The organism is Gloeomargarita sp., assembly GCF_053491055.1.
The window spans coordinates 1-41,192 of the sequence record NZ_JBRCEP010000019.1; the positions used below are offsets into that span (position 1 = coordinate 1).

Below are 41,192 nucleotides of genomic sequence, written 5' to 3' on the forward strand. Positions count from 1 at the left end.
GTGTTATTTTTGCCAACTTATTCCCCAGACCTCAATGCTATTGAGCATGACTTTAGCGCATTAAAAAGATTGTGGATGTATGCTCCTCCTGGCACCACCATTGATGAAATCATTCGTAATTATTGCACAAGTTAGTGTCGCATTCTAAACCGAAATGACTATAGTTATTATCTGTTATCTGTTACAGAATGTTGGGCCTAGATGGTTGAGTTGTTGATCTGCCGTGATTCTCACCAAGCGTCACAACCCTTCTGTCAGATGGTATCAGGATAAAATGGTCCGCTTTCCTAGCCGGGGGGCCAGGCGGTTGTCCAGGAACTGCCTACAGGGGTTAAACTAGGGATGTTCCCTGTTGAGTAACCGTCATGGTGGCCACCGTTTGGAATACCAGCGAGTCCCAGCGCTTGTTTCAGCAGGCGCAAAACCTGATGCCGGGGGGTGTCAGTTCGCCGGTGCGGGCGTTTAAGGCGGTGGGGGGGCAGCCCATCGTATTTGAACGGGTGCAGGGTGCCTACGCCTGGGATGTGGACGGCAACCGGTATATTGACTACGTGGGTACGTGGGGGCCAGCCATCTGTGGCCATGCCCACCCGGAGGTAATCGAGGCAATTTGTGCGGTGGCGCGCAATGGTACGAGTTTTGGGGCGCCCTGCCGCTGGGAGAATGTGTTGGCGGAAATGGTGATTGCCGCCGTGCCCAGTATTGAAATGGTGCGGTTTGTCAATTCGGGAACGGAAGCCTGCATGGGGGCCTTGCGGTTGGCGCGGGCGTTTACCGGCAGGGAGAAAATCATCAAGTTCGAGGGCTGCTACCACGGCCATGCGGATATGTTTCTGGTCAAGGCCGGCTCGGGGGTGGCCACCTTGGGCTTGCCGGATTCGCCGGGGGTGCCCAAAGCGGTGACGGCGGCGACCTTGACGGCTCCCTACAACGATCTGCAGGCAGTTGCGGACCTGTTTGCCCGGTATCCCGACGACATTGCCGCGGTGGTGCTGGAACCGGTGGTGGGCAATGCCGGGTTTATTCTGCCGGAGCGGGAATTTTTGGTGGGGCTGCGGGAACTCACCCAGCGGTACGGGGCGCTGTTGGTGTTTGATGAGGTGATGACCGGGTTTCGCATCCGCTATGGGGGGGCGCAGGAATACTTTGGCGTTATGCCTGACCTGACGACGCTCGGAAAAATTATTGGCGGTGGGCTGCCGGTGGGCGCCTACGGGGGACGTAAAGACATCATGCTGATGGTGGCGCCTGCAGGCCCCATGTATCAGGCCGGGACACTTTCGGGGAATCCCTTGGCGATGACCGCGGGGATCAAAACCCTGGAATTGCTCCAGCGTCCGGGGGTGTACGAGCATTTGGAACGGGTGACGTCCCGCTTGGTGCAGGGGTTGCAGGCGATTGCGGATGAATTGGGGCATCCTATGTGTACCGGCAGCCTCAGCGGGATGTTTGGCTTTTTCTTTACCCAGGGGCCGGTGAAAAATTACGCCCAGGCCAAGACGGCGGATGTGCAGAAATTCAGCCGTTTTCACCGGGGGATGTTGGAGCGGGGGATTTATCTGGCGCCGTCCCAGTTTGAGGCGGGGTTTACCAGTTTGGCGCATACGGAAGCGGATATTGACCAAACCCTGGCGGCGGCCCGCGAAGTGTTGAGCGCTTTGCCCCGTTGATGCCGGTGATTTTGGGGTTTGACCCCGGTCGGGACAAATGCGGGGTGGTGGTGCGCTCGGCCCAGGGCGAATGGCCGGTGCAACGGGTGGTGCCGGCAGCAGAGGCGCTGGCAGTTCTCCGTACCCTATGCCAACAGTATCAGCCGGAGGTGGTGGTGATGGGGGACCAGACCACCCACCAACAGTGGCGGCAGCGGCTGGCGGCGGCGTTGCCGGGGGTACCGGTGGTGACGGTGGACGAGCGCTACAGCACGCAGGAGGCGCACAAAAAATACTGGGAGCTGTATCCAGCGCGGGGGTGGCGGCGGTTTTTGCCTGCCAGGTTGCGGCCTTTGCCCCGACCGGTGGATGACGTGGCGGCCCGGATTTTGGTGGAACGGTATTGTGCCCAAGCCCGGTGACGGTGGGGCGGCGGTTACTGCTGGGGGCGCCCCCAGGGGAAATTGGGGAGGCGGCGCTGGCGTTGTTGCGGCAGACAGGGGCGATGGGGTTGGTGCTTTTTCGCAGTAATGTGACGCCGCAATTGCGCAAACAACTGACCTGGTTGCGCGAGCGGCTGGGGCGGCCTGTGGTGATGGCCATCGACCATGAAGGGGGGCAAGTCATGCGCCATCTGGCAGGCTGTGCCCCTTGGCCGGGGAATTATGCCCTGGGGCGGGTGGCGCAACGGGACCGGGCGCAGGCGGAACGGTGGGCAGAGGCGGTGGGCTGGGAATTGGGGCAGGAACTGCGCGCCCTGGGAATCGGCTGGAATTTGGCCCCTGTTTTGGATGTGCTGGGCGACCGACCCAATCCGGCGTTGGGGGGGCGGGCGTTTGGAAGTGATCCGGAGGTGGTTACCCGCTTGGGGCTGGCGATGGTGCGGGGCATGCAACAGGCGGGGGTCGTCCCCTGCGGCAAACATTTTCCGGGGTTGGGTTGCGCCCCGGTGGACCCCCATCAGGCACTCCCCCGTTTGGATTTAAGCCCGGCCCAACTGGCAACCCATGCCCAACCCTTTCGGGCGGCGATAGCGGCGGGATTGCCGACGGTGATGACCACCCATGTGCTGGTGCCGGCGTTGGATGGGGAGAATGTCATCACGTTTTCCCGACAGGTCCTCCAAACCTATCTGCGGGATGCGTTGCAGTTTACGGGTCTGTGCGTCAGCGATGACTTGCAGATGGGGGCGGTGGCAGCGGGGGGCACGCTGGCGGAACGCCTTGGCAAAACCCTGCAAGCCGGGCATGATGTGGCGTTGGTGGGGGCCAAAAAGGAGGATTGGCAGGCGGTGCTCAGACACTTAAGCGCGGTGGTCGAGCAGGGAGCGTTACCGGAGTGGGACCTGGCGCTGCACCGGATAGAGCACCTGATGGCCCAGGCGGATGTGGCCCAGGTGTTGCCCCCGACTCAGGATTGGCAACCGGCGATTCTCTTGGCCGAACGGATTGCGCAGGCGGCGGTGCGGGTGGTGCGCGACCCCCAGGGCCGACTGCCGGTGCCAGGGCCGGTGCGGTTGTATCTCCCGGATGTGACGCCCGTGGCCGATTGGGTGCTGTGGGAACCCTGTTGGTTGGACCCGGCCCAGATGGCGGCGTTACTGGGCATCCCAACGGCTGCAGTGGTGATGACCTGCTTGGATGCCAACAGGGCCATGCCAACGGGAGATGGTTGGGCTAACCGTACTTGCACAACCCATGTACTTCTTCTGTACGATGCGCTGCGGTGGCCGGGGCAGCGGCAGGTGTTGGGGGAATTGGCGCAAACGGGGCAACCGTTGGTGGTGGTGGTGGGCCAGCCGGGGGAGGTTGACCTGATACCGGCGGGGGTCACGGTGATCGATGCGGCAGGCTGGCGTTCTCCCCTGCTGCGGCAGGTAGGGCGGCTGTTGCGGGGCGAGGGATGAATCGCTGGCGGCGGCAAGTAGATAGGCTGCTTGCAGGGTGGGTGGGGCTGGCGGTGGCTATCACCATCGGGGTGCTGGGCTGGGTGGTGGGCTATGTAGTTTATCGGGGCGGGAGGCAGTGGCTGCAGCGGGGCTGGGAACTTTTGACCGCGGTGCCGCCTGCGCCCTTGCGTGGGGGGGGAGGCTTGGGGCCGGCGTTGGTAGGCAGTGGTATTCTCATGACGTTGGCCGTGCTGATGGCGTTGCCGGTGTCGGTGTTGGCGGCTTTGTACCTGCAGGAATTTTGCCCCTGGCCGGGCCTGGTGCGGCTAGTGACCCTGGGGTTGGAGGTTTTGGCAGGGATACCTTCTTTGGTGGTGGGGGTGTTTGTGTTTGGGGTGGTGGTGGTGCCAACCCGACGGTTTTCGGCGCTGGCGGGGGCCTTGGCCCTGACGGTCTTGATGCTGCCGATTTTGACCACCACGACGCAGGTGGCCTTGGCTGCCGTGCCGCTGGAGATACGCCAAGGGGCCTGGGCGTTGGGGGCGACCCCTTGGCAGGTGGTCACGGGCGTTTTGTTGCCCCAGGCCTGGCCGGGGATTGTGCGGGGCCTGACCTTGGGGGTGGCGCGGGTGGTCGGGGAAACGGCGCCCTTGCTGTTTACGGCGTTGTTTGCTCAGAATTACCTGCCGCTGGCGGAATTGGGGTGGCGCGCGTTGACCACCCAGCCGGTGGCGTCGTTGCCCGTTTTAATTTACACCTTTGCCCTATCGCCTTTTGCCAACCAGCAGGAGGTGGCTTGGGCGGCGGCGTTTGTGCTCTTGCTGCTGGTGTTAGGGGGCAATTTGTTGGCGCGGGGGTACCAGGCAACCCTAGGGAATGACCAACACGGGGCAGGGGGCTAGGTTGATCACCCGGATGCTGACGCTTTCGGCCATGCCCTCCTCGGTCAAGCCTGTGCCCCGACAGCCCACGATGATCAAATCCATATTCAACTCATCCGCCACATCGCAAATCGTAAAAGCCGGTTGCCCCACCCGCACGAGGGCGGTCACGGGAATCTGGCGGTCGGCCAGGGCGCTTTGCACCGTCCCCAACCAACTTTCCGCCGCAGGCACCTCGGCTTCGGTTGGCACCACCGCCAACAGGGTCAAGCTAGCCTTGCAAAAGTTCACCAGGGAAACTGCGGGTTCCAGGGGTTCTTGCTTGTGGTCGAGCGCCAAAAGAACTTTGTGAAACATAGGGGTTTGCGGAGCCGGTTCGCCGGTACAATGGGATGCCATGAGGCCTACATCCATTATTATTTCAGATTTTTGGGGAGGTACCCTGTGGCAAAAAAAACACTGGCGGCTCTGACAGAGCAGGACCTGGCGGGGAAACGGGTTTTGGTGCGAGTAGATTTTAATGTGCCTTTGGACCAGGATCAGCGCATTACCGACGATACCCGCATTCGGGCGGCGCTGCCCACCATCAACTATCTGCGGGAACGGGGGGCGCGGGTGATTTTGTGCAGCCACTTGGGACGCCCCTTCAAAAAAGATAAGGCCACAGGGGCCGTGCAACTGGTCAAAGAGGGGAATAGTCTGGCGCCTGTGGCCGCACGGTTGGGGGAATTGTTGGGGATGCCGGTTGCGTTTGCCCCGGATTGTATCGGCGAGGCCGCAGCCCAGGTGGTGCAGGGGTTGGCCAACGGGCAGGTGGCCCTGTTGGAAAATGTGCGCTTTCATGCGGAGGAAGAGGCCAACGATCCGGAGTTTGCCCGGCAATTGGCAAGTTTGGCCGATCTGTACGTCAACGATGCCTTTGGCACGGCGCACCGGGCGCACGCCTCGACCGAGGGGGTAACCCGCTATCTCAAACCGGCAGTGGCGGGGTTTTTGATCGAAAAAGAATTGCAATACCTGCAAGGGGCCATTGACAACCCCCGGCGGCCGCTGGTGGCAATCATTGGCGGGTCGAAGGTGTCAAGCAAAATTGGGGTGATCGAGGCGCTGTTGGAGAAGGTGGACAAATTGATTCTGGGCGGGGGGATGATTTTCACCTTTTACCAGGCGCAGGGGCTAGGCGTGGGCAAATCCCTGGTGGAAACGGATAAGTTGGACTTGGCGCAGGCGTTGCTGACCAAAGCCCAGGCGCGGGGGGTGACCTTGCTGTTGCCGACGGATGTGGTGGTGGCCGATAAGTTTGCCCCGGATGCCCAGGCGCAGACGGTGCCGGTGACGGCCATTCCCGCCGACTGGATGGGGTTGGACATTGGACCAGCGTCGGTGGCGCAGATTCAACAGGCGCTCCAGGACTGTCAGACGGTGGTGTGGAACGGGCCGATGGGGGTGTTTGAATTTCCCCGGTTTGCGGTCGGCACGCGGGCGGTGGCCGAAACCTTGGCGCAGTTGACCGACCGGGGCTGTACCACGATTATTGGCGGTGGCGATTCGGTGGCGGCGGTAGAACAGGCGGGGTTGGCTGGCCGGATGAGCCATATTTCCACCGGGGGCGGGGCGAGTTTGGAGTTGCTGGAGGGGAAAATTTTGCCTGGGATTGCGGCGCTGGAGGAGGCATAGGCTAAAATCAAAAGACAAGGCTGGCGAAAACGGATGCCCCAGGGGTGCAACCACAGGCGGGATGGATGGACCGTATCGAATGTTCCAATCCGAATTGTTACAGCCTGAATCCTGAGACCAATCGGTTTTGTCAGGTCTGTGGGTCGCCCCTGCAGACGGTGCTGTTGTGGGTGCCGGGGCCATCGCTGGTGGGGACGGAGTGGGAGCGCGACTACCGGGAACGCTACAGCCTGCGGGGGCCGAATGTCCTGTTGGATTTGCAGCCGGGTCGTCCGCCGTTGAGTTTGGATGTGATTCCCACGGAGGCGCAGCCCTATCTGCGGTTATTCCCCTGGCGGTTGCATTTGCCCCAGATTCACGGGGTGATGCCGGTAGGGGGGCAGCCGCGGTTGGTGTTGAGCCAGGTGCCGTTGTTGCCGGAGGAATGTGGTACCGTAGCGCGGCCTGGGCAACCGGTGCAACTGTTTGGGAAGGCCTGGGAGAAGGCGACGGGGTTTCGCCAGTTGAGTTGGCTGTGGCAAATCGCGCGCCTATGGCCGATGTTGAGTTATCAACAGGTGGCGGGCAGTTTGTTGCATCCTCCGCTTTTGCGGGTGGAAGGGCCGGTGTTTCGGCTGCGGGAATTGGTAGCCGACGGGGGGCAAGCGACGCTGGCGCAGTTGGGGGAGTTGTTATCTCGGCTGGTGCCGCTGACCCAGCCGACGGTGCGGCGCCTGGTGGAGCAATTGTGCGAAGGCATGATCCAAAAACAAATCACCAGTGCGGAGGACCTGCTCCAGCGGTTGGACCAGGGGTTGGCGGGGTTTCGTGAGACGTGGCAGGGCCAGGTGCGTGTGGTGGCCTGGACGGACCCAGGGCCAACCCGTCGCCGCAATGAGGATGCCTGTTATCCTGCGCCCCAGCGCCATCCCCTGTTAACTGGTGCCAATGGGTTGCCCTTTGCAATTGTCTGCGATGGCATCGGTGGCCATGAGGGGGGGGATATGGCGTCCAATTTGGCGATTGAAACCATCAAACAACAGCTCAATCCCCGCGTGTTGGCCAAGGTGGATACCAAGGTGGTGACCCAGGAGTTGGCCACGATTGTGTGCCATGCCAACGACCGCATTAGCCAGGTAAACAATCAGCAGCAGCGGCAGGAACGGCAACGCATGGGCACAACCCTGACCATGACGCTGGTGCGGGATTACGAGGTATTTTTGGCCAATGTGGGGGACAGCCGGATTTACTGGGTGACCCGCTATGGCTGTTACCAAGTCACGACCGATGACGATGTGGCGTCGCGGGAGGTGCGGCTCGGCTATTGCCTTTACTCCCAGGCGTTGCGGCAACCGGCAGCCGGAGCCTTGGTGCAGGCCTTGGGAATCAATGCCTCCAGCTTGCTTCACCCGATGGTGCAGCGGTTTCCCTTGGATGAGGACAGTGTTTTTTTGCTCTGTTCCGATGGGTTGAGCGATAACAATTTGGTGGATCAATACTGGCATGTGGAACTGCTGCCGATTCTCACCGGGGAGGTGGATTTGGTCACGGCCAACCAACGGCTGATTGACCTGGCCAACCAAAAAAATGGCCATGATAACGTCACGGTGGTGTTGGTGCATTACCAGGTGACGCCAGAAAGCACCCATCCTGCCAATGGCCGCCCAGAACACCTGCAGGTTCCCGCCGAACCGGTCACCCAAGGGCGCACATCCCAACCGCCTCCCCCAGAACCGGTCACCCAAGGCCGAACACGCCGGTTGGCGGCAACGGTCACGCAAGGGCAACAGCGTATTCCCGCCCCCGCGCCGGTGACCCAGGGGCGACGGCGGCTTCCCGAACCCCAAGCGCTGCCGGCATTACACCGCCAAGTCTTGCCCTTACCGCTATTGCTCTTGGGTATGGTCGGGCTGGCGACCTTTAGCGCTGGGGGTTGGCTGTGGTGGCAACAGCGCCGGGCGGTGGACAATCCTTTAGCCGGCCCCACCCTGCCCGACCCGGCGCCCCCCGCTTTTGCACCGGCCCAGACCCTCAAGGTGTTCCAGGGCTATGTCAACAGTGTCGCCATCAATCCCCAGGGCAACCAACTGGCGGTCGGGAGTAGCGATGGCAGCATCAGTCTCTGGCAGTTGCCCAGTGGTCAACGGGAGGGGTGGTTACGCCGCAACGGGGTTGCGGTCATGGGCATCACTTTCATGCGCAACGGGCAACAACTGGCCAGCTTTGACCGCAGTCGTTTACAGGTCTGGAGTGTTGCGGATGGGCGGCTGCTCCAGGAATTGGACGAACCCAAGGGGGTGGTCACTGCGATGACCAGCAACGCCAACGGGCGATTCCTGGCCGTCGGGGATGCCAATGGCGAAGTCTATCTTTGGGATGTGCAGCGGGGATTAGGTACGCCCAGGTTTCGCCAGCAGTTTCCCGAACTGGGGAAAATTGACGCCCTGGCCGTCAGTTCCGATGGCACCCTCTTGGCCGTTGCCAGCCAGAGCCAAGATGTGATCGAACTGTGGGATATCCCCAGCCGGAGTCGTAAGTACAGCCTCACCCGTCATGCTTTCCGGCACGGTATCTGGTCGCTGGCCTTTCGTCCCGACGGGCAAGTCCTCGCCTGCGGCGGTGGGGACGGTAACATTTCCCTCTGGAATGTGCGCAACGGGGCCTGGCTGAAAACGCTTAAGGCGCCCGGTATCGTTTACAGTTTGGTTTTTAGCCCCGACAATGCCCTTTTATTTAGCGGCACGGGGACAACCACCCCCGATAGCGCCGTCATTACCGTTTGGCATCCGGCCAAGGGGACATCTTTGGCAGTGCTCGAAGGCCATCAAGAGGTGGTCAAATCCCTTGCCATTGCTCCCAATGGTCGCCTGCTGGTGTCGGGAGGATGGGATAATCAGGCGATTATTTGGCAAACGCCATCCCCATAACCGCCGATTTTGTTTTGAGACGCACTAAGATTACAGCAGTCTTACGTACTTTCACGGCCTATCATTTTGGCACCATGATTGATAAAGTCATTCGTAATTACTGCACAAGTTAGGGTCGCATTCTCAACCGAAATGGCCATACTCTGAAAAAAGACGTGATGGCTTTGCTATTGCAGTGATAAAGTCACTTCACAAGAAAATGCAACACTTTGAGGCACTGGTAATCCCTGTATTCCCTGCTAGGACAGGGTTTGCAGGTAAAGGTGAAAGGTGAATGCCGCAAACTTGTTTGAAATGACTATATATCATGAGGCTGGATGTATATTTTTGCACTATAGCTAAGCATACAAAGGTTGACATGACATAGGTCGCTGGGCGTAGCCCCACATTGGTTTCCCATAGCGAAGCGTGGCGTAGCCATGAATCTTAAGACGACAACCTTAACCTACCTAGCTATAACCCTCAAAATCTCAAGATTCAACACTTCTGAAACAAATTTCAATTGGTCTGTGCAAGATTTGACTAAAGGTCTGCCAGAGAAAACGGCGGTGCTGAGTAATATCAAAATGGGCTTCGGCAAAACGGCGGCTTTTTTGCCCTAGGGTTTGGCGCAATTGGTGATCGTGCAAAAGCAATTTAAGGGTGGTGACTAGATGTTCTGGGTGCGCCGGATTTACAACTAATCCCAAGTCATTTTTTTGCATATATTGAGCGGCAGCCGTTCCGGTTCCAGCCAATAGACATAAAGGCAAACCAACGCTGGCTAATTCTGTAATACGGGAAGGGTTGGAATAGCGGGCGTAAAAGGATTCTGGGGTATCAGCACGGTTGAAAGGAATTAGGGCTAAATCGTAGGTGCTGAGCTTTGTCATCAGTTCGGTAGCGGGAATAAAACCCCGGTATTGAATTGCCGGGGGCAAGGTATAGTGACGTGCCTGTAGGTATTGCCAGGAGTGGGGATGGGCGTACCAATGAATGGGTTGTAAATCGGGAAAGGTTTGGGCGAGTGTGCGCCAGGCTTGCGCTAGGTCATCGAGAATTTCTGGGTAGCCACAATTGCCCAAAATCACAGCCCGAAAATGGGCATCGTAGGGACGGTGTTCCTGTTTATAAACCGCTGGAATATCGCAGTGAAAAACACTCACAACTGGCACGGGACGTTCTAAAATGTGGCTGATGTCGGTTTGGATGGCTTCGGTCAAGGCCCACACTTGGGTTAAATGGGGATTTAAGCGGCGCAAGAGGGGCACCATGTTGGGGTCGTCGGGGTGCCAATCTAGAAAGTGTTGAATGACGGGTAAAGTGTAGTGATATTGGTGTAACAGGGCATGGAGAATTTCTAAGTCATCACGACATAAACAGGTGGCATAAATTAAATCGGGATGCCACTGATGACGGTTGAGGTAGGCCCGAATGTCCCGTATATCTATTGCCCGATTTGGGCTATCTATGCGGAAGAATTGACGCCGCCAGCGCCGCAATTCGGAGCGCCAGGTGCGGTCGTAGCGCCGTACCCAGAGGTGTTGGGGCAACGCAGGTTCTCCCTGGTGGCCGCTAAAGACATTCCAAAGGTGTTGGGGCGGATAGGGGGCAAATTGGTAGAGCAGACGGGCGCCCGTCCCATGTGCCAGCGACAGGCAACCGGTGGTCAAAATCAGGATATTAGGTAGCGACCCCATACCCCCGCCAGATGGCATCGGCTACCTGCACCACTTGCCGGATGGCCGCCACATCATGCACCCGCACAATATCTGCGCCCTGGGCAATGGCTGCACAACAGGCCGCTGCCGTTCCCCACACCCGCTGTTGGGGGTCGGGTTGGTTGAGAATGTGACCGATAAAACTTTTGCGGGAAGGCCCTACCAAAAGCGGGCAATCGAGGTCACGAAATCGCGATAGTTCCCGCAGTAACGTTAAATTCTGGGCGGTATTTTTGGCAAAACCAATCCCAGGGTCGAGAATGATTTCCCGAATCCCCAGGTGCCGGGCCTTGTCCCGTTGTTGGGCAAGAAATTCATGGACTTCGCCGATTAAATCCCTATAGTCCGTCAACGACTGCATGGTCTGGGGATTGCCCCGCCGGTGCATGAGCACTACGGTTGCCCCAGCCCGCGCCGCCACCGGCAACAATTCCGGGTCCTCCGTGCCCCCTGAGACGTCGTTGACCCAGGTCGCTCCGGCAGCAAGAGCTTCGGCAGCCACCACCGACCGGGTCGTGTCAATGGAAATGGGGACATGAACCATAGCCGCTAATGCCTTGACCACCGGCACCACCCGCCGCAATTCCTCATCCAGCGGCACAATCGTGGCACCGGGACGGGTGGATTGACCGCCAATATCCAAAATGTCGGCGCCCTCGGCCACCAGTTTTTTGCCCTGGGCAATCGCTGACTCTAAATCAAAATACTGCCCGCCGTCGCTGAAACTGTCCGGGGTGACATTGAGAATCCCCATCACATAGGTGCGTTGGCCCCAAATCAACACGCCCATCTCTCCTGTGTCGGTTGCACCCGTAAATCCAGGTGAAAGGGTTTGGTCATGACCGCTGCCCCAGTCGCCTATCGGGTTTGCCAGCGGCCAATGCCAGAGGACATCAAGCCGGTCGCTTCAGCGCTTGCACCAATAATTTGGCTAACACCGTCAACTGCGCCGGTTCAAAGTGCGCCACCAGCAACTTGGCTGCTTCTCGCGGCTCGACCGGAATGGTGATCTGTTTGGGGGGAGCCGGTGCTGCCGCTGCGGGCGGCGCTTTAACCGTTGCCGGGTCCACACCGGCTAATTGACACAGCGTGGGACTGGGCGCCACCTCTTGAGCTTTCCCCTGCTGCACCAACTCGCTGGCCTGCTTCAACTCGTTCAACAACAGACCCGCCATTTTGGTTAAAGGCGCGCGGGCGTTGGTCACTGCCTTTTGGGCCGTTTGCGTCAGCGTCTGCCAGGTTGTGACCCCTGGCGCCAAACTGCCTAACCGACCACACAACGCCGCCACCTGCTGGGTGCGTTCCGGCGTCGCCCCCTGTTTGATCAACTCCAACATCTGCCGCAAAATGGCCAGCACCTGCGCCGAAAAGTTAGCGGGTACGGCAGGCTGGCTGGTCGCGGTCACCATTTCGCCCGTCAACCGCTGGTGGAGCAACCCAAAGACCGGCTCGGCCTGTTGAAACAACGTTTGCCCATACTCCTCCGTCAGGTTGCCCTGTTCCAGTTGGTTGATCAACTCCACCAGGGTATCAAACCCCCGCAAAAACAAATCCTCCGCCTCCTGGTCCACCACCGTCCCCGGCTGTTCCTTGACCACCTTCAGGCAATCCTCCAACCGGTGCGCCGTGCGGCGGATGCTATCATACCCCAACATGGCCGCGCCCCCCTTGATCGAGTGGGCAGCCCGGAACATTTCATTGACCAGTTCACTATCCCGGGAGTTGGTCTGCAAATTCATCAAGCCCTGCTCCAGGGTTTGCAGGTGCTCTTTGGCCTCTTCGATAAAATAAACCAAAATTTTTTGCTGTTGTTCCGGCAACATGACCATGCTCCCAGAGAATGACGGGTGGGGAAAGAAACCAGCATCAGGAGTTATGGCATCAGTTTACCTTGATTTTTGGGAAAACGGGTACTGGCGCGCAGGGATGCGCTCAACTTAGGACGCCGATGGCGGTTGGTCGGGAAGGGGGGGCGAAGCGGTACCCTCGCTGGCTTCCGGCTGGAGGTGGCTAAGCAACTGCTGCAAACTGCGGCGGTAAATGTAGGGCCAGCCGCCTTGGGCCTCGATGTCCAGCAGGAAATTGTACAAATCCCGGCGGGTCTGGGGCAACGCGGCGGTAAAAGGGCCGGTTTCAATTTCCCGATGCAACGCTTCTAAAAGCCGCAACAGCGCCAACAGGGCAATGGCATCTCCCTGGCGGGCTGCCGCTGCTTCCCGCACGGCCTTCTCGATCGCCACCAACTGCGGGTCCTTCACGCCCACACCCGCAACACCGTGGGAATGTGGTCCACCGCCGGGAACTGGCGGATTTCTTCCAGCGCCAACCAAAAATTCCCCTCCCGTACCTGGTGGGTCACCACCACAATTTCCGCCAGTTGCTCGTGGGTGCCAATCTGGATGACCGAGGCCAAACTCACCCCATGTTGCCCAAAACAGGTGCCCAATTGGCCGATGACCCCCGGTTGGTCCTGGGTGAGGATGCGGGTGTAAAAACGCGTCTGCACCTCATCCATCGGCAATTGCGGAATGGGGGTTGTCACCTGGGAACCCAACAGGGGATGGTAGCCGGAACCGGCCCGCAGGGTGGCCACCACATTCACCACATCGCCCACCACCGCACTGGCCGTCGGCCCTGCCCCGGCCCCCGGCCCTTGGAACATCACTTCCCCCAAGGGTTCTCCCCCTAAGACAATCGCGTTTTGCACCCCCTGGACGCTGGCTAGGGGATGGTCCTGGCTAATGAGCGTCGGATGCACCCGAATATCCAGAAATTCCCCCTGCCGTTGCGCCAGCGCCAACAATTTCACCTGAAACCCTAGGCGTTCGGCGTAGCGCAAATCCACCGGTTGAATCCCGCCGATCCCTTCCCAGTACACCTGCTCCCGGTTCACCTGCACCCCAAAAGCCAAGGTCGCCAAAATGGTGATTTTGTCGGCGGCATCCTCGCCATCAATGTCCGCCCGCGGGTCTGCTTCCGCATAGCCCAACGCCTGCGCCGTCGCCAAAGCAGTGGCAAAGTCCCCCCGTCCCTGCATCATTTGGGTGAGGATGAAATTGGTCGTGCCGTTGACAATGCCCATCACCCGGGTCAGGCGATTGGCACCCAACGCCTGTTTGAGGGGGTGAATGATGGGAATGCCGCCCCCTACCGCCCCTTCCATCAGCACGTACACCCCTTGCGCTTGCGCCGCCTGGAACAGTTCCGCCCCGTAGCGGGCCATCACTGCCTTGTTGGCCGTGACCACGTGTTTCCCCGCAGCAATCGCCTGCAACATCAAACTGCGGGCGGGTTCCAACCCCCCTAACACCTCCACCACCACGTCAATTTCCGGGTCCTGCACCAGCCCGGTCACATCCGTCGTCAACAGACCCGGCGGCAAATGCAGCGCCCGCGGTTTGTGCAGGGAGCGCACGCCCACCCGGTGCAGATGGACCTCCGCCAGCAGGGGATGCCGTCCCTTGGGGTCCAGAAGAATTTGCGCCACCCCGGCGCCGACGGTTCCCAACCCCAGTAACCCCACCTTAATTGTCCCGGCGTTCGCCATCCCCACCACCTCCCACAGTTTGCTTGATGTCCCTGCTGCTCCCTGCTACCCCTTGGCGTCACCCGTCAGGGCCAGACTTTTGGCCAGCCACGCCACCGCTGCTTCGTACTGGGGGTCGGCCTGGACCCTATCTTTATTATCCCCCGGCGGCGACGCGGGATGGCCAGGCGGTACTGTAATCAAGGGCGCAGCGGCCACCTGCTTATCCGGCACAATGCCCCGCCGGTGAATGTTGTGGTGGGCGGGGGTTTCGTAGCGCGCCACCGATACTGCCAAGCCATCCCCATTGCTCAAGGGAAAAACCGACTGGATCAACCCTTTGCCAAAGGTGGTTTCCCCGACCAGCACCGCCCGGTGATGGTCCTGCAACGCACCGGCGAGAATTTCACTGGCGCTGGCAGTTCCCCGGTTGACCAGCACCACCAGGGGTTTATCCGTCAGCGCTTTGCCCGCGGCGGTAAAGTCTGTGGCCAACCCATCCCGATTCACCGTATAAACCAGCGTCCCCTCGTCGATCCACTCCTGAGCAATTTCCAAACCCGCCTGGAACAGCCCCCCCGGATTGTTGCGCAAATCCAACACGTAGCCCCGTACCCCCTGGGCTTCCAGGCTGCGAATCGCCTGGGCCATCTCTGCGGCGGAGTTGGCGTTAAATTGGCTGAGTTGGATATAACCAATCCCGCCAGGGCGCAATTCCCAGGTCACCGAGGGCAAGCGCACCCGCTGCCGTTCCAGAGTCACCTGCCACTGCCGCCCTTCCCGCTCCAGGGTCAGCACCACAGCAGTTCCCGCCGGCCCCCGCAGCCGGCTGGCTGCCGTATCCATATCCATGCCGACAGTGGACACGCCGTCAATCGCCACAATCCGATCCTGGCTTTGAATCCCCGCCTGGGCCGCCGGAGAACCCTTGATCGGCGCTACCACCATGGGCACCTGGCGCTCCGTGTCCAGGACAATTTGCAACCCCACCCCGCTCAACTCTCCGGCGGTCGTCGTTTGCAGGGTGTGGTACTGGCTGCGGGGCAGGATGCGGGTAAAGGGGTCATCCAACTGGCGGAGCATTTCCTGAATCACCGTCTCTGCCTGTTCCATGGTTTCTAGGGGCGAGGCCAAAGCGGTTTGCCGCACCTGCTGCCAATTGTGACCGTTGAACGTGCGGTCCACGTAGGCGCGGTTCACAATGTGCCACACCTCCACCACCAACCGCTGGGGTTCCGTGAGCGCCCAGGCCGGTTGTGCCCATGCGAGGGTTACCAGCAACACCCCCACCCAACCCAGCCACCGCCATTTCATACCCGGTGACTCCTAAAACGACAGACCCAATTGCACCCCCAGGACCATGTGCACCACCGCCACCGCTAGGGTCGCGCTGCCGACGTAGGCATGCAGGGTACGGGTCACCGCCTGCTGGTGCATCCCCAGGGCCAACAGGGCATTCACCGTCAAGCCCGCCAGAACCAGCGTGCCGGTGACAAAGTGGGGACTCTGCAAAATCGGCTGCTCCTGCATCACCAACGCCAGCAACCCGCCGCTGTAGCCCAAAGCCAAAAAAATGTACAGCCAGGGCACGAGCTTGCGATGCTCGGCCCACGCCTGCTGCGCCACCTGGGGATCACTGGCCAAGCGTCCCCGCCAGCCCGTCAGCGCTGCAAAACTACCCATAAACACCAACACAATACCCATCATCAGCGGATGTCCCCAGTGCACAATCGGCGCCGGGATATGCAAACCCACGAAAAAATCTGCGATGGGTTGAAGCCACGCCGCTACCTGGTCTGCCATGCCTAAACCTCCTTGCTAGCTCTACCATAGCGTAGGCATCTAGGTAGCCGGGAGCGTTGGCTCCCAGGGCACCTGCACCACCACCGCCGTAATGTTGTCCCGCCCGCCCCGCTTGCAGGCCGCATCCACCAAGGTTTGCACCGCCCACTCCGGTGAACGCATCAACCGCAACGTCGCCGCAATCTGCCAATCCATCACCTCTTCAGTCAACCCATCCGTACACAGGAGGTAGCAATCCCCCGGCTCCAGGGTCAAAGATTGCACCGTCACCGGCCGCAGGTCCTCCCGCCCCAAACAGTGGGTGAGCAAATGCCGCCAAGGATGGGAACGGGCTTGCAGGGGCGACAACCCCCCCGCTTCGATTGCCTGCGCCACCCAGGTGTGGTCCTGGGTCAACTGTTCCAAATGATTCGCCCGCAGCCGGTACAACCGGGAATCCCCCACATGGCAAAACCAAGCCTGCCGTCCCTCCCCCCGGCACAACAGCACCACCGTCGTCCCCATGTCCTTAAGCACCGGGTTGTGCGCCTGTTCGGCCAACAGATGCTCATTGGCGCGGCCAATGGCCTGCTGCATCATCTCGGCGGGCGTGTGGTGCTGCTCCCAATAGGTCTCCAGATACAAAGCAATCACCGCCACCGCCAACCGACTGGCGCGCTCCCCCCCCGCATAACCCCCCATCCCATCCGCCACGATAAAAAATCGCCCCTGGGCATCAATATGAAACGCATCCTCATTCTGGGTGCGCACCACACCAGGATGGGAAAGGCCGCTAAATTGCAACTGCATCCGCCCAAGGCCAGGGGTAATGTAGGTCACAAATTGTCCACAAACCTCCCCCAGAGATCATAACCAACTAACATAACCGATCAGCGCCCGGGAATCCATGCCATTCCTCCCGACCGCACCCGCCCCCCTAGGCAGAAGCATCCGCTACATAGGTCCAAACCGTGTAACCGGACGGGTCAGCCACCACCAAACACCCGCGGGTATGGGAATCCAAGTATTTTTGACAGGCCCGGATCGCCTGCTGCCGTTGATGCACCCCAAACGAACACCGCCGCTCAAACACCTGTTGCTGATACTGAATCCGTCCCCCCTCTGGATAGGGCGCCCCCAACAGTTCCACATCGTCAACCGAAAGAATGAGCATACCGTCCCCCCAACACCCCTGGCCGACAATTCTTATTAAATTTAACTTAAACTTTCCCACCGTACCTATCAACCGAGCCGCCTGGGGCATTCCTGGGCCGCCGTTGGCCAGCTATCGCCTTATTCCGGAAACAGTTCCCGCAACACCGGCGGAATCAGCCTGCCCCCTTGCGTATTCACCCCCCGGCCCAAAGGGGTATTGGGTGCCAACGCCGCCGTGCCCTGGGCTGCCAAATCCAACAAATAGGGCAAAACACTCTGGTTCAACGCCTGGGTCGCCGTCCAAGGTACTGCCCCTGGTATATTCGGCACGCCGTAGTGTAAAACGCCATATTTTGTATAAACAGGTTCCGTGTGGGTAGTAGGACGGGATGTGGCGACACAGCCGCCTTGGTCCACGGCAACGTCAATAATGACACTCCCAGGGGCCATTTGTTTAACGAGGGATTCCGGCACCAGCATGGGCGTGCGTCGCCCTGGCACGAGTACCGCCCCGATCAGCAAATCCGCCTGGGGTACCATTTGGGCGATGTGGGTGCTGTTGCTGTGGAGCAACTGGACGCGAAAGCCAAACAAATCCCCCAGGGCATAGAGCCGGTCCAAATTCAGTTCAATAATCGTCACCTGCGCCCCCAGCCCCACCGCCATCCGGGCCGCTTCCGTACCCACGACGCCGCCCCCCAAAATCACCACCTGCGCCGGTTTTACTCCCGGTACACCGCCCAGGAGGACGCCCCTGCCCCCGGATTGGCGTTGCAAAAAGTGGCTACCCAATTGCACCGCCAACCGCCCGGCAATCACACTCATCGGGTGCAACAGGGGCAACCGCCCATCATCCAATTCCACCATTTCGTAGGCAATGGCCGTCGTTTTGGCCCGGAGCAAAGCTTTGACCAAATCCGGCTGGGCCGCCAGATGGAGATAGGTAAAGAGGATTAAATCTTCCCGCAAAAACTGGTATTCGCCAGGCAGCGGTTCTTTAACTTTCACCACCAAATCCTGGGCCCAAGCGGTCGCTGCGTCCCCGGCAATGGTAGCGCCTGCTTGTTCATACAATTCATCCGCAAAACCTGCCCCGGCACCGGCTTGGGTTTCCACCACCACCTGATGCCCCTGCGCCACCAAAGCCGCCACACTGGCCGGACTCAGCCCCACCCGGAACTCCTGATCTTTAATTTCTTTAGGCACGCCAATCCGCATCCCGGCCCCCCTCCCTGGATTTAAGGTATCCCGATGCGTTCGCGATCCGACTGGCCGAGCAACGCCTGTCCCGCCACCGTTCCCAGGGCAATCAGGGTCAACAGGGAAGCCCCGGCAAACGCTGCCACCGTTTGGTACTCCAGGTACATCCGCTCGATGTGCAGGGTGAGGGTATTGGTCTGGCCAATCACCTTCCCGGAGACCACCGCCACCGCCCCAAATTCACCTAGCCCCCGTGCCGTCGTCAAAATCACCCCATACAGCAAGGCCCAGCGAATCTGGGGCAAGGTGATCCGCCAAAAGACCTGCCACCCCCGCGCCCCCAACGTACAGGCGGCCTCTTCCTCCTCCCGCCCGGTCGCTTCCAACACCGGCAGCACCTCCCGCACCACAAAGGGCAGGGTGATAAACAGGGTCGTCAACACCATCCCCGGCGGCGCGAAGATAATCTGCACCCCCAGCCGCGTCACCCAGTCGCGAAACATACCCACCGTCGGGCTGTAGAGCAGGATAAACATCAGCCCCACAATCACCGGCGAAATGGCCAAAGGCGCATCCAGCAACGCCAAAATCAGCCCCCGCCCCGGCAACCGATAGCGCGCCAACACCCAGGCGGTCACCAGCCCGAACACCGTATTCACCGGCACAGTCACCCCCACCACCACCAGGGTCAGCCCCATGGCATGGCGCGCCTCCGGGGTGCTCAGCCCCTGGAGATAGACCCCCCAGCCCTCCCGGAAGGCCTGATAAAACACATTCACCAAAGGCAACAGCACCAACAACAGCAGATAAACTGCCCCCACGCCAATCAACAGCCATGCCCCCCAACTGCGGGGTGTCATTGGGCGCGTCACCGCCATAATCGCACCAACCCCTGCCGCAAGCGTTATCCTATAATACTAACGAACGGGAACCAAACCCATGCGGTTGTTATTGATGACGGGCAAGGGGGGCGTCGGCAAAACCTCCGTTGCCGCAGCTACGGGTCTGCGTTGTGCGGAATTGGGTTACCGTACCCTGGTTCTGAGCACCGACCCAGCCCACTCCCTGGCCGACAGTTTCGACCAACCCCTGGACCACGAACCCCGGCCGGTCCGCCCCAACCTCTGGGGTGCGGAATTGGATGCCCTGCGGGAACTGGAATTGAACTGGGGAGCGGTCAAACGCTACGTCACCGAAGTCCTGCAAGCGCGCGGGTTAGATGGCGTGCAGGCGGAGGAATTGGCCGTGCTGCCGGGGATGGATGAAATTTTTGGCCTGGTGCGGGTCAAACGCCATTACGACGAAGGGCATTACGATGTTTTGATCATTGACTCAGCGCCCACCGGCACCGCCTTGCGCCTCTTGAGCATTCCCGAAGTCGCAGGCTGGTATATGCGCCGTTTTTACAAACCCCTGCAAGGCATGGCGCAGGTGCTCACCCCCGTTTTTGAACCGATTTTCAAGCGGGTGATGGGCTTTTCGCTGCCCGATCGGGAAGTGATGGATGCCCCTTATGAATTCTATGAACAGATTGAACAATTGGAACGGGTTTTGACCGATAACACCCGCACCTCTGTGCGCTTGGTGACCAACCCGGAAAAAATGGTCATCAAAGAATCCCTGCGGGCGCACGCCTATCTGAGTCTATACAACGTGGCCACCGATTTGGTGATTACCAACCGAATTCTACCTGCGGATGTCACCGACCCCTTTTTCCAGAAATGGCAGGCCAGCCAGAACCAATACCGTCAGGAAATTCGCCAGAGTTTTCACCCGCTCCCTGTCAAAGAAGTGCCCTTGTACCCAGAGGAATTGTGCGGTTTAGCTGCTTTAGAACGGTTGAAAAATACCCTGTACCCCGACGAAGACCCCACCCAAATTTATTACCAGGAGCAGACGGTCAAAGTGACGGAAATGCCCCAGGGTTACTGTTTAGAACTTTATTTGCCAGGGGTTCCCAAAGACCAAATCCAACTCACCAAAACCGGCGACGAATTAAACATTCGCATTGGCAACCACCGCCGCAATATGGTTCTCCCCCAAGCCCTAGCCGGTCTGCAACCCCAAAAAGCCAGCCTAGAAAATGATTACCTAAAAATTGAATTTCCGTTGATGGAGTTTGTGACCACCCCATGATACCCCAAATACCCCTTGGTCAAACCGATATTCAAATTACACCACTCATTATTGGCACATGGCAGGCCGGGAAACGGGGCTGGGTAGGGATTGACGACCAAGAGATTATCGCGGCAATTCAAACTGCTTTAGACCACGGTATTACCACCATTGACACAGCAGAAATTTATGGGGATGGGTATAGTGAGGAATTGGTAGGCAAAGCAATTAAAACCTATCGGGGGCAGGCGGTCATTGCCACCAAAGTTTTTGCCAATCATTTGGCCTATGACCAGGTACTTGCCGCCTGTGAACACTCCCTGAAACGGTTGCAAATTGATGTCATTGACCTATATCAAATTCACTGGCCAAGTGGTAGCTGGAACAGTCCCGTTGTCCCCATTGCCGAGACCATGCGTGCCTTGGTCAAACTGCAAGAACAAGGGAAAATTCGGGCGATTGGTGTGTCCAATTTCAGCGTGACGCAATTGCAAGAAGCGCAACAGTACGGGGTAATTAGCAGTATTCAACCCCCTTATTCCCTGTTTTGGCGCGTACCGGAACGGGAGTTAATTCCCTACTGCCGCCAACAGGGAATTTCTGTACTAGCTTATTCCCCCTTGGCCCAAGGATTACTCACAGGTAAATTTCCCCCGGATCATCAATTTCCCCCAGAGGATGTGCGCACCAAAAATATCCTTTTTCAAGGGGAATTATATCGTCAAGCCCAACACGCTCTGGCGCAGATGCGTCCGATTGCGGAGGCATACCAAATTTCCCTGGGCAATTTGGCGTTGGCGTGGCTTTTGCACCAACCGTGCACCCATGCCATTGTGGGGGTACGCAACCGGGAGCAGGTGTTGCGTAATTTACCGGCGCTTGCCGTGCGGCTGAGCGCTGAAACCCTGGCGCAATTGGATGCCCTCAGTCAGCCGGTGAATGCGTTGATTCCTGCTGATGCCGTGATGTGGAAGTTTTAGTTGGGAGTGATTCTGGTGACCCCTATTGCTTTGGCGATCAACGCTACCCGCCGCTTGTGCGTTTCAATCCCCCCAAACAGATAATCTAAAGAAATACCAGTCGCTGCTAAAATCATGGGTTGCGATGGCCCTACCTGATTATCAAAGTCTGATGTTGCCTTTGTTGCAGTATGCCGGGGTTGCTGAGGGTGAAATAACCACAAGCAAGGCGGTTGAATTTTTAGCGCAAGCCTTAAAGCTCACAGAGGCAGACTTAAAAGAAATGCTTCCCAACGGAACCCAATCTACCTTTGTCAACCGAGTTGGTTGGGCAGCAACTTATATGAAAAAAGCCGGGCTACTTGCATCTACCCGCAGAGGATACTATCGCATTACCGAGCGAGGCCGACAGCTTCTGGCAGAACAACCTCAGTTTATCAATAACAAAACGCTGAAGAGATACCCGGAGTTTCGTGAATTTATAAATCAGAAAAGAGCAAGGGCAGACGGTGACAAAACAATCCTGGAAACCGAATTATAGTCATTTCAAACAAGTTTGCGACATGCGCCTTTACCTGAAAACCCTGTCCTGGAAGGGGATACAGTGATGACCAGTGCCTCAAAGTGTTGCATTTTCCTGTGAAACGACTATAACACCTGACCGCCCGGTTCCCACTCCATCTGAGGCTCTAGAAGCAGCCTATAAAAATCTGCGTGATGAACTGGCGGATGAATTGCTTGCCAAAATTAAGGCAACTTCACCGGCATTTTTTGAGCGTATCGTTGTCGAACTCTTGGTGAAAATGGGATACGGTGGTTCCCTGGTTGATGCCGGCAAAGCTATCGGCAGAAGTGGCGATGGGGGAATTGATGGCATTATTAAAGAGGATAAACTTGGTCTGGATGTTATTTACCTTCAGGCTAAACGGTGGGAGCGTACGCCTGTAGGCAGACCAGAAATCATGCAATTTGCCGGGGCACTACAAGCTCAGAAGGCTAATAAGGGGATTTTCATTACCACGTCCCGATTCACGGATGAGGCCAGAAGTTATGTATCTCAAATTGGTAGCAAAATTATCTTGATTGATGGCGAGCAATTAACTAATTTGATGATAGACCATGATGTTGGTGTTTCCACAGTGTCTCTCTATCCGGTCAAAAAGATAGATAATAATTACTTCGATGAAAGTATATAATGTAAAAGACCGGAACTTTGAGATATGAGGCGTACGCATTAGTTTTTCTCGGTTTGGTGCTTGTGGATATTCTATGGCTGGCGTTCCCCCTGGTTCCCGCCGCGACCACGAACTGCACAAACTCCTCCAACGGTTAGGCATCGCGCCTGTCCACATCCATTGGCATCTGCTGGATCAGGCCCTAACCCACAGCAGTTTTGACCCGCAATGCAACTACGAACCGTTGGAGTTTGTCGGGGATGGGGTTTTGCGGTTGTTGGCGGCGGACTATCTTTGGCATCATCACCCGCATTTGTCGGTGGGGGACTATACGGCGCTGCGTTCGGTGTTGGTGAGTAACCGGTTGTTGCGGCAAATCGCCCAGGAGTACGGGTTGGGGGAGTTTGCCCTGGTGGGGAATCGGCTGCCCCCTGCGGGGATGTGGTTGGCAGATATTCTTGAGGCGGTGGTGGGGGCGGTCTATCTAAGTGTGGGCAGTCTTGCGCCCCTGCAGCCCTGTTTCTATCCGCCCTGGCAGCGGGAAGCCCAACAGGTGTTGCAAGACCCCGCGCGGTTGAACTATAAAAATGCCCTGCAAGAATGGACCCAAGAGCATTACAAGATACTGCCTACCTATGAAACCGAGGCCCTGCCGGGGTCGCCGGAGCGGTTTGTGGCTCGGGTGTATGTCCGCAAGCGGTTGCTGGGTGTGGGCCAGGGGACATCGGTGAAGGCAGCCCAACAGGAAGCGGCGCGGCAGGCGTGGGGGGTTTTGGTGGCGCCAGCAGGTCAAGAGGCCCGTTTGGGATTATGCTAAGAAATTGCCCGGTCAACCGTGTAACCCCATGCCCATTACCCGCCTTGGTTCCCGTCAAAGTCAACTGGCACTGGTGCAAACCCGCTGGGTGCAGACCGAATTGCAAAAGCATTACCCGGCTGAGGAATTTCCGATTGTGACCATGACCACCCAGGGGGACAAAATTCTGGATGTGGCGCTGGCCAAAATCGGGGATAAGGGGTTATTTACCAAGGAGTTGGAGCAGGCGTTGTTGCGCCATGAGGTGGATGTGGCGGTGCATTCGCTCAAGGATTTGCCGACCCAAATGCCTGCGGGTTTGGTGCTAGGGGCAATTACCGCCCGGGAGGAACCCCGCGATGCCCTGGTGTTGCACCCCCGTTGGCAGGGGACGCCGCTGGCGGCTTTGCCTGCAGGGACGGTGATCGGTACATCTTCGTTACGACGGCTGGCCCAGTTGCGGCATCGGTTTCCCCATTTGACGTTTAGGGATATTCGGGGGAACCTGAACACCCGTTTGGCCAAGTTGGACCGGGGGGAGTACGATGGGCTGATTTTGGCGGTGGCGGGGTTGCGGCGGCTGGGCTGGGACAACCGGATAAGCGAGGTGCTGGGGCCGGAGGTGTGCCTGTATGCGGTGGGACAGGGGGCGCTGGGGGTGCAGTGCCGGGCAGGAGATGAACGGGTGCTGGGGTTGGTGCAGGGGTTGAACCACCGGGAAACGGCGCTGCGTTGTCAGGCGGAACGGGCGTTTTTGCGGGCGTTGGAGGGGGGGTGTCAGGTGCCGATTGGGGTGCATTCCCAGTTCCAGGGCCAGGAATTGACGCTGACCGGGGCGGTGTTGAGTGTGGATGGGCAACAGCGGGTGGCAGCTACCCGCACGGCAGTGGTCACGGAGACGGCGGCAGCGGTGGCCCTGGGGGAAGCCCTGGCGCAGGAGGTGCGGGCGCAGGGGGCTACGGCAATTTTGCAGGCGATTTTTGCCCAGGTGGGGCGGGGGTGACCCCTTGCGAGGGCGGGAGAAACGGGGTACATTCATCAGGGGGTATGCTCCCAAGGCGGCGAACATGTCTGTCTTTTTTTAGTACATTAGCGGTTCCCTCAGCCGGAAGGGGTGTGGCAATGGTAGCGGTAGCAATTTTGGCGGCGGGGAAAGGGACAAGAATGCGGTCCGATTTGCCCAAGGTGTTGCATCCGGTGGCGGGCAAACCGATGGTGGAGCGGGTCATCCGCAGCGTGCAGGGGTTGCCGGTGGAACGTCTGCTGGTGGTGGTCGGGCATGGGGGGGCGCAGGTGCGGCAGGCGTTGGCACATATCGCGGGGGTGGAATTTGTGGAGCAAGACCCCCTGTTGGGCACCGGGCACGCGGTGCAGCAATTGGTTCCCTATTTGCAGGACTTTACGGGGGATTTGCTGGTGCTCAATGGGGATGCGCCCCTGTTGCGCCCGGAGACCTTGGCCCAGTTGCTGGCAACCCATCAGCAGGGACAGTACGGGGTGACCCTGTTGACGGCGCTGTTGCCCGACCCGACGGGCTATGGGCGGGTGATTTGCGATGGGCAGTTGCAGGTGCGTGCGATTATTGAGGACCGGGATTGCACCCCGGCGCAGCGGCAAAACCAACGGGTGAATGGGGGCGTTTACTGTTTTCGCTGGCCCCGGTTACAGGCGGTTTTACCCCGACTGACCACGGCCAACCAACAGCAGGAGTATTACCTGACGGAGGCCATCCAGTGGCTCCAACCGGCGCAGGCGGTGGATGTGCCGGACGGGACGGAACTGTGGGGGATCAACGACCGCAAACAGTTGGCGCTGGCCACCCAAATTCTCTACAACCGCTGGCGGGACGAATGGATGCGCCGGGGGGTGACCATGATTGACCCGGCCAGCATTACGGTGGACGAGGAGGTGGAACTGGCGGCGGATGTGACCCTGGAACCCGGCACGCACCTGCGGGGGCGCACGGTGGTGGGCAAGGGCTGTCACATTGGGCCGGACTGTTGGCTGGAAAACAGTGTGATCGGCCAAGAGGTCCGCATTCTCTATTCGGTGATTCGCAACAGTACGGTGCAGTCCCATTGCCAGGTGGGGCCGTTTGCCCATATCCGGGAACAGACGGAAGTGGGACCTGACTGTCGGGTGGGCAATTTTGTGGAAATCAAAAAAACCCAGGTGGGGGCGCACAGCCGGGTGGCCCATTTGAGCTATTTGGGAGATGCCCAACTGGGTGCGCAGGTGAATGTGGGGGCCGGCGCCATTACCGCCAATTTCGACGGGCGGGACAAACACCCGACCGTTATCGGCGCAGGGAGCAAGTTGGGGGCCAATAGCGTTTTGGTGGCGCCCGTGACCCTGGGGGCGGGGGTGACGGTGGCCGCTGGTTCGGTGGTCACCGAGGATGTGCCGGAGGATGCCCTGGTAATCGCCCGGGCGCGGCAGGTGGTGAAACCCCACTGGCGGCCCCCCTATTTGCGCCATCAGGACCATGAACCCAGCCGCTAAGGGACGGTTGTACCTGGTCGCCACCCCGATTGGCAACTGGGAGGACATGACCTTCCGGGCGGTGCGCGTGCTGCGGGAGGTGGATGTGATTGCTGCGGAAGACACCCGCCACACCGGGAAATTGCTGCAACACTTTGGCATTACCACGCCGCAGATCAGCTACCACCAGCACAACCAACGCCAACGCCAGGGGGAATTGCTGGCGCGGTTACAGCGGGGGGAACAGGTGGCGCTGGTGAGCGATGCGGGCATGCCTGGGATCAGCGACCCCGGTACGGCTTTGGTACAGGCCTGCATTGCCCAGGAAATTCCCGTGACGCCGATTCCAGGGGCGAATGCGGCCTTGACCGCGCTGTGTGCGGCGGGGTTGCCGACCGAGCGGTTTCTCTTCCTGGGCTTTTTGCCCCCCAAACCGGCGGCGCGCCAACAGGTCCTCCAGGGGGTGAAGGCCATCCCCGCCACCCTCATTTTTTACGAAGCGCCCCATCGCCTGGTCGCCAGTTTGATGGACATGGGGACGGTGTTGGGAGCGGAACGCCCCTGCGTGGTGGCCAGGGAATTGACCAAGCGCTACGAGGAATTTTGGCGGGGGACGCTGGCGCAGGCCCAGGCCCATTTCCAGGCGCATCCCCCCAAGGGAGAACTGACGGTGTTGGTGGCGGGGAACCCCGACCTCCTGGCGCTAAGCGAGGCCCAGGTGCTGCCGGAAATTCACCGCCTGGTGGCGACGGGGTTAAGCTGCCGCGAGATTGCCCAGCAATTGGCGGAGGTTACCGGTTTACCGCGCCGTACATTGTACCAATTGGCCTTGGCCGCCCAACCCCAGGGGAGTTGACGCTGGCTGTGGTTCCTGTTATGTATGGGACACCGCCCCGGCATGGCCCCCTATGCTGATTGTCAAAGCCTGGCACCTGGACCGCCCTTTGCTGCCTGAGGACGTGGAGACGCTGCCGCCCACCCTGCGGCTGAGCAAAAAAAGTTTGCTCAAGACGGCGTTTCGGGGTTTTTTTGTGGACGATGCGGCGGCGGTGCAACAGGCGGCCTGGTTTCACAGTTTCTTGGCCGGGGAAAAAGTGGAGTTTTATGTGGAGGGGAGCGGCACCTACGAGTTGGCCAATATGGATTTGGTGAGCCGGGAGGTGTATCTGGTGCGCACAAGCCTGCCACCGGCCTTGCCACCTTTGATTTTCTTTTGCGACCAGACGGACTATCCGGAGGCCAGCACCCGGATCGGCGCGGTGTTGACCCAGACCCTCGCCCGCTTGCAGGAGACCCACACCCTGGGGCATAAGCTCCGGCTGGTGCGTCCCCAACGCCTGCCCGATGGCACCACCCGCCTGGATACCCATGTGCGGCGGCTGATTCGCCAAGCCCTCCTGGTGGTCGCCGATACCACCTTGCTGACCAGCGTGCAGGGCAAAGGCTATCCCAGCCCCAACGTGTGTCTGGAGGTGGGTTATGCGCTGGTGGCCAAAAAACCCTACCAGATCAAATTGGTGTCCTGGCCGCCGCCGGACCCGCAACTGGCCAAGGCCATTTTTCCCTTTAGCATCAGCGACGAACTGCGGTTGCTGCCCCAGGATGAGGCGGATTTGACCCAGCAGCTCACCGCAGCCTTGACCGATGTCCTGAAACGATTTCGCCTCATGTGAAACCAAAAGGAGGGCAAGGGCAATGGCAACGTTGATCCCCGTGATTTTAGCAGGGGGCAAGGGAGAACGGTTCTGGCCGCTGAGCCGGTTGGCCAAACCCAAACAGTTTTGGTGTCTCGATGGCAGCGGTCGCAGTTTATTGCACAACACCGTCGCCCGGTTGCCCGCTTGGGCCGGTGACCCGTGGGTGGTGACCCGCGCCGATTTAGTCCCCCTGGTACAGGCGGATGTCCCCCACCTGCCCCCGGAGCGCATCCTGGCCGAACCGCAACCCCGCGATACCGCCCCTGCCGTCGCCTGGGTGACCCAACACCTACAACAGCAGTACGGGGATGGGGTCATCATCGGCGTTTTTCCCGCCGACCACTGGATTCCCGATACAGCGCAATTCCAAGCCACCCTAGCCCAGGCGGTGGCCGTGGCAGCCGAGACCCAAGGCATTGTCACCCTGGGCATTACCCCGACCCATCCGGCCACCGGCTATGGCTATATCCAACGGGGCGAAGCAGCCGGCGGCGGCGCCTACCGGGTGGTGCGGTTTACGGAAAAACCGGACTACGCCCAGGCCGTGCAACTGGTTGCCAGCGGCGAATACCTCTGGAATAGCGGCATATTTCTCTTTCCGGCGGGGGTCATGTGGCAGGAATTGGTCCAGTATGCTCCGGCCATCACCACCCCTCTAACACAAATGGGCGTAGCCGCCTATCCACACCTGCCGAAAATCAGCCTGGACTACGCCGTGATGGAGCACACCCAGCGCGCCTGGGTTCTGCCTGTGACCTTTGCCTGGGATGATTTGGGAGATTGGCGGAGTTTGGCCCGGCTGCCCCACCCTCCTTTACCCGCCCAGACGGTGACGTGGCAGAGCGCGGACGTGCACATCTACAGCACCGACCCCCAGGAATTGGTGGTGACCCTGGGCGTAGAACACCTGATTGTTATCCGCAATGGCCCTGTTACCTTGGTCGTGGCTGCCGAACGCACCCAAGAGATCAAAAAACTATTGGCGCACCTCCAGGAGCAGGGGTACGGCGATTACCTCTAAAGCTGCCCTGGTGATGGGAGGCGCCCTTACTTAGCGCTTACGTTGAATGCGAGGCGGTTCCCGGAAAAAGATGGCGAAAAAAATCACGCCCAACGCCCCGACCAACAACACCGTATAGGTAAGTGCTTCCATAGCCACCCTCGCTCCAGATTGGGTCTGCCTCTATTGTACGCCGGGGATGGTTCACCGCGCGCCGGGTTCAGTTGCCCCAAATCCCGCCAAACGACCATAGCGAACCACCGGCTCCAGGGCCTGGAGAATGTGGGCCCCGTAACTGCGATGGCACACCCGGCTATCGAGGAGGGCGACCCGTCCCCCCCGCATGGGTGCCACGGCCCGTTGCAACTGCGCCAGGGTCTGGGGCAACAGGTATTCCCGAAACCAATCCCGCCCCTGTCGCCGCAGGTCATCAATCCGCGCCGCCACCAGGGGTTGCTCTCGCGAGGGAATCGGCAACAGGGGAATCACCAGCAGGCTGGGCGTGGGCAACCGCTCCTGATGGGTCTGCCAGAACCGCCAACCGCTGACCAAAATGCCGTTTTCCTCCAAAGCCGTGCGCTCCCGTTGCACCCGAGAACCCCATTCTGCCGCCAAAGCCACGGTGAGTTGCGTTTGCAGGGGTTGTTCCTCGACCAAGATCACCACCAACCCCGTCGCCAAGGGCAAGAGCCGCTGGAGTTCGCGGATCAGGGCCTGGTAGAACTGCGGGTGATTCGGCGGGGGCAGATGGGCCGGGGCGTACAAGTGGAGAACTTCATCGCGGGGATGGGGGCCAAAGCGAAAGCGGGTGAACCCTGGCAACGAGAGATGTCCCAAAGCCATGCCCAGACCCACCCAGGGCCGTTGCGGCCAATGGGCTTGCATTTCCGCCAAAGCCCACAGGGGAGAACAGTGTAGGGTAAATCGGGCAAGCTGCCGTTCCAGGGTTGCCCAACGCACGCGCTGGGGGTGCGACACCGGCCATACCGCCTGCAGCCAATGCTGTTCCGTTTCGCTGAGCAACCACTGTTCGTAGGGGTTAGGGGGATGGCGCAGCAGCGAGTGGGTCAAGGCCAGTTGGGTTTCTCGGATCAATTCTGCCCGATGGGGGTGCGCCCACACCCATTCATCCCAATCCTGGGGCGTGCAGCTTTGGGTCAACGCCGTTTCCACCCACTGTTCCAGGTCATCCAAACCATCTACGACCGTCGGCAAAGCCGCCACCTGGGCATTGGGGGTTAACAATTCCTGCAACCATCGCTGGGGGGTCAGCAACAGCAGGCCATGCGCCAATTCCGGCGGCCCTTGTTCCCGGTAAAGGGGTTTTTCCGTCTGCAACCACTCCCGCAGGCGGGGCAATTCCACCTGCAACCACCGGCGCTGAATCTCCGGGGGTGCCACCAGCACCACCACCCCCGGCCAGAGCAACGCTGCCGCCAAATACCCCAGCCGGTAATGCCCCTGCACCCCGGCCAAGCCCCCCACCTCCATCAGCGCACTTGGCCCCAACCGCAAGGCCCGCGTCACCAACCGCGCCAAGGTCAAATGGTGCGGCCAAGGGGGAATGGCCTCGGTTTGCAACAGCGAGCGCAACCGTTGATGGACCTCAACTTCCAACATGGACATCCTAGGAACTCAGGTTTATGCTACTGCCCCCCGGCAACATCCCTGACAAGGTTGAGCAGGTTGTTGAGCAGGTTGGGGTCGCCTAGGCGGTTATGCCCGAACCAAAGACATCGGTTGGGACACCCTGGCCAGGTAGTTCTGCAGTTAACTTATGGTAAAGCTCCATCATAGTCCGAAGCGAATTGCCAACGTCAACCTTAGAGAACCCTTAAATATCTCTTCGGTTCACCCCTAGGTTGGAATCGTTATAAAATAAAAGACTCATAAAAAAACAAACTGAGGTGATGAACCATGTCCCATATTTATCTAGCGGCCCCCCTATTTACGCTGGCGGAACGCCATTTTAACGAGGCCCTAGCGGCTGATTTAACCAGGCGGGGATTGGCAGTTTTTTGTCCGCAAAAAGAATGTGATGGGCTAACAGGGCGAGACATTTATGAAACCTGTTTGAGGGGAGTTGCCACCGCGCGCATTGTCGTCGCCATTTTAGACGGAGCCGATGCCGACAGCGGCACCTGTTGGGAATGTGGTTATGCCACTGCCAAAGGCATTCCCATTGTGGCCGTGCGTACCGATTTTCGGGGCACTGGCGATACGCGCGGGTTCAATGCCATGCTTTTTTACAGTGCGAGCGCGATAATAGAGGGTACGGATGACCTATTTGCGCGCATCTACCAAGCTGTCCGGCGTCTTTATGGTTAGAACAGCATCGGTCCCATGTGAAGCAAGGTAAATTTGTGCGGCTCTCTTAGGTTTAGGGTGTCAGGTGTGTAAAGAACACTTCAACAAAATCCCTCAACATGAGTTTTGAATTGGATGCTCTTCTGAATTGGATTACAGTTAAAATGTGTTCTCACCAAGCCGAGGAAGCTTAGGGTACATCTGTTAATTGATATTAAGATGAGCAAGAGCGACGGCAAAAGTTAAATTAGGAAAAGCGCATGTTAAAGTGGCTCAATGAAAATATTAACTATTAAGATTTTCGGCCCCTATTAGAAACGATTCTACAACACATGTGTGGCATGAGTAGCGGTGAATTTAAATTTCAAGTGAATGACCATACCGTATTTAGGAAATTTCCAGGATTGGGCATCAAAAATCTAATTCCTAAAGCTAAAACTCCAGTAATCTGAAATTATGGCCATTTCGCAAGAAAATGCCACACTTTGAGGCACTGGTAATCACTATATCCCCTTCTATAGCTAAGCATACAAAGATTGACATGCTATGGGTCGCTGGGCGTAGCCCCACATTGGTTTCCCATAGCGAAGCGTAGCGTCGCCATGAATCTTCAGGCGACAACCTTAATCTACCTAGCTATAGGACAGGGTTTGCAGGTAAAGGCAAATGTCACCAACTTGTTGGGAATGACTATATGCCCACTGTCCGGTTCTCCAGGGTATTGATTTACCCATTTGACCCAGAAAAGTCTATGGTTTGGTCGGCCCCAATGACCCTGGTAAAACTACTCTGGGTGCCGCAAACTCTGGAATTGGATTATTCCTCTGTTTGTGGGTATTTCCCTCACGGCAATTGCACGGCAACTGGTGCATCTAGAACATCTAGAAAAAAATCCCCCAGCCGTGGCCAGGGGATGGGACACGAGCATCGAGAGAGCGCCTTTAGCTGCTCGCTTCGGTCAAGGTCGGTTTGAACACTTGGGTTTTCACTTCCTCCGCTTTGGGGAGGGTCAGGGTGAGGATGCCATTGCGGTATTCGGCTTTGGTTTGGTCGTGGGCCACCGGCACGGGCAAGGGGATCACCCGTTGGAAACGACCATAGCGCAATTCGGTACGCACGGTGCCTTTGTTTTCTTCCCGTTTTTCAAAGCGATGTTCCCCGGAAATTTGCACCGCTTCCCGGGTCACACTCACGTCCAGGTTCTCTTTTTCCACACCAGGAATTTCGGCTTTGAGAATCAAGGCATCGGGCGTATCTTGCAGTTCCACCGCCGGAATCCAGTCGACACCCCGGCTGGCGCGGGTATCGTCAACTTGTTGAATCATTTCGTCGAACAGGCGGTTCATCTGGCGTTGCATAATTTCTAATTCCCGGAAGGGGTCCCAGCGTACCAACGGCATAATCATTACCTCCTTTGACGTTTCTTTAGGGGTTGAACTGGCAGGTTAGATTTTTTTCTAACCTGCTAGTTTTATTATGGAGCAGGCAAGCTTTGGACACAGCGTTGGAAACCGTAATGGGAACGGGGAATAACCGAAATTCCTGCCGGTAGCTGGCTATGGACGCTTTGGTACATGTGTACACCCCGTTGCTCCTGTGGACCGGGCTGGGGCTGCTGACCCAACGTTGGTTACCGGAGCTGTTCCCGCGGTTGTTGGGCCGGGCCTTGTACTGGGTGGGGGTGCCGGTGCAGATTTTCGCCCTGGTGCGGCATACGGATTTTCAGGGCTTGGTGGGGGTGGTGCCGCTGTTGACCCTGGCGGTGCTGGGGATCAATCTGGGGGTGACCTGGGGGAGTTTGCGCTGGTGGCCTCAACCCTTGACGGCGGCGCAACGGGGCAGTATCGTGCTGGCGGCCTCGCTGGTCAATACGGGATTTATCGGTTTGGGGGTGGTGCCGGGGCTGGTGGACCCGCAGGCGTGGAGTTGGGTGGTCAGCTACAGTTTGACCAATAATGTCCTGGGCACCTACGGAATCGGGGTGCTGGTGGCAAGTTATTTCGGCTCGCAACAAACAGCGGGGGGCTATCCCTGGAAAAAGGTGGTGCTGATGCCGAGCCTGTGGTCGTTTGCCCTGAGTTACCTGTGCCGTTCGGTCCCGTTTCCCGCCTGGTTGGAATGGGGTTTAGACCAGTCCGTGCCGGTGGTGATTGGGGCGGCATTCGTCCTGACAGGCTGGCGGTTGTATCAACTGGGGTGGAACCAGGGCTGGCATTTGGCGGGACTGCCGACGCTGATGCGGATTGTGGTCATGCCCCTGCTGGTGGGTTTGGGGTTAACCCTATTGGGTTTGCAGGGGGAGCAACGGCTGGCGCTGGTGTTGATGGCGGGGATGCCGACGGCGATGGCGACCCTGATTTTGGCCGAGGAATATCAATTAAATCGGGACATTATGGCCGCCACGATTGCCCTTTCGACCCTGGGGGTTTTGCTCGTGATTCCCCTGTGGCTGTGGTGTTTTGCCTGAGGGATGGTGTCCCTGGGTCATCTTGCTGAGGCCATGTATGGTTTTTTCCCAATAAAAGGGCTTGGTAAACAGTTGCCAGAGCGCCATGTAGGCGGCTGCCGAATGGAGTAACCAATAGATGGGATTTAAGAGGGCATACAGGGTGAGATTGTAGTATTTGCGGCGAAATACAGCGATCATATTCAGGTAAATGCCAATGCTGTTGCCCAGGATCAAATTAAACAAAGAAATATACAGCATCCAGCCGGGAAAAAGTTGTTCCAACCAAGCCGCTCGCGAAATGGCCGCATAGATAAAAAATGACCACAAAATAGGATTGCTCAAAAAACAGACAATGGTGCCGCCGATAAAAAATTGATAGGCCAACCAGTTACCCAAACCCAAGGTTTTCAGGGATTTCCAGGGGTCGCGGTTATGCACCAGCCAGGTTTGCATATAGCCTTTGATCCAACGGGAACGCTGGCGAATCCAATTTTTTAACCGACAATTGGCCTCTTCATAGGTCGTGGAATCAATCACCCCCACCCGATAACCATGCTGGCTGGCGCGGATGCCCAAATCCGCATCTTCGGTCACATTAAATGGGTCCCAGCCCCCCAATTCCAGCAGCCGGTCGGTGCGGAAATGATTGCTGGTTCCCCCCAAGGGAATAGGCAGCCGCAAACGGTCTAACCCAGGTAACAAATAATCAAACCAGTAGGAGTATTCCAGGGTAAACATTCGGGTTAAGAAATTCTCATCCCGGTTGAAATAATTGAGGGCGGCCTGCACACAAACCAAATCAGGGGGGCCATGCCGAAAGGCCAAAATCGCTTTTTTCAATTGGTCGGGGTCGGGAATGTCCTCCGCATCGTAAATGGTGAGATATTCGCCTTGGGCAAATGCCAAACCGTAATTACAGGCTTTGGGTTTGGTCTTGGGTTGGCTATCGGGAATGTAAATAAAGCGAATGTATCGGGGAGGATGGGCGGCTTTAGCGGCTTCGATGGTCACCCGGTCATTTTCTTCTAAAAGTAACAAGACATCTAACTTTTCGTGGGGATAGTCCAACTGCCCCAAACCCTTAATCAACATTGAGACAATTTCCGGCTCATTATACACAGGCACCAGGATGGTATAAACCGGCAATTCTTCATCCTTTAGACGTGCCAGTTCCTCTGGGTTCGCATAATGTTTGCGGTCTACTGCCCCCACCAAACTCAACAGCATTTTGAAGCCAATGGACGTCACATAAAATAAATTCACCAGCGACATCACCAGCGCCAGAGTCAACGTGGTGTGATTCAATAGTCCCCACAGAAACAACACGGTCAAGAAATAGATGACCACAATTTGCGTGGGCGTAAACACCTGGGCTGCCGACTCGCGGGGGGAACGGGCCGCCAACCGATACACCGCCTGCCAACTCAATAGCTGGCGAAACACCCGATCGACTAGATACGTAATATCACTTTCTGTACCCAAAACTTTGGTGATTTCCACCCCAGGAAACTGTTTATGGATGTGGCTATCTACCCGCATATCTAAGGGGTCTTGCACCATGACCAAAAGCGTATGTTCATCCAAACGCTGCAGGGGAATAAATAACCGCTGCGTCATGAGTTTGGGATGAAATTGATGCACGAGGCTTTCATCCATTGACCAGAGGGGCGTACCAATCAAATTGGAATAGGAAGGGCAGCCGGTTAACTCCGCTAAAACCTGGAGTAATTTTTGGGGTTTGATGTAGTTCAAATGGGTGAGGATTTGGCCGATTGGCGAACCGGTTCGGCGGTAAATTTCCAAAATTTCTTGCCATTGGGTGTGGGTAATGGCTCCCGACTGAATTAACTTTTTGCCCAGGTTTAACTGCACAATCAACCAGGTAATTTCGGCGCTGGTAGCCAACAGGGGAAGCCAGTCAATCCGCGACCAGATTTGTTGCACGATGGCCTGGGCGTGGGGATAACTGCGTTCTGTGACTGCCAATACCAGGGTATGGGCATCCTGCCAAGCACAGGGGAACACTTCGGCCTGACTCCAGTAGGCGGGGGGACGAATCTGGGCAATTCCCAAATCCAGCCGGTGTTCTCGTCGCGCCAACCAATGTTTCAGGAGTTCCACCTGCAGAACCTGGGACAGTACGGTAACATACTGATTTTCGGGCATGATGCCTAATTCTTTGAGAGCCACCCCCAAACTGCACCCCTTTTGCTGTGGGTAGGAACGGACTTGCGCCAGTTGGTCAGGGGTGAGATAACCCTTTTGCACCAGCAAATTTGGGTCGAGGGAAAACACGATGTTAGCGAGCAGGAGGAGTAGGGGGTTGCGCTGGACGCCCTAGCCGACGGTACAGTCGCCAGGCAATGATACCGCCAAGGACGATCAAGAATCCCAAGACCACCCAGCGATAGCGGCGCAGCAGTAACCACCAATTTAGCTCATCGGGATAGCGCACCTGCAAGGTTTGGCCGCTTAGGTCCCACACCTCAAAACTGCCTTGGGGTGTGACGGTCGCCACATTCCCCTGCAGTTGATTCACCAAACCCGCCACCGGGTCGGCCAAAATTGCCCCTGTTTGGTCAACCACCTGGGGTTGATCCCCCCACCAGGACAGCCAGAGGGTGGGAACGCCCTGATGGAAAAACGCCTGCAACACCCCAATACTAGCGTTGGGTTGGGCTTGGAGCAACACGTTTTGGTTGATGGGGTTGAGAATTACAAACGCCTGCCCCAACCGAATCGGGCTATTGAGGCGGACCGCCGGGCTGGTCGCCAACAACCGCCACTGGGGACGCCGGGGCAAATTTCCCCAATTGTTCACTTCGCGAGCCGGTAGGAGTTCTGGCAATAAAGGTCGCCTGCCACTGCGGCTGAGCATCCCCAACACCTGCGCCGTTCCCGCCACCAACGCCGGATTTTCTACATCCACCACCACCTGCCCCGGTCCCAAAAAATTCTGAGGTACATCGTTGAAATTGCCCTGGGGCGGTTGGTACCCGTTCCAATCCAGGTAGGAACTGCCCAACACCTGCACGGTCACTGGCCGCGGAAAACGGCAATACCCTTGTTCGGCCACCGTAAACACCACATCCAGGTTATTGACGCGCTGGAGACGGGCAGCGGGCAAAACCAGCGTGGTATCAAGTTGCGTTTGCGTGCCCACGTTGAAACTGTTGATAAAGGTGCCATTAAAAAAAACCTGCATACTCATCGCCCCCTTATCGTTGCTGCTCATTTGGGTAAAGCGAGCCTTCAGGGATACTGACAAATCCTGGGGACGGCCACCCAATTGCGCCAAATCGAACGTCAGCCGGAAACTCTGGCTACCCAAACCCGTTTTTGCCGTCTCATTCCAGCCCAATTCGCTAAATAACCGCCGATTGCGCAGGCGCTGGGGTTCTACCGGGTCAGCGCTAAGAATTTCCAGCCCCGGAGCCATAAACGCCGGTTCTGCCTGGGCCAACGCCTGTACCACCTGAGGTTGCGCTCGCACCCGCAGGATGTGCCCCTGCCGCTGGATATGGGGCGCTTGTTCCTGCTGATGTAACACCACCACCCCTTCCGTGCTGGGGTCCAACTTGAGGGCTGCCACGTTGCCCCGATACCAAACAATCGGCACCCGCGAGTCCCGAAACCAGTAGCTCAACACACTAAACAGCCACAATGCCGCTTGCGTGGCAACGGCATCCATCTGTTCCGGCACAGCCAGCACCACCCGCTCATACGTCGGGCGAAACCAATAATGGACCAGCGTATCCGTCTCCGTTTGCACCAGCCGGAAAAAACTATTTTCCCCCACCGTCACAAACAAATTTCCCGAAGCCACATCCTCACAAAAATCCTCAGAGATGCGCAAAAAACTCTCCAATCCTACAAAGATAAACCGCTCTCCCGGCGGCGGCAATTGCAGCGGAATTCTCACACTTTTTTGCGGCAATAAATCTCTTACTTGCAGCACCCGCACCGGACGACCATTCAAGGAAATCCGCACCGTGGAGTTGGGTTTCAACGCTGGTGAGGGAGCCAGTTCCAACTGCACAAAACTCTGCCTGGTATCCAAATTCCTACTGACGATAAATAGCGGTAGGCTCACCCCAAATTCGGGATTGGTACCCCGCAGAATCACCGGGCGGGTATAGCCCAGACGGCGCAAGGAAATGGTTTGCACGGTGCGCTTGGGTTGGCTCCACCCCGGCAGGATTCCCAGCACGAGCCACCCGCACCCAATTCCGAGGCCCCAGTACCAACGCATGCTCACCCCCACTCCTCCCACAGAAACGCTACCTTGTTTTATCAGATTGTGCGCAACAACAAGGCAAGTTCTGGGCGAAAGTGGGCCTAACCGCGGGAACCGGTAGCGCATTCCTGATCCGCCTCTTTGACCGCCTTGAGCAACCACCCCGGCGGTCCCCATTCCGCCTTCTGCATCAAACGATTAAATTCCCGGTCAAAATGTGCTGCCACCGTAGCATTTTTAATCACCAATAACGTCTCATCGTTGTTGTGATTTCCTGCCGGTGTCCAGTTGTGAGAACCCACAATCACCACGTAGTTATCAATCAGGCCAAATTTATGGTGCAACCGGTCCCCTTTGGGTAATTTAGGCACGCCCACCTCCCGCACCGGATTTGCCCAGGGTGCATTGTCCGGCTCATACTTACACGTCCCTTTGCGGGGTAGAGCAATGCCCCACATATCTAGCGATTCATTGTAGTATTTGAATGCAAAATCGGGTTCAATTAGCGCCCGAATTTTGACCCCCCTATTGTGCAGCGGCTCTAGCGCATCCACCAATTTTTGTTCCGAAAACACAAACAGAGCCAGATCAACTTTACTTTGGGCTTGGCTCAAAGTCTCAGCAATCAGGGCATTGGTGCTTTGGTTCCACTGACGACGGCGGGCCGGAGAAAATTTAACCGTCACCGTGCCCGTCCCCACCGTCACCGTTTGGGGTTCCCGCAGGGGTTTTTGAATGCCGAATTTACTATCGGTAGCGCCCCCTGGCCCATCCCCCCACATGATAGTGAATTCCTCCCCAAAAATGCGAGCCACTTCCGGGCTATCTATCAACAGCAGGGAATTGGGATTGCCGCGACTTTCGGGGGAACCAAAATCCCCGTGCATATCGCTGGTGGTAAAATTTGCTGAAGTGACCAACACCTTGCGGTCATCAAAAATCATAAATTTGTGGTGCATCAAGCCGCTACCTTTGGAGCCATCTGCTGTGTCATCAATCAGGGGCAAATTACCCTTTTGCATGATGATAATGGCATCCCCATTGTTAATTTCATCCTGGCTGAGTTTGCCGTCCCCATTCGTATCAATTAACTTCACCACTTCTTCATAACGACTGCGGCTGTGGGGATTTAATTCGTCCACTTGGGCATCCGTCAGTTGGCTTAAGGCCACGTTGTAACTATTTTCTAAAATGACCCGCACCCGCACGCCGGCCTGATGTTTATCCACTAAAGCTTTGGCTACCAGGGGCAAACGGATTTCCTGCACCGCCACGTCAATCGAGCGGGTGGCCTTGGCAATTTCCTGCAGAATAATGGCCTCGAAATTGTCCCCGTAGCGCGGGCCGATGTTTTTGCGGTAGGGGTCCTGGTAGATGGCGGCCTCCGATTGGTTGAAGTATGCCTGGATGGCGGGGTCCTGGGGCAAAGGAGCCACCTTGGGGCGCAGGCCGCAACCAAAGGGAGCGGCAGTCAGGATTAAGATAGGGAGTAATTGCAGGAACTTGGGCCAAGTCATAGCGTCTCAACGTGCAGCAGTGGAACGATAAGGCTCAACCCATGCATCCAACGTTGTCCGTATCCTGGTCTCCTACCGAGGTGCCGCCCGTGCCCGTGGGCAAACTGTCAACCGAAGAGCTGGTCTGCCGTTGCCAACAGGGGTTTCAGCCCGACCGCGCTGCCTTTACGGAACTGGTACGTCGCCATCAAGCCCATGTGGAGCGGATTTTGTACCATTTGGCGGCGGACTGGAATGACCGGGCCGACCTGGTCCAGGAAGTCTGGGTGCGAGCCTACCGTCATATTAAGCGACTCCAAGACCCCAGTAAGTTTAGGAGTTGGTTAAGCCGAATTGCCACCAACCTGTTTTACGATGAGCTGCGGCGGCGCAAACGCCACCAGCCTGCGGTTTCCCTGGATGCACCCCGGCAGATGGGCCATACGGAAATGGAGTGGGACATCCCCTGCGATGCACCTGGCCCTCATGAGGACCTGGCCACCCAGGAATTTTATGACCGGTTGCAGCGGGCCATTGCCGAGCTGCCGGAGGCGTTTCGCACGACCATCATCCTGCGGGAATTAGAGGGTCTGGCCTACGAGGAAATTGCCGAGATTACAGGGGCCTCTCTGGGAACGGTAAAATCCCGGATTGCCCGCGCCCGCGCCCGCCTCCAGATGGCGCTAAAACCCTACCTGGACCCCTAGTTTTGTGCCATATTAGTAGCGGAACGACCGCTTCCTCCCATGCTGATTACCCGTCGTGAGTCTCCAGACCGCTTTGAATTGCTGAGTGCCTACCTCGACGGCGAGGCCAGCCCTGAAGAACGCGCCTTGGTGGAACACTGGCTGGCAACCGACCCAGAAACCCAGCGGCTTTACCGGCAACTGGTCAACCTGCACGAACTTTGCCAAAGATTGCCTGTTCCCAACACGGGGATGGCGGCAGACCAGGTGGTCAACGGCGTGATTACCAAAATAACCCAACGTGCCCGCAAACGGTTGGTCTGGAGTGGTCTTGTCGTGGCAGCTTCTGCCCTGGTCGGTGGGGTTGTGTCCGGCTGGCTGTGGCGCACCCCAAGCCCCGAATTTGCTCAGCAATCAACGCCAACCCCGACAAGCGCCACCCTGCATGATCCCAGCCGGGTGTTACGCATTACCCTGGAAAAACCGCCGGTGGCGATTCCTGCACAAGTGCGCCGGAAACAGGTACGGGATTTACGGGATTAAGGTTCTCAGTCAGGGTGGGCGTAGTACTCAAATTAAAAATTAATTAAAAATTGAAAAGTCCATCACCAGGGTGGCGGATAGGCCATCCAACTCCCCAATGAGGCGAGAAACATTGGCGGCCACTCTGGAGACGGTGGTTTTGTGGTTGAACAGGAGTGGCCCCCGTCTGGGCAATCTGGAACAGAAGGTGGTTGACATACTCCCTGCCCTTTAGGGCAGGGATTCTTGACGGTTCAGCGACCGATGCCACCGAGTCTTGCAACCCAGAGGTCTTACTCGATCTCCCCGTCCGTTTTAGAGTCGGGCGATGCCCCATCCCGACTTGCTCTATACATTTGGCGGCGTTTTCGTCCCTGCAATGTACTGCACCACAACCATCAGAAACTACCACCCGGGTGGATAGGTCAAGTTTGCCCCAATGCCAACCACACTTAGAGCAGTGCTGGCTTGTGGCTTCCCATCTGTCGAGAATGCGAATTTCCCGCTGGAACTTTTCACCCTTCGCCTCGCACAAAGTACGAAAGGTACGCCATCCGCTCCGAAAGACTTACACAACGCTGAACAAAAGCGGACTTTCGTTCAACTTGTTGCTTCCTTCCTGCTTCAACGATTCATGCCTAGTCGGCGAACCAACCCCGGCAGAGGAATCTCCACAGGCGTGACTTCCCCTGGAGCTCAGGGTAGTTTGATACCACTTCACCAGGTTGAGGGAGGCATTCAAGTCGCGGTCTATCCCTTCTAAACCGCAACTTTGGCAGCGAAACACCCTTTGGTTCAGCGGTATTTTTTGTTGATGACCACAGCAAGAACACAATTGGCTGGACGGATAGAACCTATCCACTACAACCAATTGACAGCTATAGAGCTTGGCTTTGTCCTCTAGCTGT

General features: G+C 57.8%; 39 protein-coding genes and 2 pseudogenes. 21 read left to right on the forward strand and 20 right to left on the reverse strand.

Features of this window, described 5'->3' with window-relative positions; translation table 11 throughout:
• The 5 genes from ACWISF_RS01810 to pstA all read left to right on the forward strand — a co-directional run.
• The coding region (locus ACWISF_RS01810) for a transposase (RefSeq protein ID WP_448379923.1) at positions 1–135 on the forward strand (135 nt) is incomplete at its 5' end.
• Between the two features lie 230 nt (positions 136–365).
• Positions 366–1,670 (forward strand): glutamate-1-semialdehyde 2,1-aminomutase, encoded by a 1,305-nt coding sequence (gene hemL / locus ACWISF_RS01815; protein WP_448379886.1) that lies wholly within the window; start codon positions 366–368, stop codon positions 1,668–1,670.
• Entirely contained in the window at positions 1,670–2,071 is a 402-nt protein-coding gene (locus ACWISF_RS01820; protein ID WP_448379887.1) for a pre-16S rRNA-processing nuclease YqgF, read from the forward strand. The genes hemL and ACWISF_RS01820 overlap by 1 nt, the downstream gene beginning before the upstream one ends.
• The gene (gene nagZ, locus ACWISF_RS01825; protein ID WP_448379888.1) at positions 2,053–3,555 is read left to right on the forward strand and encodes a beta-N-acetylhexosaminidase; all 1,503 of its coding nucleotides are present in this window, start codon (positions 2,053–2,055) and stop codon (positions 3,553–3,555) included. The genes ACWISF_RS01820 and nagZ overlap by 19 nt, the downstream gene beginning before the upstream one ends.
• The gene (pstA, locus tag ACWISF_RS01830; protein ID WP_448379889.1) at positions 3,552–4,439 is read left to right on the forward strand and encodes a phosphate ABC transporter permease PstA; all 888 of its coding nucleotides are present in this window, start codon (positions 3,552–3,554) and stop codon (positions 4,437–4,439) included. Before nagZ ends, pstA begins: the two co-directional genes overlap by 4 nt.
• Here pstA and ACWISF_RS01835 read toward each other — a convergent pair.
• Positions 4,407–4,775, reverse strand: a complete 369-nt coding sequence (locus tag ACWISF_RS01835; protein ID WP_448379890.1) for a universal stress protein — start codon at positions 4,773–4,775, stop codon at positions 4,407–4,409. The two genes, pstA and ACWISF_RS01835, sit on opposite strands and share 33 nt — an antisense overlap.
• Before the next feature lie 87 nt (positions 4,776–4,862).
• Here ACWISF_RS01835 and ACWISF_RS01840 point away from each other — a divergent pair, with 87 nt between their 5' ends.
• Positions 4,863–6,095, forward strand: a complete 1,233-nt coding sequence (locus ACWISF_RS01840) for a phosphoglycerate kinase (RefSeq protein WP_448379891.1) — start codon at positions 4,863–4,865, stop codon at positions 6,093–6,095.
• Positions 6,096–6,160: 65 nt separating this feature from the next.
• A complete protein-coding gene (locus ACWISF_RS01845) occupies positions 6,161–9,001 on the forward strand; it encodes a WD40 domain-containing protein (RefSeq protein WP_448379892.1) in 2,841 nt (946 codons plus the stop codon).
• 470 nt (positions 9,002–9,471) lie between these two features.
• On the opposite strand, the gene ACWISF_RS01850 is transcribed toward ACWISF_RS01845, so the two are convergent.
• The 11 genes from ACWISF_RS01850 to cysW form a co-directional block, all read right to left on the reverse strand.
• Complete coding sequence (locus tag ACWISF_RS01850; RefSeq protein WP_448379893.1) at positions 9,472–10,680, reverse strand: hypothetical protein; 1,209 nt, start codon at positions 10,678–10,680, stop codon at positions 9,472–9,474.
• The gene (gene folP / locus ACWISF_RS01855; RefSeq protein ID WP_448379894.1) at positions 10,664–11,491 is read right to left on the reverse strand and encodes a dihydropteroate synthase; all 828 of its coding nucleotides are present in this window, start codon (positions 11,489–11,491) and stop codon (positions 10,664–10,666) included. Before folP ends, ACWISF_RS01850 begins: the two co-directional genes overlap by 17 nt.
• 103 nt (positions 11,492–11,594) lie before the next feature.
• Positions 11,595–12,524 (reverse strand): Hpt domain-containing protein, encoded by a 930-nt coding sequence (locus ACWISF_RS01860; RefSeq protein ID WP_448379895.1) that lies wholly within the window; start codon positions 12,522–12,524, stop codon positions 11,595–11,597.
• A gap of 114 nt (positions 12,525–12,638) precedes the next feature.
• Positions 12,639–12,959 (reverse strand): hypothetical protein, encoded by a 321-nt coding sequence (locus ACWISF_RS01865; RefSeq protein ID WP_448379896.1) that lies wholly within the window; start codon positions 12,957–12,959, stop codon positions 12,639–12,641.
• Positions 12,956–14,248, reverse strand: a complete 1,293-nt coding sequence (locus ACWISF_RS01870) for a homoserine dehydrogenase (RefSeq protein ID WP_448379897.1) — start codon at positions 14,246–14,248, stop codon at positions 12,956–12,958. Before ACWISF_RS01870 ends, ACWISF_RS01865 begins: the two co-directional genes overlap by 4 nt.
• A gap of 45 nt (positions 14,249–14,293) precedes the next feature.
• On the reverse strand, positions 14,294–15,541 hold the full coding sequence (locus tag ACWISF_RS01875; RefSeq protein ID WP_448379898.1) for a S41 family peptidase: 1,248 nt from the start codon (positions 15,539–15,541) through the stop codon (positions 14,294–14,296).
• Between the two features lie 12 nt (positions 15,542–15,553).
• Positions 15,554–16,030: a DUF4079 domain-containing protein gene (locus ACWISF_RS01880; RefSeq protein WP_448379899.1), complete on the reverse strand. Its 477-nt coding sequence runs from the start codon at positions 16,028–16,030 to the stop codon at positions 15,554–15,556.
• A gap of 39 nt (positions 16,031–16,069) precedes the next feature.
• Positions 16,070–16,849: a PP2C family protein-serine/threonine phosphatase gene (locus ACWISF_RS01885; RefSeq protein ID WP_448379900.1), complete on the reverse strand. Its 780-nt coding sequence runs from the start codon at positions 16,847–16,849 to the stop codon at positions 16,070–16,072.
• 97 nt (positions 16,850–16,946) lie between these two features.
• Positions 16,947–17,183 (reverse strand): hypothetical protein, encoded by a 237-nt coding sequence (locus ACWISF_RS01890; protein ID WP_448379901.1) that lies wholly within the window; start codon positions 17,181–17,183, stop codon positions 16,947–16,949.
• Between the two features lie 119 nt (positions 17,184–17,302).
• Entirely contained in the window at positions 17,303–18,382 is a 1,080-nt protein-coding gene (ald, locus tag ACWISF_RS01895; RefSeq protein WP_448379902.1) for an alanine dehydrogenase, read from the reverse strand.
• 20 nt (positions 18,383–18,402) lie between these two features.
• Entirely contained in the window at positions 18,403–19,242 is an 840-nt protein-coding gene (gene cysW, locus ACWISF_RS01900) for a sulfate ABC transporter permease subunit CysW (protein ID WP_448379903.1), read from the reverse strand.
• Between the two features lie 61 nt (positions 19,243–19,303).
• On the opposite strand from cysW, the gene ACWISF_RS01905 reads away from it, so the two are divergent.
• From ACWISF_RS01905 to ACWISF_RS01950, 10 genes and pseudogenes are all read left to right on the forward strand, one after another.
• Positions 19,304–20,500 carry a TRC40/GET3/ArsA family transport-energizing ATPase gene (locus ACWISF_RS01905; RefSeq protein ID WP_448379904.1) on the forward strand — a complete coding sequence of 399 codons (1,197 nt, stop codon included), beginning with the start codon at positions 19,304–19,306 and terminating at the stop codon, positions 20,498–20,500.
• Positions 20,497–21,459: an aldo/keto reductase gene (locus tag ACWISF_RS01910; protein ID WP_448379905.1), complete on the forward strand. Its 963-nt coding sequence runs from the start codon at positions 20,497–20,499 to the stop codon at positions 21,457–21,459. The genes ACWISF_RS01905 and ACWISF_RS01910 overlap by 4 nt, the downstream gene beginning before the upstream one ends.
• A 124-nt stretch (positions 21,460–21,583) precedes the next feature.
• Positions 21,584–21,979, forward strand: coding sequence for a winged helix-turn-helix domain-containing protein (locus tag ACWISF_RS01915; RefSeq protein WP_448379906.1), 396 nt, complete (start codon positions 21,584–21,586; stop codon positions 21,977–21,979).
• A gap of 100 nt (positions 21,980–22,079) precedes the next feature.
• Positions 22,080–22,634: pseudogene (locus ACWISF_RS01920) on the forward strand (restriction endonuclease); the annotation flags it as partial.
• Positions 22,635–22,707: 73 nt separating this feature from the next.
• Positions 22,708–23,430 (forward strand): ribonuclease III family protein, encoded by a 723-nt coding sequence (locus ACWISF_RS01925; protein ID WP_448379907.1) that lies wholly within the window; start codon positions 22,708–22,710, stop codon positions 23,428–23,430.
• Between the two features lie 28 nt (positions 23,431–23,458).
• A complete protein-coding gene (gene hemC, locus ACWISF_RS01930) occupies positions 23,459–24,412 on the forward strand; it encodes a hydroxymethylbilane synthase (protein WP_448379908.1) in 954 nt (317 codons plus the stop codon).
• Positions 24,413–24,531: 119 nt separating this feature from the next.
• A complete protein-coding gene (gene glmU / locus ACWISF_RS01935) occupies positions 24,532–25,911 on the forward strand; it encodes a bifunctional UDP-N-acetylglucosamine diphosphorylase/glucosamine-1-phosphate N-acetyltransferase GlmU (protein ID WP_448379909.1) in 1,380 nt (459 codons plus the stop codon).
• A complete protein-coding gene (gene rsmI, locus ACWISF_RS01940; RefSeq protein ID WP_448379910.1) occupies positions 25,895–26,746 on the forward strand; it encodes a 16S rRNA (cytidine(1402)-2'-O)-methyltransferase in 852 nt (283 codons plus the stop codon). Before glmU ends, rsmI begins: the two co-directional genes overlap by 17 nt.
• Before the next feature lie 52 nt (positions 26,747–26,798).
• The gene (locus ACWISF_RS01945; protein ID WP_448379911.1) at positions 26,799–27,563 is read left to right on the forward strand and encodes a hypothetical protein; all 765 of its coding nucleotides are present in this window, start codon (positions 26,799–26,801) and stop codon (positions 27,561–27,563) included.
• A 22-nt stretch (positions 27,564–27,585) separates the two neighbouring features.
• Positions 27,586–28,608: a mannose-1-phosphate guanylyltransferase gene (locus ACWISF_RS01950; protein ID WP_448379912.1), complete on the forward strand. Its 1,023-nt coding sequence runs from the start codon at positions 27,586–27,588 to the stop codon at positions 28,606–28,608.
• Between the two features lie 30 nt (positions 28,609–28,638).
• Here ACWISF_RS01950 and ACWISF_RS01955 read toward each other — a convergent pair whose 3' ends face one another.
• Complete coding sequence (locus tag ACWISF_RS01955) at positions 28,639–28,740, reverse strand: photosystem II protein T (RefSeq protein WP_448379913.1); 102 nt, start codon at positions 28,738–28,740, stop codon at positions 28,639–28,641.
• A 51-nt stretch (positions 28,741–28,791) separates the two neighbouring features.
• Positions 28,792–30,207 (reverse strand): ATP-dependent DNA helicase, encoded by a 1,416-nt coding sequence (locus ACWISF_RS01960; protein WP_448379914.1) that lies wholly within the window; start codon positions 30,205–30,207, stop codon positions 28,792–28,794.
• 297 nt (positions 30,208–30,504) lie between these two features.
• Between ACWISF_RS01960 and ACWISF_RS01965 the strand changes: the two genes are divergently transcribed.
• A complete protein-coding gene (locus ACWISF_RS01965; RefSeq protein WP_448379915.1) occupies positions 30,505–30,915 on the forward strand; it encodes a nucleoside 2-deoxyribosyltransferase in 411 nt (136 codons plus the stop codon).
• Positions 30,916–31,835: 920 nt separating this feature from the next.
• On the opposite strand, the gene ACWISF_RS01970 is transcribed toward ACWISF_RS01965, so the two are convergent.
• Complete coding sequence (locus ACWISF_RS01970) at positions 31,836–32,294, reverse strand: Hsp20/alpha crystallin family protein (RefSeq protein WP_448379916.1); 459 nt, start codon at positions 32,292–32,294, stop codon at positions 31,836–31,838.
• A 158-nt stretch (positions 32,295–32,452) separates the two neighbouring features.
• Here ACWISF_RS01970 and ACWISF_RS01975 point away from each other — a divergent pair, with 158 nt between their 5' ends.
• A complete protein-coding gene (locus ACWISF_RS01975; protein ID WP_448379917.1) occupies positions 32,453–33,361 on the forward strand; it encodes an AEC family transporter in 909 nt (302 codons plus the stop codon).
• On the opposite strand, the gene ACWISF_RS01980 is transcribed toward ACWISF_RS01975, so the two are convergent.
• From ACWISF_RS01980 to ACWISF_RS01990, 3 genes are all read right to left on the reverse strand, one after another.
• The gene (locus ACWISF_RS01980) at positions 33,272–35,638 is read right to left on the reverse strand and encodes a glycosyltransferase (protein ID WP_448379918.1); all 2,367 of its coding nucleotides are present in this window, start codon (positions 35,636–35,638) and stop codon (positions 33,272–33,274) included. The two genes, ACWISF_RS01975 and ACWISF_RS01980, sit on opposite strands and share 90 nt — an antisense overlap.
• 4 nt (positions 35,639–35,642) lie before the next feature.
• On the reverse strand, positions 35,643–37,595 hold the full coding sequence (locus ACWISF_RS01985) for a cellulose biosynthesis cyclic di-GMP-binding regulatory protein BcsB (RefSeq protein ID WP_448379924.1): 1,953 nt from the start codon (positions 37,593–37,595) through the stop codon (positions 35,643–35,645).
• Positions 37,596–37,681: 86 nt separating this feature from the next.
• Positions 37,682–39,097 (reverse strand): phospholipase D-like domain-containing protein, encoded by a 1,416-nt coding sequence (locus ACWISF_RS01990; RefSeq protein WP_448379919.1) that lies wholly within the window; start codon positions 39,095–39,097, stop codon positions 37,682–37,684.
• A 41-nt stretch (positions 39,098–39,138) separates the two neighbouring features.
• Here ACWISF_RS01990 and ACWISF_RS01995 point away from each other — a divergent pair, with 41 nt between their 5' ends.
• Positions 39,139–39,783: a sigma-70 family RNA polymerase sigma factor gene (locus ACWISF_RS01995; protein ID WP_448379920.1), complete on the forward strand. Its 645-nt coding sequence runs from the start codon at positions 39,139–39,141 to the stop codon at positions 39,781–39,783.
• Positions 39,784–39,822: 39 nt separating this feature from the next.
• On the forward strand, positions 39,823–40,305 hold the full coding sequence (locus ACWISF_RS02000) for an anti-sigma factor family protein (protein WP_448379921.1): 483 nt from the start codon (positions 39,823–39,825) through the stop codon (positions 40,303–40,305).
• Between the two features lie 43 nt (positions 40,306–40,348).
• Here ACWISF_RS02000 and ACWISF_RS02005 read toward each other — a convergent pair.
• A pseudogene (locus ACWISF_RS02005) lies at positions 40,349–40,825 on the reverse strand (zinc ribbon domain-containing protein); the annotation flags it as partial.
• A gap of 27 nt (positions 40,826–40,852) precedes the next feature.
• On the reverse strand, positions 40,853–41,192 hold a 340-nt coding region (locus ACWISF_RS02010), incomplete at its 5' end, for a zinc ribbon domain-containing protein (protein WP_448379922.1).

Excerpts from the sequence above, each read along its gene's own strand:
- hemL (WP_448379886.1), top strand. The coding sequence starts at position 366 with ATGGTGGCCACCGTTTGGAATACCAGCGAGTCCCAGCGCTTGTTTCAG.
- ACWISF_RS01820 (WP_448379887.1), top strand. The coding sequence starts at position 1,670 with ATGCCGGTGATTTTGGGGTTTGACCCCGGTCGGGACAAATGCGGGGTG.
- pstA (WP_448379889.1), top strand. The coding sequence starts at position 3,552 with ATGAATCGCTGGCGGCGGCAAGTAGATAGGCTGCTTGCAGGGTGGGTG.
- ACWISF_RS01835 (WP_448379890.1), bottom strand. The coding sequence starts at position 4,775 with ATGTTTCACAAAGTTCTTTTGGCGCTCGACCACAAGCAAGAACCCCTG.
- ACWISF_RS01845 (WP_448379892.1), top strand. The coding sequence starts at position 6,161 with ATGGACCGTATCGAATGTTCCAATCCGAATTGTTACAGCCTGAATCCT.
- ACWISF_RS01850 (WP_448379893.1), bottom strand. The coding sequence starts at position 10,680 with ATGGGGTCGCTACCTAATATCCTGATTTTGACCACCGGTTGCCTGTCG.
- folP (WP_448379894.1), bottom strand. The coding sequence starts at position 11,491 with ATGGGCGTGTTGATTTGGGGCCAACGCACCTATGTGATGGGGATTCTC.
- ACWISF_RS01860 (WP_448379895.1), bottom strand. The coding sequence starts at position 12,524 with ATGTTGCCGGAACAACAGCAAAAAATTTTGGTTTATTTTATCGAAGAG.
- ACWISF_RS01870 (WP_448379897.1), bottom strand. The coding sequence starts at position 14,248 with ATGGCGAACGCCGGGACAATTAAGGTGGGGTTACTGGGGTTGGGAACC.
- ACWISF_RS01875 (WP_448379898.1), bottom strand. The coding sequence starts at position 15,541 with ATGAAATGGCGGTGGCTGGGTTGGGTGGGGGTGTTGCTGGTAACCCTC.
- ACWISF_RS01880 (WP_448379899.1), bottom strand. The coding sequence starts at position 16,030 with ATGGCAGACCAGGTAGCGGCGTGGCTTCAACCCATCGCAGATTTTTTC.
- ACWISF_RS01890 (WP_448379901.1), bottom strand. The coding sequence starts at position 17,183 with ATGCTCATTCTTTCGGTTGACGATGTGGAACTGTTGGGGGCGCCCTAT.
- ald (WP_448379902.1), bottom strand. The coding sequence starts at position 18,382 with ATGCGGATTGGCGTGCCTAAAGAAATTAAAGATCAGGAGTTCCGGGTG.
- cysW (WP_448379903.1), bottom strand. The coding sequence starts at position 19,242 with ATGGCGGTGACGCGCCCAATGACACCCCGCAGTTGGGGGGCATGGCTG.
- ACWISF_RS01905 (WP_448379904.1), top strand. The coding sequence starts at position 19,304 with ATGCGGTTGTTATTGATGACGGGCAAGGGGGGCGTCGGCAAAACCTCC.
- ACWISF_RS01910 (WP_448379905.1), top strand. The coding sequence starts at position 20,497 with ATGATACCCCAAATACCCCTTGGTCAAACCGATATTCAAATTACACCA.
- ACWISF_RS01915 (WP_448379906.1), top strand. The coding sequence starts at position 21,584 with ATGGCCCTACCTGATTATCAAAGTCTGATGTTGCCTTTGTTGCAGTAT.
- ACWISF_RS01925 (WP_448379907.1), top strand. The coding sequence starts at position 22,708 with ATGGCTGGCGTTCCCCCTGGTTCCCGCCGCGACCACGAACTGCACAAA.
- hemC (WP_448379908.1), top strand. The coding sequence starts at position 23,459 with ATGCCCATTACCCGCCTTGGTTCCCGTCAAAGTCAACTGGCACTGGTG.
- glmU (WP_448379909.1), top strand. The coding sequence starts at position 24,532 with ATGGTAGCGGTAGCAATTTTGGCGGCGGGGAAAGGGACAAGAATGCGG.
- rsmI (WP_448379910.1), top strand. The coding sequence starts at position 25,895 with ATGAACCCAGCCGCTAAGGGACGGTTGTACCTGGTCGCCACCCCGATT.
- ACWISF_RS01945 (WP_448379911.1), top strand. The coding sequence starts at position 26,799 with ATGCTGATTGTCAAAGCCTGGCACCTGGACCGCCCTTTGCTGCCTGAG.
- ACWISF_RS01950 (WP_448379912.1), top strand. The coding sequence starts at position 27,586 with ATGGCAACGTTGATCCCCGTGATTTTAGCAGGGGGCAAGGGAGAACGG.
- ACWISF_RS01955 (WP_448379913.1), bottom strand. The coding sequence starts at position 28,740 with ATGGAAGCACTTACCTATACGGTGTTGTTGGTCGGGGCGTTGGGCGTG.
- ACWISF_RS01960 (WP_448379914.1), bottom strand. The coding sequence starts at position 30,207 with ATGTTGGAAGTTGAGGTCCATCAACGGTTGCGCTCGCTGTTGCAAACC.
- ACWISF_RS01965 (WP_448379915.1), top strand. The coding sequence starts at position 30,505 with ATGTCCCATATTTATCTAGCGGCCCCCCTATTTACGCTGGCGGAACGC.
- ACWISF_RS01970 (WP_448379916.1), bottom strand. The coding sequence starts at position 32,294 with ATGCCGTTGGTACGCTGGGACCCCTTCCGGGAATTAGAAATTATGCAA.
- ACWISF_RS01975 (WP_448379917.1), top strand. The coding sequence starts at position 32,453 with ATGGACGCTTTGGTACATGTGTACACCCCGTTGCTCCTGTGGACCGGG.
- ACWISF_RS01985 (WP_448379924.1), bottom strand. The coding sequence starts at position 37,595 with ATGCGTTGGTACTGGGGCCTCGGAATTGGGTGCGGGTGGCTCGTGCTG.
- ACWISF_RS01990 (WP_448379919.1), bottom strand. The coding sequence starts at position 39,097 with ATGACTTGGCCCAAGTTCCTGCAATTACTCCCTATCTTAATCCTGACT.
- ACWISF_RS01995 (WP_448379920.1), top strand. The coding sequence starts at position 39,139 with ATGCATCCAACGTTGTCCGTATCCTGGTCTCCTACCGAGGTGCCGCCC.
- ACWISF_RS02000 (WP_448379921.1), top strand. The coding sequence starts at position 39,823 with ATGCTGATTACCCGTCGTGAGTCTCCAGACCGCTTTGAATTGCTGAGT.